This window comes from Burkholderia sp. AW49-1, assembly GCF_053427845.1.
In genome coordinates, this window is record NZ_JBSAXF010000039.1 from 1 (window position 1) to 47,283 (window position 47,283).

A 47,283-nucleotide genomic window follows, 5' to 3' on the forward strand; every position below is an offset into this window, starting at 1 on the left:
AGTGGACGAACTGTTTCCGATCGCCGAAGTGCTGCAGTACCTCGGCTTCGCCGACGTGCGCGAAGGTGACGTGTTCCTCACGCCGCCCGCGCGCGTGTTCGCGGAATTCGGCACGCAGGAGCGCAAGTTGATGTTCGCGGATCATCTGTTGAAGCACGTGCCGCTCGCCGCGCGAATCAGGAAGGTGTTGAACGAGCGCCCCGGCCATCGCGCGCCGCGCGTGCGTTTCGAGCAGGAGCTCGAGGATTTCCTGTCGGACGGCGCGGCCGAGGAAACGCTCGACGCGGTGATCGACTGGGGGCGTTACGGCGAAGTCTTCTCGTACAACGACAAGACGGAAGTGTTCAGTCTCGAGGATGTCGAAAGCTGATTCCAATGCCCGAAGACGGGGACGTGGGCTGCCTCCGGCTTAGATTCGGAGCGGTTCCTGCTTCGCATCGCGTACGTCCGGGCGAACTGCCCGGGCGTCGAATGTCCAGACGCGCGCGCCGTCTGCGCGCTGGGCTCGTGTCGTACCGCCATTGCGTGACTCACGGGGAAACAGCGATATCGCCTTGCCTCGGCATTCATCAGAAAGCCGCCGGTCTACGCTTTGCGGAATCACTTCTTCATTGCGAGGTGACTCAATGCCCGCGCCAGAACACATCCCCCCTCACTCCGGCAAATCCCACTGATTCCCATCCTGCCCGTTCCCACCCGTACTAAGCCGCTCGATCTTCTCCATCCGCTGCCGCGCCAGTTCGGGAAGCCGGTTCGTCACGCCGATCACCAGCGCTTCGGCGAGCGCGAGCGCCGGCACATTGGTCTGCAGCATCGCGAACGGACGCCCCTGGATCCGCAGCACGGTCTCGGCGAATGCGCTGATCGGCGAGCGCCATTCGTCGGTGATCAGCAGTACCCGCGCGCCGAGCTGGTGCGCGGCCTGGGCGAAGCGGATGCTGTCTTTCTGATAGCGGCGAAAATCGAAAATGACGAGCACGTCGCCGGGCCCCATGTCAGTCAGCGAGACCGATGCGAGATTCACGTTCGGCTCGACGTACTGCACGTGCGGGCGCGCATACGCGAGCGTGAAGGAAAACAGCGATGCGAGCGGGGCGGTATAACGCCCGCCGCCGCAGAACACGCGGATATCCGGATCGGCCAGCAGCGTCACCGCATCGTCGAACGCTGCCGCATCGAGTCCTTCGATCGTGGTGGCGAGCGATTGCGAAAGCCGCTGGAAGATTGCCGCATGGCTGTCGCGCATTCCCGATTCCGAGTGGAACGCGTCCATTCGCGCGAGGGGCGAATTCATCGCGGTGTCGATCTCGTCGTGCAGCGCCTGCTGAAACGACGAGTAGTTCGGAAAGCCGATCCGCACGACGAAGCGAAACACGGTCGGGTCGCTGACTTCGGCTTGCTTCGCGAAGCTCGCGATCGGCCCGAGACCGAGGCTCGGATAGCGATCCAGCAGCGCGTGCGCGACCTTCTGTTCCGACGGCGTGAAGCTATCCATCTGGGATAGCAGCAACGCCCTGATGCTTGTCCCCATCGGGCACTCCGGCTTGCTCGTAGCTGAATGAATGACAAACGGCAGACATGCGTCTGCCGGCGACTCCATGCATGTTAGCCGATCGACGGGCCGCAAACCGCGTGACGCCACAGATTAGAGGGACGTATCACCGGGGCGTCGATGATTCATATATGTAATAAAACGAACATTTGGGGCGATCGAGTACCGCGTCGTCGCGCGCAAAAATTGAGTGATAACCCTAGGTTTTGAGATGAAAATGTCGGTGCTATGATCGCGGCCTCTTCGAAATGTATTGTTCATTACATTTCGGGTCAACAGGTCGGCTGGCCCTTGGGACCAGTCGCGCACCCCGGCAAGGCCCGGTCATTCGTCTGGAGGATTCCGTCATGAGGCGGCTCGTCGTACTCACCCTGTTGTCGGCCCTGAGCGCAGGCGCGCTCGCCGCTTCGGAACCCGCGGTGGAAGCGAAGAACGGCATGGTCGTGTCGTCGCAGCACTTCGCGTCGCAGATCGGCGTCGACATCCTGAAGGAAGGCGGCAACGCGGTGGACGCCGCCGTCGCGGTCGGCTACGCGCAAGCGGTGACCAATCCGTGCTGCGGCAACATCGGCGGCGGCGGGTTCATGACCCTGCACCTGGCGGACGGCCGCGACCGCTTCATCAACTTCCGCGAGACCGCGCCGGCCGCGGCGTCCGCGAACATGTATCTCGATGCGAACGGCAACGTCATTCCGGACGACAGCCTGTACGGCTATCGCGCGGTCGGTGTGCCGGGCACGGTCGCGGGTCTCGACCTCGCGCAGCGCAAGTACGGCAAGCTGACGCGTCGGCAGGTGATGGCACCGGCGATCCGGCTCGCGCGCGACGGCTTCGTGCTGACGCGCGGCGATACGGACATCCTCGACACGACGATCGACCGTTTCAAGAAGGACCCGGAAGCGGCGCGCATCTTCCTGCGCCCGGATGGCACACCGCTGCAGCCGGGCGACCGCCTGGTGCAGAAGGACCTGGCGCGCACGCTCGAGCGCATCGCGGAGCAGGGCCCCGACGCGTTCTATCACGGCGAGATTCCGAAGATCGTCGAAGCGGCCGCGAAGCGCGGCGGCGGGCTGATCACGGCGGCCGACTTCGCGTCGTATCGTGCGCAGGACATGGCGCCGCTGACCTGCACGTATCGCGGCTACGAGTTCGTGTCGGCGCCGCCGCCGAGCTCGGGCGGCGTGACGATGTGCGAGACGCTGAACGTCCTCGAAGGGTATGACCTGCGCAAGTTCGGCTACCAGTCGGCTTCGGTGGTCCACTACATGACCGAGGCGATGCGTCACGCGTACGAGGATCGCAACACGCTGCTGGGCGATCCGAACTTCATCGACAATCCGGTCGCGAAGCTGACGAGCAAGGAGTATGCGGCCGAGATCCGCAAGCAGATCAGCGGCGACACGGCAACGGCGTCGGTCGACGTGCAGCCGGGTGTCGGCGTGCACGAAAAGCCGGAGACGACCCACTATTCGATCATCGACCGCGACGGTAACGCCGTGTCGACCACGTACACGGTCAACGGCCGCTTCGGCGCCGTGGTGATCGCGCCGGGTACGGGCTTCTTCCTGAACGACGAAATGGACGACTTCACGGTCAAGGTCGGCGCGCAGAACCTGTTCGGCCTCGTGCAGGGCACGCGCAACTCGATCGCACCTGGCAAGCGTCCGCTGTCGTCGATGGCGCCGACGATCGTGAAGAAGGACGGCAAGGTGTTCATGGTGGTCGGGTCGCCGGGCGGCTCGCGCATCATCACGATCACGTTGCAGACCGTGCTGAACGTGATCGACTACGGAATGACGCCGCAGGATGCGGTCGGGGCGCCGCGCATCCATCATCAATGGCTGCCGGACCAGGTCTATTACGAAACCCGCGGCCTGTCGCCCGACACGCTCGCAATCCTGCGCAACATGGGCTACAAGATGGTCGAGCAGACGCCGTGGGGCGCAGCGGAGCTGATCTTGGTCGGCCTGCCCGGCACCGAGGCGGCGAGCCGTCAGAGTTCCGGTAACGACTCGTCGGTGTCCGGTAACGTGCGCGTCGGCTACATCTACGGCGTCAACGATCCGCGCCGGCCGGCCGGTTCGGCGATCGGCTACTGACCTGAGCGGATGAGATTCGATTTGATTGCATCAAGCTGAACGGTTGCCCCGGCGTTCGCCCTCGCGCGAGCGCCGCGGCAGCGACAGCGCGTCCGTTCGCGGACGTTCGCAGTATCGAGCGTGGCGGGTGCCCGGAGTCCCGGGCCCGCCTTGCTCGCAACGTGCGCCGTGGCACGGCATCGGCGCGCGTATTTTTTCTTTCACTCCTGCACCTTGCGTCGAGTTCCGTTATGAACAAACGAATGTCTGCGGCAGTCTGGATCCTGCTCGCGATGGCGGCCGGCATCTTCATCGGCTACATGATCTACACGCAGTTTCCCGACAAGCAGGCGGCGACCGAAATCGCCGGCTACATCTCCCTCGTGTCCGACGTGTTCCTGCGGCTGATCAAGATGGTGATCGGCCCGCTGGTGTTCTCCACGCTCGTCGTCGGCATCGCGCACATGGGCGACGCGTCGTCGGTGGGGCGCGTGTTCGTGAAGGCGTTCGGCTGGTTCGTTACCGCGTCGCTGATCTCGCTGCTGCTCGGGCTGTTCATGGCGAACCTGCTGCGCCCCGGTGAGAATCTCGGTCTGCCGCTGCCGGACATCGGCGCATCCGCGCATCTCGCGACGTCCAAATTCACGCTGAAGGATTTCGTCAGCCACATGGTGCCGAAGTCGATCGCCGAGGCGATGGCGAACAATGAGATCCTGCAGATCGTCGTGTTCTCGATGTTCTTCGGCGTCGCGCTGTCGGCGCTCGGCGAGCGCGGCAAGATCCTCGTGGCCGCGATCGACCAGCTGTCGCACGTGATGCTCAAGATCACCGGCTACGTGATGAAGCTCGCGCCGCTCGCGGTGCTGGCCGCGATGGCCGCGACGGTCGCGGTCAACGGGCTGTCGGTGTTGCTGAAGTTCGCGGTATTCATGGGCGACTTCTACGTCAGCCTGTTCCTGCTGTGGAGCACGCTGGTGATCGCAGGCCTGCTGTTCCTCGGCCGCCGCGTATTCAAGCTGCTCGTGCTGATCAAGGAAGCGTTCATGCTGTCGTTCGCGACCGCGAGCTCCGAAGCCGCGTATCCGAAGATCCTCGACGCGCTCGACCGTTTCGGCGTGCGACGCAAGATCTCGAGCTTCGTGATGCCGATGGGCTATTCGTTCAACCTCGACGGCTCGATGATGTACTGCACGTTCGCGTCGCTGTTCATCGCGCAGGCGTACAACATTCACCTGTCCCTCGGCACGCAGATCACGATGCTCCTGGTCCTGATGCTGACGTCGAAGGGGATGGCCGGCGTGCCGCGCGCATCGCTCGTCGTGATCGCGGCGACGCTGCACCAGTTCGATATCCCGGAAGCGGGGTTGCTGCTGATCCTCGGCGTCGACACGTTCCTCGACATGGGCCGCTCGGCCACCAATGCGGTCGGCAATTCGATCGCCAGCGCGGTGGTCGCGAAGTGGGAAGGCGAGCTGATGTCGGAGTCCGAAGCGCTGGCGCATGCCGCGCATCTCGATGCTGAACTGGAACGGCAGAACAGCGAACCGGCCTATGGTGCCGGCCAGGCGACGTCCGTTTAAGCGGCACACGCCTCGTCGATGAACGCCGCCAGCACCATCGCGGCGGCGTTGCCCGGCGCCGAGCCGAGCAGTTGCGGCGCATACACGCTGTCGCCGGGCACGATCGGCCGCCCCGACAGCGCACAGGCGCCGTGCTTGCGCGTCGTGAACAGCCGCCACTTCTGATAACCGTAGTGGCCGGTGCACGCGTCGCGCCACGAAATCATCACGGTGTCGGCCGTGGGACGCTCGAGCACGCTGATCGTCGGCTGGCTCGTCGCGTCCCACGACGGCAGGCGATCGCGCGTGATGCTGCGTCGTCGCGGTGCGGCCCATGAGACGGACGGCATGTCGAAGCTGCCGATCGCGGCAACCATCTTGGGCCAGGCTACTGCACTGTTGCTCATCTTTGTTTCCCTCGAAACGTTACGCGATGCCGCGACATGCGGCATCACGACAGGCGGATGCGCGGCTGCACGCAGCCGTTGATCCGTTCGGCGATCCACAGCAGCGTCGCCTTGGAAAATCCGTGCAGCGCCTGCTGGTGGCACCGATACAGCATCAGATGGCTGAATTGCGCGAAGCGCCCCTGAATGAAGCCGCCGCGAAAGAACCCGAATTGCCCGAGTGTGCCGAACGCGTCGTAGTCGCTGATCGACACGAGCGCGCCGAAGTCGTGGAACGCGAACGGCGGCAGCGTTTTGCCGTCGAGCCATGCGGGCAAGTGTTTCGCGAGATGCTCGGCCTGCTGGGCCGCGACCTGCGCGGTGGGTGGCAGAGGCCGTTCGTGGCCGTCGGGCTGCAGGCTCGCGCAATCGCCGATCGCGAACACGTTCTCGTCGGCCGTGGCCTGCAACGTGGGCCCGACCAGGATCTGGTTCGCGCGGTTGGTGTCGAGCCCGCCCAGCGCCTGCATGAAATCGGGCGCCTTCACGCCGGCCGCCCACACCATCAGATCTGCTTCGGCATACGAACCGTTGCCATGGTGAAAGCCGTTTGCATCGGCCGCCGTCACGCGCGTCGACGTCAGCACGTGAAAGCCGATCTGCTCGAGCCGCCGCTGCGCCGACGCGGAAATCCGTGGCGGAAACGCGGCGAGGATGCGCGGGCCGCTTTCGAGTAGCGTCAGCCGCAGCCGTTCACGCACCGTCTCGTCGCCATACGCCTGCGCCACTTCCAGCAGCCGGCTCAGTTCCGCTGCCAGCTCCACGCCCGTCGCGCCCGCACCGACGATCGCGACGCGAAACGGCTCGTCGCGCGCGATGCTGCGAAACACGCGCATCCGCAACGCTTCGTTGAAAGTTTCGGCCTGCTGTTGGCTGTCGATGAAGTAGCAGTGCTCGCGCACGCCCGGCACGCCGAAATCGTTGGCCTGGCTGCCGAGCGCGAGGATCAGCACGTCGTATTCGAGTTCGCGCGCGTCGACCACCCGCTCGCCGTCCTGCGAGCGGATCTCGCCGAACTGCACGCGGCGGCGCGCACGATCGAGCCCCGTCAGTTCGCCGGGCTGGTACGTGTAGCCGTGATCGCGCGCATGGGCAAGGAAGATCACCTGCTGTTGCTGCACGTCGCGCGTGCCGGCCGCGATCGTGTGCAGCATCGGCTTCCAGACGTGGGTCGGGCTGCGGTCGACGACAGTGACCTGAGCGCGCCCGGTGCGGCCGAGACGTTCGCCGAGGCGGGTCGCGAGCTGCAATCCGGCGATGCCGCCGCCGACGATCACGATGCGAGTAGGGGTTGTCATGAATAAATCATCACGTGATGAATAATGTATGATCCTAGCGCTTCCCGGCTTCGCGTGTCAACGGAGCGGGGCAGGCAGCCTGGTTCCGGCGATGTGGAACCGGGTCCCAACACGGGCATTCGATTCATTCAACGGGAGCAGGAAAACGTGGCTGAAGTCACTGAGCGCGCGCCATCGAAGCGGCGTACGCGCGGGCGGCCGCTGGCGGAGGCGTCCGTCGGTCCGGACGTGATATTGCGCGCCGCGCGTCGTACATTCGCGAAGCGCGGCTACGATGCGACGAGCGTGCGCGAGGTCGCGCGCGAGCTGGGCATCGATGCGGCGCTGATCGCTCACCATTTCGGCACGAAGGAAACGTTGTGGCTGGCTGTCGTCGAGCAGATCGTCGACCTGGCCGAGCCGCTATTTGATGCGTTGCGCGCGCTGCGCACGTCGCCATTGCCGCATCGCGAGCGCGTGCGGCGCGCGATCGAGCTGTGCGTCGATCACGAATTCGAGGAGCCGGACATCGGTATGTTCTTCTCGACGGCGGCGACCGAGGAGGGCGGGCGGCTCGACTGCCTGCAGCAGCGGATCGTGCGTCCGTATCACGATGCAATGTTTCCGTTGCTGGCCGACGCGGTCGAGGCCGGCGAGATCCGCCCGGTCGATCCGAACGTGCTGTTCTTCATGATCGCGAGCGCGGTCGGCACGACGGTGTCGTACAGCCACATGATGCTGGAGTTCACGTCGCTGCCCACGCGGCGGGATGCGTTCCGGCAGGCCGTGCTCGACGTCGCGCTCAGCATCCTGCGCGTCTGAGCGCCGCGCACACGACGCGCGCGATCACGTTGCCGCCACCAGCCGCAGTGCGTCGACCGCGTGCCGCTCGCTATCGCGCAACGCGTCGACGAGCGGCGACGGCGTCCGGTAGGCGATCGCCAGTTCGTATGCGAGCGGGCTGCCTGCGCCATTCAGTTCGCGTAACGTAATGCCTTGCGGATGCATCGGCACGAACAGCCGCGGCATCAGCGCGACGCCGATGCCGCCCGCGACGAGTCCGGCCGTCGTCTGCATCTGGCGCGGCTGCTGGATCACGCGCGGCGCGAAGCCGGCCTGCGCGCATGCCGTCACGATTCGCGCGTGCATGCCGGGCCCGTGATGCGCGGCAAACAACACCCACGGTCGGCCCGCGCGCGTCGTTCGTCACGGGCGCGACGATCGCGGTGAACGGCGGCTGGCGGGTCGGGTGATGCGTGGAGCCGGCGCGGCGACGGGCATTGCGCCGGCTGCCCGCGTCAGTCGAGATCGGGCGGCGCGTCACCGTGCCAGCGCCGCGCGCCGGGCCCGTTGCGGCCCGCGCGGTCCTCGGGATTGGTCAGCTTGCAGCGCTTCAGCGACAGGCAGCCGCAACCGATGCATTCGTCGAGGTTGATGTAGAGCCGCTGCAGTTCCTCGATCCGGTTCGCGACGCGCTGCTTCCAGCCGCGCGACAGCCGCTGCCAGTCCTTGTTGGTCGGCGCGGTGTCTTCCGGCAGGCTCACGAGCTGTTCGGCGATCTCGTCGAGCGAATAGCCGATCTTCTGCGCGAACACGATGAATGCAATCAGTCGCAGCACCGCGCGCGAATAGTGACGATGGCTCGAGCCGTTGCGGTGCGATTTGATAAGCCCGCGCTTCTCGTAGAAGCGCAACGTCGACGCCGGCACGCCGCTGCGCGCGGCCACTTCGCGGATCGACATCAGCGGCCATTGCGGGGTTTCGTCGATACCCATGACGCCCTCCTGGAAAGCTTGACTTGAAGTTAACTTCAACTTTTATGCTACGCGGCAGTTTAACCCGTCGCGAGGCATCATGCTCTTCTTGTCCCTACGCAGGACGTCGCCTTTGGGCGCGGCCTGCGCATTGCTGCTGGCGTTGTCGGGCTGTCACGACGGCAAAGGCGAATCGTCGGCCCATCCTCTGCCCGAAGTCGGCGTGACGACCGTCGCGCCGCGCACGATCCGCCTCGCGGACGAATTCAACGGACGCGTCGAAGCGGTCGACGCGGTCGAGCTGCGGCCACGCGTGAGCGGCTATCTGCAGCGCATCGCGTACAAGGAGGGCGACCTCGTCGCGCAGGGCGCGGTGCTGTTCGAGATCGATCCACGCCCGTACCGGATCGCGCTCGACCGCGCGAACGCGCAACAGCAGAGGGCGCGCGCGGCCGCGAGCCTCGCCGATGTACAGCTCAAGCGCGTGCGGACGCTGATCGATGCGCATGCAACCTCCGAGGAGGAACTCGACAACGCGCGCGCGACCGCGGAGCAGGCACGCGCCGACCTGCAGGCGGCCGACGCGGCCGTCGCCGAAGCAAAGCTCAATCTCGGCTTTACCGAAGTGCGTGCGCCGATCTCGGGGCGCGTCGGCCGTGCGATCGCGACCGCCGGCAACCTCGCACGCGCGGACGACACGCTGCTGACGACGGTCGTGTCGCAGGATCCCGTCTACGTGTATTTCGACTGCGACGAGCAGAGCTACCTGCGCTACAACGCGCGTCGCGCCGACCCGAAGCACCGGGCGATCGGCGCGGATCCGGTGCGCGTGGGCCTCGCCAACGAGACGGGCTTCCCGCACGCAGGTACCGTCGATTTCCTCGACAACCGGCTCGATCCGCAAACCGGCACGATCCGCGCGCGCGTGCGGCTGCCGAACGCGGATCACACGTTCACGCCGGGCCTCTATGCGCGCGTGCAGCTCGTCAGCGGCCGCGACCAGGATGCGCTGCTCGTCGACGACAAGGCGGTGCTCACCGACCAGGATCGCAAGTACGTCTACGTGATCGGCGCCGGCGACAAGGCACTGCGTCGCGACGTGACGATCGGCCGTGTGCTGGACGGCGAGCGGATCGTCGAAAAGGGACTTCAGTCGGGCGATCGCGTGGTCGTCGACGGCGTGCAGCGGATCTACTATCCGGGTGCACAGGTGAAGCCGAAGGTGCTGCCCGCGCGCGCGGATGCGGGCACCGGCGCCGAGCCGGGCAGCGGTACGCAGGCCGTGGCCGACGCCGGCGCGCCGGCCGCGCAATAACGGGAGACCTGCGATGGATTTCTCCCGATTCTTCATCGACCGGCCGATCTTCGCGGTCGTGCTGTCGATCGTCATCTTCGCGATCGGCCTGATCTCGATCCCGATGCTGCCGGCCGGCGAGTATCCGGAAGTCGTGCCGCCGAGCGTCGTGGTGCGTGCGACGTACCCTGGCGCGAACCCGAAGGAAATCGCCGAATCGGTCGCCGAGCCGCTGGAAGAAGCGATCAACGGCGTCGAAGGGATCATGTACATGAAGTCGGTCGCGGGTTCGGACGGCAGCCTGCAGGTCGTCGTCACGTTCCTGCAGGGCGTCGATCCCGACACGGCCGCCGTGCGCGTGCAGAACCGCGTGAGCCAGGCGCTGTCGCGTCTGCCCGACGAGGTGCGACAGTACGGCGTGACCACGCAGAAGCAGTCGCCGACACCGCTGATGTACGTGAGCCTCTATTCACCGGACAACAGCCGCGATTCGCTGTATCTGCGCAACTACCTGACGTTGAACGTGAAGGACGAGCTGTCGCGCCTGACCGGCATCGGCGACGTCGGCGTGTACGGCTCCGGCGACTATGCGATGCGGCTCTGGCTCGACCCGAACCGGCTGGCATCGCGCGGGCTGACCGCGAGCGACGTGATCGCCGCGGTGCGCGAGCAGAACGTGCAGGTATCGGCCGGCCAGCTGGGCGCGGAGCCAACGCCGAAGAAGAACGACTTCCTCGTGTCGATCAACGTGCGCGGCCGGTTGCGCACGGTGCAGGAATTCGGCGACATCGTGCTGCGCAATGGCGACGACGGCCAGGTCGTCAAGCTGTCCGACGTCGCGCGCATCGAGCTCGGTGCGGGCGACTACACGCTGCGCTCGTATTTCAACGACCGGCATTCGGCCGTGGTCGGCATCTTCCTGTCGCCGGGCGCGAACGCGCTCGACGTTGCGAAGTCCGTGTATGCGAAGCTCGATGAGCTGTCGAAGCGCTTCCCGCCGGGCATCGCGTATCGCCCGGTGTGGGACCCGACCGTGTTCGTGCGCGAATCGATTCGCGCGGTGCAGCACACGCTGATCGAGGCCGTCGTGCTGGTCGTGCTCGTCGTGATCCTGTTCCTGCAGACCTGGCGCGCGTCGATCATTCCGCTCGTCGCAGTGCCGGTGTCGGTGGTCGGCACGTTCGCATGGCTCTACCTGCTCGGCTACTCGATCAATACGCTGACGCTGTTCGGGCTCGTGCTCGCGATCGGGATCGTCGTCGACGATGCGATCGTAGTGGTCGAGAATGTCGAGCGCAACATCGCACAGGGGCTGAGCCCGCGCGACGCCGCGCATCAGGCGATGCGCGAGGTGTCGGGGCCGATCGTCGCGATCGCGCTCGTGCTGTGCGCGGTGTTCGTGCCGATGGCGTTCATGTCGGGCGTGACCGGCCAGTTCTACAAGCAGTTCGCGGTGACGATCGCGATTTCGACGGTGATTTCCGCGGTCAATTCGCTGACGCTGTCGCCCGCGCTCGCCGCGAAGCTGCTGCGCCCGCACGGCGCGCCGAAGGATGCGCTCACACGCGTGCTCGACCATGCATTCGGCTGGCTGTTTCATCCGTTCAACCGCTTCGTCGAGCGCAGTTCCGGTCGCTATCACGGCGTCGTCGCGCGCACGCTGAAGCGGCGCGGTGCGGTGTTCGCGGTCTATGCGGTCCTGCTCGCGGCGACCGCGCTGCTGTTCAACGCGGTGCCGGGCGGCTTCATTCCCGTGCAGGACAAGTTGTATCTGTTCGCCGGCGCGAAATTGCCGGAAGGCGCGTCGCTCGCTCGCACCAGCGCGGTGACCGAGCAGATGACGAAGATCGCGCTCGGCACCGACGGCGTCGAGATGGTGCCGGCATTCGCCGGCCTGAACGCTCTGCAGGGCGTAAACACACCGAACATCACGAACTCGTACGTGATCCTGAAGCCGTTCGACCAGCGTCACCGCAGCGCCGCGCAGATCAACGCGGACCTGAACGCGCGCTTCGCGGCGATCGGCAGCGGCATCACCTATGCGCTGATGCCGCCACCGATCCAGGGCCTCGGCAACGGTTCGGGCTACTCGCTGTACCTCGAGGATCGCGGCGGGCTCGGCTACGGCGAATTGCAGAAGGCGCTGACGGCATTCCAGGCTGCGGTCGCGAAGACGCCGGGGATGAGTTACCCCGTCAGCGCGTACCAGGCGAACATCCCGCAGCTCGAGGTGAAGGTCGACCGCCTGAAGGCGAAGGCGCAGGGTGTCGCGCTGACCGACGTGTTCAACACGCTGCAGGTCTATCTCGGTTCGATGTACGTGAACGACTTCAATGCATTCGGTCGCGTGTACCGCGTGATGGCGCAGGCCGATGCCGGTCACCGGCAGACGGCCGCCGACATCGCGAACCTGCGCACCCGCAACGCGAAGGGCGAGATGGTACCGATCGGCTCGATGGTGACGGTCGAGCCCGCGTACGGGCCGGATCCGGTCGTTCGCTACAACGGCTATCCGGCCGCGGACCTGATCGGCGACGCGGACCCGAAGGCGATGTCGTCGTCGCAGGCGATCGCGAAGCTGCAGCAGATCGCGAAAGACGTGCTGCCGCCGGGCATCACGCTCGAATGGACCGACCTCAGCTACCAGCAGGTCACGCAGAGCAACGCGGCGATCGTCGTGTTTCCGCTCGCGGTGATGCTCGTTTTCCTGGTGCTGGCGTCACTGTACGAAAGCTGGACGTTGCCGCTCGCGGTGATCCTGATCGTGCCGGTGTGCATGTGCGCGGCGCTGTTCGGCGTATGGCTGTCCGGCGGCGACAACAACGTGTTCGTGCAGGTCGGTCTCGTCGTGCTGATGGGTCTCGCGTGCAAGAACGCGATCCTGATCGTCGAGTTCGCGCGCGAGCTCGAAATCCAGGGCAAGGGCGTGATCGAAGCGGCGCTCGAGGCGTGCAGGCTGCGGTTGCGGCCGATCGTGATGACGTCGGTCGCGTTCATCGCGGGCTCGGTGCCGCTGCTGATCGGCAGCGGCGCGGGCAGCGAGGTGCGCGCGGCTACCGGCGTCACAGTGTTCGCGGGGATGCTCGGCGTCACGTTGTTCGGGCTGTTCCTCACGCCCGTGTTCTATGTGGCGATCCGCAAGCTCGCGGGCGGCACGCCGGCCGTGTGGAGCGAACAGCATGGCACCCTCGAAGGAGAAAACCGATGAGCGCCGTTTTTCGTCTTTCCGCGCTCGCGATGTCGGTGACGCTCGCCGCGTGCGCGGTCGGCCCGGATTTCAAACGACCCGACACCGCGGCTGCCGCGCGCTTCGCACGCGACGCGCATCCGGCCACGCAGGATGCGTCGTCGGCGGACGCGTCGGCGGCTGCCGATGCCACGTTCTGGCGCGGCTTCGGCGACCCGGCGCTCACGCAATTGATCGACGCGGCGCTCGCGGCGAACCAGGACCTGCAGGTCGCCGTCTCGCGCTACGACGCATCGAACGCGCTGCTGTCGCAGGCCACGTTCGACCGCTATCCGACGATTACCGCGAGCGGCCGGATCGGCCACCAGCTGATGAGCAAGGACCAGGCGTTCGGCGCGCCGCGCAGCCAGCGCGATACGCCGATCTCCAATGTCGGGATCAACGCGGCGTGGGAACTGGACCTGTTCGGCCGCGTGCGCCGGTCGATCGAGTCACAGCGCGCGGAAACGGCCGCGAGCGCGGCCGACGTGCGCGCGGTGCGTGTCGCGATCGCGGGCGAGGTCGCGAGCACGTACGTGGATCTGCGCGGCTCGCAGGAGCGGCTGCGGATCGCACGCGAGAACGCCGACAACCAGAAGCAGACGCTCGCTCTGATCAATGCGCGCGTCGGCGCGGGACGCGGTTCCGAACTCGATACGGCGCGTGCGCGCGCGCAGTACGAATCGACGACATCGCGCATCGCCGTGTACGAAGCTGCGATCGGCGTCGACGAGCACCGGCTCGCGGTGCTGACCGGACAGGCGCCGGATGCGCTGATCGGCCGGTTCGACATTCCGAACGCCGACGCATCGAAAGGCACGCCGGTGCCGCTGCCGGCGCTTGCCGCCGACATCGATCCCGGCACGCCGGGCGACCTGCTGCGCAGGCGTCCCGACGTCGCGGCCGCCGAGGCACGGCTGCATGCGGCCACCGCGCGGGTCGGCGTCGCGACGGCCGACCTGTTTCCGCGCTTCACGCTGTCGGGGCTGCTCGGCAGCGCGACGAGCAGCTACGGGTTCTTCCGTGCGGGCAGCGACACGACCCTGATCGCGCTCGGCGTCGACTGGTCGTTCCTCGACGTCGGCCGCGTGCGCGCGCGGATCGCGGCGAGCGACGCGGAAGCGGTCGGCCAGCTCGCGCAGTACCGGCAGACCGTGCTCGGCGCACTGGAGGAAACCGAGAACGCGCTGCTGCGCGTCGCCCGCACACGGGACGAGACCGCGCACCTCGTGCGTGCGGCGGACGATAGCGCACGCGCGGCGGCGCTCGCGCAGACGCGTTTCTCGGCGGGCGCGATCGACTATTACGAAGTGCTCGACGCGCAGCGGACGCTGCTGCAGGCGCAGGACGCAGCGGCTGACGGGCGGATGCGCAGCGCGGCGTCGACGGTCGCGCTGTACAAGGCGCTCGCGGGCGGCTGGCCGGCGGAAACGGCCCAGGCAGCATCGAGGCCGCTCGCGCGATCGGTGCAGTAGCACGCCGGGCCGTGCGGCGGGCGTTGAGCGGAGTGCGTGTGTTTCAGCAGCATCGGCTGACTTCGTTATCCGAATGTATCGAATGCGTTGTTTGCGCATGCGGCGTCGGGAAGGGCGCGACCCACGCGCGGCGATCGGCGTATGAAGGATATGAACCGTCGTGACGAGGGCAGGCGCGATTCGCATCCACGCGGTCGGTCGGTTCGTATGCGGGACGGCGCGGCGAGTCGATCGACAAGACCGAGGAAGTGGCGGCACCGCGCCGACCGCTCACCGGCGCTGGTGCTGGCGACTTATCGCCAGGTACCGTCGACGTAGACCCACACGTGCCCCTGGCGACGCCAGTATCCAGGTACCCATCGACGTCCGGGGCGGCGAGCGACCCAGCGTCCGGACACCCATATATAGCGGCCGTGCTGCCAGCGCCAGTAGCCGTCGGTCCAGATATAGCCATGCGACCGCGGCGGCGGTGGCCGGCGATCGTGTCGCAGTGCGGGCGGCGCGAAGGCCGGACGATCGGAGTAAGGCGGGCTGCCGGGGCCCGGATGCGGTCCGGGGGGCCTATACCCTGGCGGTGCGGGTTGGGCCGAGGCGGTGCGCAGCCAACCGCCGGTGGCGGCGACGGCGGCGGCCAGACCGATGGCGCGCAACAACGAGCGTCGATTCATGGCGGGTCCTCTATCTAATATGTCATCGGGCGCCTTACATTAACTTGCTGGTTGCGAGGCCGGGTTACGCGGGTCGTTAAGGCTGTTACCGCATGTCACGACGACCTGCGGGCGGCCGCCGTCGGCCCCACGCCGCAGCCTCCGGCGGCCCAATAGGGTCGGCACGGCTGCGCCGCCGTGTGTTTACGGTTCAGTCGCAGCGTTTTAGGCGAGTAGGCCTAATATTTTGAGACTGATTCGGGTAAAAAATACCGATTTTGCGTGGTTCCATCGATTCCGCTTGTTGTTTCTATGCAACCGTCAAGACGATGACACGAAAGAATGGTGCGATGAAAGCCTCCAAAAAGCATCCGTCAATCGGTCAAAAAAATACGTTAAAACAAATACTTATAACATGTGCCCACTTTCATTATTTCTAGTTCTGGAAAAGCTTATTTCTTTATTTGCAGATCGCGTCCCTAGGGTACACCCCTAAACTCACGGTTCCCAAACGGGCAACTATCCGGGCGCGGCCAGAAGGACAGATGGCGTTCCCGGGCGGTTGCAGACCGTTTATGAACAAGGTCGCGAGACCTGCCTCTTTTTAGAAGGGAGCTCCACGAATGAACAAGACTCTGATCGTTGCAGCAGCTGCAGCATCGTTCGCTACCGTCGCTCACGCGCAAAGCAGCGTCACGCTGTACGGCGTGCTGGACGCAGGCATCACCTACCAAAGCAACGTCGCCGGCAAGTCGCTGTGGTCGATGGGCTCGGGCATCGACCAGAGCCGTTTCGGCCTGCGTGGCTCGGAAGACCTCGGTGGCGGCCTGAAGGCAATCTTCACGTTGGAAAGCGGCTTCGGCATCGGTAACGGCAAGCTGGGCAACAACGGCGGCATGTTCAACCGTCAGGCATTCGTTGGCCTGTCGAGCCAATACGGCACGGTCACGCTGGGCAAGCAGTACGACGCAACCCAAGACTACCTGGCGCCGCTGACGGCAACGGGCACGTGGGGCGGCACGTACTTCGCGCACCCGGGCAACAACGACCGCCTGAGCACGAACGGCGACGTCGCGCTGAACAACTCGGTCAAGTTCACGAGCGCTAACTACGCTGGCCTGCAGTTCGGCGGCACGTACTCGTTCTCGAACAACCAGAACTTCGGCAACAACCGCGCTTACAGCGGCGGTCTGTCGTACCAGTTCCAAGGCCTGAAGCTGGGTGCAGCGTACTCGCAAGCTAACCTCGGTGACGGTACCAACGCCAACGGCGCGACGAACATCGCTTCGCAAGGCCGTATCCGTACGTACGGTGCTGGTGCTGGCTACGCATTCGGCCCGGCACAAGTCGGTGCTGCATGGACGCAATCGCGTATCGATAACGTCCCGGGCCTGACCGGCGCGTTCCGCACGGACAACTACGAAGTCAACGCAAAGTACAACCTGACGCCGGCTCTCGGCCTGGGCGCAGCGTACACGTACACGAACACGAAGGTCGACGGTGGCAGCTCGCACTGGAACCAGTTCGGCGTGCAAGCTGACTACTCGCTGTCGAAGCGCACGGACGTGTACGCACAAGCTGTGTACCAGCGTGGTGCGAAGGGCAACGCGATCGGCACGTCGATCTACAACGGCGACAATACGACGCCGGCGAGCTCGTCGATCAACCAAACCGCAGCAACGGTTGGTCTGCGTCACCGCTTCTAAGCGTGACAGCTGGGTAACCAGCTTCGCAGCATCGAAAAAGGCGCCTCCGGGCGCCTTTTTTTCGCGTGTGAAATGCGGTGACGACAATCCGGATCGTTGGGACGCAAAAAAGCGAGGCACAGGCCTCGCTTTTTTGCATTCCGCGCAGGTTGCGGCTGACGGATGGATCAGCGCGTGTATTCGCCGTTGGCTTCCGGCTGGAACACGATCGCCGCGACCTTCATCAACTTTTCGGCGCCGCTCGGCTGCAGCACCTTCACCAGCTGACCGCGTTGCGTGCCCAGTAGCGCCATGCCGACCGGCGAGAACACGTTCAGGCGTCCGAGCTCGAGATTGGCGGCATCCGGATAAACAATCGTCCAGGTGGCCTGTTCCTGGGACGCTTCGTCGAGCAGCGTGATCTGCGAGTTCATCGTGACGACGTTTGCCTTGATGGCGTCGGGCTGCACGATGTCCGCGCGCTCGAGCAGTGTGTCGAGCATCGTCTGGAAGCGCGGGTTGTGTTCGGCGTGCTTCTCGAGACGAGCGACGTCGAGTTCGGTCAACTGGTAAAGGCGTTGTTTCATGGCAGTTCTCCAAATGATCGGCATGGGGCAGGCGTGGCGTGCCTATGGGGATCGCCCGGAGCCTGTCTGACCTGGCTCCGGAAGGAGGCCGTGCCGTCAGATCAGGTGCCGGGCAGGGGCGAGCGGTGCCTTGGCCTTGCGTCGAAGGCAGGGGTGCGCCGGACGGCCGGCGCGCGCGCGCACGCCGGCGGGGCCGGACGGCGAAACCGCGGAAGGCGTGGGCGCGTGCATGGTGAATAGGGTATCGACAGGCGAATAAACCTTACGATTCTACAACACAACCTTCCGGATCGGTGATCGGACTGTCGGTCTTTCGTCAGGCATTGTTGTGAAAATGATTTAAGTAATGGTGATCTTGCGTGACCACGGTGGGCGATTTTTTCCGAAAACGCAACGCTGTATGTTCAAACCAAGGGTTTCCCCTTGGTATTGCGAGCACTACACTTGATCCATCGCTTCAGACAGTCCCGCCGGAAGCGACGCCAAAAGAGAACATATTTCGGAGGTCCATCATGAAGTCGATCATCTACGCAGCGGTCGCTGCATCCATCCTTGCCGCCCCGATCGCATCGTTCGCGCAGTCCGAGCAGGGCTTGACCCGCGACCAGGTCCGGGCCGAACTCGTGCAACTCGAACAGAACGGCTACAAGCCGCTCGCGAGCGATGCGCAATATCCGCAGAACATCCAGGCCGCAGAACAACGGAGCCAGCCGAACCAGCCGATGCTCGCCCAAGCCGACACGAGCGGCTATGGTGCGGTGGCGACGGGCGCAGGTCAGTCGGGCCGCCGCATGACGCGTGAAGCCCCGAATCCCGTGAACTCCGTCTACTTCGGCAACTGAACATCCCCGGGTCTGCCCGAGCACAGCATGTGACCGACGGGACGCGCGCCACTCGCGCGCGTCCGCGTCAGCAGAGCAGAACCTCCGTCGCCGCATTCCGGCGGCTTTTCCGCCCAGACGCTCACGCGTTTGGGCCTTTTTTGCTGGGATTGGTTAGGCAGACGTGACCGCCGGGGTGCCGTGGATATAGTGTTCGAGCTGGCTGATCGTGAATTGCTGGTCGGCAATTACGCTCTTCACAAGGTCGCCGATCGAGATCAGGCCGATGAGCTTGCCCTCCTGGAGGACGGGCAGGTGGCGCATCCGGTGTTCGGTCATCAGCGCCATGCACTCGTCGGTGGATTGCGACGGTTCGACGTAACGTACCTTCGCCGTCATGATTTCCTCGACGCGGGTGGCCTTCGACGAACGGTCCTGCAGCACGACCTTGCGCGCGTAGTCGCGTTCCGTGACGATGCCCGCGATGTCGTCACCGTCCATGACCAGCAATGCACCGATTCCCTTTTCCGCCATCAGCTTGATGGCGTCATAGACGAAATCGGCTTTCGTGACTGTGTAGATCGTGCGGCCGGAATCCGGCTTGGCTTTGAGAATTTGCGCGACAGTCGTGCTCATTTGCTTTCTCCGTGTGCAGGACGATGCAGGGAAGGCAGGGCGTGATGCGCGGCACCCGACGGGCCCAGTATAGCCGGGCCTGCTGCGGCAGTCGCGTGACGTTTCCAGATTAGCGGTAAACTCCGGTCACGCACTATCCACACAACTCCTACATTCCTGATCGTTTCGATTGAATTCATGATGTCTTCGCGTCCCCAATCGCCCACGCAGGGCAATGGCCAGGCCGACGAGTGCGTGACGCTCGTCGCCACCGCGTCGCTGCCCACGCGCTACGGTACGTTCACGTCGTACGCCTTCCGCGTATCGGGCAGCGATGCCGAACATCTCGCGCTCGTGATGGGTGACGTCACCGGCGAGCAGTCCGTGCTGACACGGCTTCATTCCGAATGCCTGACCGGTGACGTGTTCGGCTCCTACCGCTGCGATTGCGGCGAGCAACTCGATCTCGCGCTGCGTTACATCGCGGCGGAAGACCGCGGCGTGCTGCTGTATCTGCGCGGTCACGAAGGGCGCGGCATTGGTCTGAGCAACAAGATCCGTGCATACGCGTTGCAGGAGCAGGGGCGCGACACTGTCGAGGCGAATCTCGACCTCGGCTTGCCCGACGACGCCCGTGAATACGACTCGGCCGCAGCGATTCTCCGGATCCTCGGCGTGACGTCGGTGCGACTGATGAGCAACAACCCGAAGAAGTTCGACACGCTCGTGAAGCACGGCATTCCCGTCTGCGAACGCGTGGCGCTCGCGGTACCCGTACGCGAGGAAAACGAGCGTTACATCCGGACCAAGCAGGCGAAGTTCGGGCATTACTTCGAGGAAAACGAGTAACGAAAACAAGGGGCTCTGCGGAGCCCCTTGCTCCATCTGGCTCTCGCACCTCGCAGCCTTTATGGTAAAGGGTTTGAGCCGAAAGTTGCGTTTGTCAGGTGCCTTGTCTGCACTTGACGAAATAGGCGAAAACTTGGCACTCTGGCGTAACATTTTCCTACGCCAGACCGAAAAGCTACGCTGCGGTCCCGGCCCACAACAAAAACCTACGCCGACCGCTGATGAGATTCGACGCACGAACCGCGAGCAAGTTGCCTGCGGGCCAGCACATGACCTTTGACGGATTCCCGGGACTCCGCTTTCAGGCCAGCGAGAGCCGTCGCTCCTGGATCTACCGATACAAATCCCCCATTGACGACCGGATGCGTCAGGTGAAGCTCGGCGAGTGGCCGGCCATGGGGTTTCCCGCCGCGATTTCCGCATGGGAGCAAAGGCGAGCGGAGCGCGATGCCGGGGCCGATCCTGCTGCTGCAAAGCGCGAGAAGCGCGCTGCGGTTGCCCATTCACGCGCTGTCGACGCATACACCGTCAAGCAGGTGTGCTTCGAGTATATGGGCGGCTATCTGGAGCCGAACCGCAAGGACAAGGGCGTGATCGAGGTTAGGCGGATGTTCAAGGCGATGCTCAGCCCGATCGAGAGCGTTCCGGCTGCGTCGATAACTCGTGCGCAGGCGTTCGAATTCTTGAATTCCTATCGTGCCACGCCGGCACTCGCTGCGCGCCTCCGCATGGAGTTGGGCGGAGCATGGGACTATGCGATGGACGCTGGGAGGCTGCCTGACGGCACGCCGAACTGGTGGCGAATGATCCTGCGCGGCAAGCTTCGCAGTAAGGGGCGCACGATCGACGGCGTCGTCATGGGCACGAAAAAGCGGGTATTGAGCGAGGATGAGATCGGCACGCTGCTCCGCTGGCTGCCGAATATGAGCCTAACGGTTTCCGACGCGATCACGTTGTATCTGTGGACGGGCGCCCGTGGCGGCGAAATCATTTCGATGGAGTCGCACGAAATCGCCGACGAGGCGGACGGCCTATGGTGGACCGTGCCGAAGGAAAAAACCAAGAACTCGTGGCGCGCGAAAGCAGGGGATTTGCGGGTGCCGCTCGTTGGTCGAGCCGAGGCCGTTGTCCGTCGACGCAAGGACCTGGCCGTGAACGGCTTTCTGTTCCCGACGTCGACCGGCGAGATGATGAAGCAGACCGTCATTTCGCACGGCATTTACTATCATCAGCCGTACTGTAAGCAGGCACCGAATCATAATCGGCCACGGCTACCTGTCACGCATTGGTCGCCTCACGATTTGCGGAGGACTGCCAGAACTATGCTTGCCGCACTTGGGTGCCCGCATGATGTCGCGGAGGCGGTACTTGGTCATATTCAACCCGGTGTCGCCGGCGTGTATAACCGGCATCACTACGATCGCGAGCGCCGAGAGTGGCTCACGCGCCTGTCCCAGTTCCTTGAAGAACTCACGCTCCGGTATCCGACGAAGTAATGTTGTGTATAAGGCGAGACTAGAGCAAACAGAACGCGTCAGACGGACTGGCTCAATTCGGTCAGGAGCCGGCTATTGGAAGAAAAATCTGAGCGTTCGCTATAAGGTGGGACCGGCCGGAAAGTCTTGTTGCCGTGATCGCCAGTGCCATGAGGTAGCCGGCCGGCTCACGGCACCGCGATGCACCTACCCGAAAGGGTTCAGTGGGCTGCGTTACTTCTGGCTGCCGAGCTGCGGCAGCAGGGTAAATGCTGTATATTTATACAGTATGAGATCCCTCTTCAAAATGAGCCACAGCCGCGATTGGAACGACCATGGGGGAGGGCGAGGTCGCGGTGCCGCCGTTGACTCAAGCACTTGGTGCCACATTTCCCATTGGACCACTCAAACGTATCGTGGGCGAGGGCGAGTAAATGTGATACAAAGCGTGCATGCGAAATTCGGGGGCAAAGCGAAACGCATGGACGTCATCCATGACAAAAAGCCGCGAGAGACAGTTGGTCGCAACACCGTTGCAAGGTTCCGTATGCAATTCCAAGCAGCTGCCTATGCGGCGCTTGAGATCCTGAGCGGCAAGGAGATCGACCGAGTCTACTGCGATTATCACGACGACTTTGTCGTGCGCAGAACAGTAGCCGGCGTGGTCGACTACCACTTCTTCCAGGTGAAAACCAAGGGTAAGGCAAACCAGCAATGGGATGTCGCTGAGGTGTTCTCTCTCAAGAAGACAGGGGCGCTGGATACAGAAGAGAAGTTGGAGGCGATCCGCAACAGCATCGCGGGTAAGCTATTCGTGCACACTGTCGAATTTGGCGACCAGTGTCGTGAAATCACGGTTCTCAGCAACGTTCACTTCAACGACGATGTTCACGATGTCGTCACGGACCTCTCCGCTGGTACGTCGAGCAAGAAGTACATCCGTCAGCTCATCGAAAAATTTGCTGAAATTGTTTCGCCTGAGACCCCGCTGTCATCCGAGCAAATTGATGCGGCTCGAAAGAAGCTCTCCTTGCTGCCGAACGTTCAGTACATCGGCGACACGCTCGAAGCGTTCAGTATTGCCGCGCACAACGCTATCTGGAGGCACAGCGAGATTGAGCTGCATCAACACGAGGTTGAGCGCCTCGCAAGAAGCTTGGTGACACTTGTCGAGGAAAAGTCCTGCTCTCCCATCAGCGGGCTATCCAAGGCAGACATCGATCTAGCAACTGGCGTCGGCCTAGAAGACCTACTTGATGTCTTGAGCATTTCCACCCAGGTGTACCAGACCCTGCAGCAAGGGGGCGACCCCGCTGCCATCAAAGTGGCATCTATTCTTCAGCGGAAGCTGAAGGAGGCGGGTGCCACTGAATCCATGATAGAAGCGGCGTCGCGCGCGAAGGTCGCTTGGGACGTCTGGGTTAGAACTGCACGGCACACATTCCCGGATTTAACGTTCAACGTCTTGCTCGATGAAGTCGACAAGAAGTGCAAGGCATGGCTGCTTGGGGGAGGCGTCTTGGGAGACCTTGAGAACTTCGTTCAAGCAACGCTCGACTCCCCGATCGCGAAGAAGTTCGCGGCACTAGATACGGACTTGGTGTTCGGAGCCTTCTGTGCGGCCGTCGTTAGGAGAGCTACGCGATGAACTCGCCAGAATTCTTCAGCGAAGCTAGGCGGCTCGGTCTCAAGCTGAACCTCTCTGGCGAAGGGTCTTCGCCAGCTCACACGCTCGACAATGAGGCCCTGTTCCAACTGCCCCTGCTCGCAATGACTATCTTGGCAATCTCGAAGGCTCAGTCCAAGCCTCAACTGCCCGAGATTGGGCAGTTGGTCGGCGAGTGTCTGGAGCGGACCGTCGCCGGCTTCAAAGGATCTTCTCAGGACATTGGCTGGTCCGGCAACCTGCGGATCAGGACCATCAAGGCGCTAACGTTCCTAGAGTCGACGGGGCTAGTCACCATCGACGAGGAGACGCGCCGAATCGCGGCGACCGAGTTGGGAAAGAAAGTCTACAACGGCGCCGTCGAGGCAGAGAGTCTCTTATCCTACTCAATGAAAACCGTCGAGCTTAGTTACCAGTACATCCGGGATGAAGCTAAAGCCAGAGGAGAAGTAAATTGAGGCTGAAGTCACTGCAGATCGAATCTCTGGGCGACGTGGGTTGGGAAAGCCCGCTCCTAGAGTTTGGCTACAGGACCACGATGCTGTTCGCGCGCAACGGCAGCGGGAAGACCCCTATCGTCCGTGCGCTTGCGTCCGCGCTGGGGTTCCCCAACAACTTTCGGACCGACATCCTCGAGAAATGCAACGCGGTTGTCTTGCGCGCCGAGTCGGAAGGGAAGCCGCTCACGATCCGCCGCACCATCGACGCGACGAACGAGGGGTTTTACGCCACGATCGATTTCGATGGCGAGCAAACCGAGCACTATTCACAGGGTTCCTTCTCCCTCGCGCTGTTTCGGCTGCTTGGGTTGAAGCCGCCACGGCTGGTGTCGACAAAGGGCGAGGAGGCACAGCCCTACATCGCAACCCTATTGCCCCTGTTCTACCTCATACAAGGCTACGGATATTCAGCTGCCTACCGCGCCCCAAGCACGTTTATCGCAGACCAATTTGCGGAGATGGTGCGGTTCGCCTTCGGGCTGAACCCAAAGCACTCCTATGAGGTCAAGAAGACCCTTATCGAAGAGAGGAGTGCCCTCGAGGCACAGACACGTAGGATCGTTGCCGCACAGCGTGTGCTTGAGTACCAGAGTTGGGGCGTGGACGATAGCGATGCAAACCAAGCTGTGCTGCAGCGGACGGCTGAAAACCTGACGCAGCAGATCGACGGACTTCGTGAGTCTGTGGACGCGAAGGGAACCGCGAATTCGACGCTCACAGAACTCCTGCGTCAGAAGGACATCCAAATCCGAGCTCGGCAATTGGAGCTTTTCGAACTGCAAAATCGTGTCGCTGGCATCGAGACCATCCGTGCGGAAATTGACGGAGAGGTCAAGACCCTCGGGCTGAACGAAAAGGCCCGGCGTGTCTTCACGTCGTTTCAAGAAATCTGCCGCACGCCGAACTGCGGGTTGTTTCTAGGTAGCACGGAATCGTACGGGAAGAACCTGCTGTATCTCAAGGACCAAATCAAGGACTTGGAGCGGAACAGCCAGCGTGCCGAGATTCGAGTTGAGCAATTGGAGGAGCGGCTTAAGGAGCTAGGCGCGGAGCGCCAGACGCTCGTTGACAACCTCGAGGCGCCCAATACCTCGGACGTCGACCAGTTGGTGACTGCGGTGCAGGCCTTGACCAAGCAACTTGTCGGCGTGCAGGGCGAATTGGGTCGAATTTCTGGGTTGAAGGAAGAGCGCTCAAAGTTGTTCAAGCTGGAGAGAGAGCGCGATCGTATCCAGGATCGCATTGACGGGTTGTCCAACACCGGTAGAGCAGACAATGAGTTCAACAAGCTTCGATTGACGCTACGCGAACTCACTGTGAAGTGGATGCAGACGCTTGACACGCAAAACGTGTCGACGAACGTCGACATTGACTTGAATCTCCGTTTTACGTTCGGAGGTGAAACGCTTGATGTCATCGGCAGTGGCGGAAGCAGCAGCACGACAATCAGACTGGTCCTAGCCATACATGCGGCGCTGCTAGAGGCGTATCTGTCTGATAAATCTCGCCCATTTCGCTTCCTGATCCTCGACACTCCGAAGCAAGAGGAGCTGCACACTGCCGACCTAGCACGCTACCTAACGGAGCTCGAGAAGATGTGCGAGGCAAACGATGCACAGCTTATCTTTTCGTCCACCGAGTATGATCATCCAACCGGTCCGAAGGACAAGCGTTGGCTACCGCGCTACCGTGGACCGGACAAGCCGATGTACCTCGGCAAGCGAAGCGATCTGATAGCAGATGATGAGCTCAGGTGATCGAATGACTGTGCGAAACCATACGGTGCTTTTGAATGTGCGCGAGATGACGGGATGCGGAGCGATGATTTCGCGGTTTGAACCCGCACTGTAAAGCACACGTTGCTGAACAAAACCCAAATGGCTGTAATGGGTTGCGGATTCAACCCGTCGATGCAACGAATCGATGAAGTGACGGCGGTGCCATTTCAGACCTGATCGGACGCTGACTGAAAGGTCAGATCTGGGCTTGCGCAAGTGACCTTGCGGCGCCGATTTCTATGGCCGGTATTGGGAGGAGGCGCGAGATCCGATTCAGGGCATGCCTCTGCCCAGGCTTCAACCTCGCGCGTCAGCCATGCTACCCGGCGGTCGGAAAGCAGGCGCGGCTTCGGAAATTTTCTCTCGCGTACTAGTTTCTGGACGGTCGCTTCCGATAGCGAAAGAGTGATTGCCACTGCAGGCAAGTCGAGGTAGAGCGGCTTTATGGTGGTCGATGTGGGCATGCTACGATCCCTCAGTCTCAAAAAGATTTACTGATGTGATGCAAAACAAAAATGTTATGCGCGGGTACGAGATGAACTGCGAGCCGCGCGTGACCGAGGACGGCAAGTACGCCGCCCAGGTCGGGGTAACCAAAATTGGATTTGGCCGAGAGGCCGCCTTTCGGAAACATCGGTGAGACGAGGCTCAGCGCAGCATCGGACCGGAAAACAAGAATTGGGAGTTCACGCATGCGTTACTCCAAGGTACTTGCCGCAATTGGCGTTATCGGAATTGTTGGTGTGTTGGTTGATGCCGTGACGAAATTTCCACCGAACGACAGTGCCTCTGCAGCCTCGTGGGTCCAAGCCTTCGGGTCGATTGCGGCGATCGTTGCGGCGATGGTGATCGCAGGCCGGCAAGCTGAAAGCGATCGACGGAATCGGCAAGATGAGAGGGTCGATCGACTTCGTGCAGTTGAGGTGATGATCGCAAACTGTCGCGACAAACTAGATGAGTTTCAGCGTGCTATGGTTATGGCGCCAGCGAACCAGGGACTCAAATTCGCACACCCGAACATGCTGAGCATGGTAAAGACAGCGCTTCAAGTCGTCACCGCTATTACGCCAGTTCAAGCACCAACTCCCATGTCTGCGATGGCGTTGATTGAGGCTCAAACGGCGATAGGTGAGAGTGTTGGCATTATTCCTGGACCAGATGGTGCATTTCACGTTGGATGGCATGACCAGCTGAATCGGCTCTGCGCAAGTCTTCAGCAGGCGACGAGCTTGCTCAGCGAGGAGATTTCTCGGTTGAGTACGGCGGCGTGACACAGTAGCTATTGATGTACTTATGCAGGCGGCTTCGGTTGGCCCAGATAGGCAGTGAGAAGCGTGCGCAGCTCGGTATAGGTCGGAAGCCCTTTGTCGCTTAGCCACGCGTCGGCGCATTCGACGGTGCGCTGTTGATCAAGCGTCAGCTCCTCCCGAGCGCTTGCCTGCGCGGGAGGCTGCGGGGCCGCGTCGATCGTTGCGCGGTGCACGGCATCGAGAGCGTCGTCTCGATCCCTCCGGGCTTGTTCCGTGGTGTTGAAAGCGATGAGCGCCTTCGTTCGCATGTCGTAGGAGCGATGGATTGGCACGAGCGCATAGCCAATCGGGATTGCCGCTGGCTCGTTCGCCGCAGGTGGCGCCACATCGGCCGGGACAGCGGTCGATCCGTCCACGAAGAATGCACCTTCCTCCTGATACTCGGTGAGCCAGCAATACATGCCATTGCCCGCGTGGCCTTCGCCGCGCCGGAACGTTAGTTCGCTTTCAAGCTGGTCGCGATCGCGATCTGGCGCCATGAAGTCGAGCGCTTCGAGCAGCTGCGCGCCGGACAGAGTCAGCGATTCGCCGCGGAATGTGATGGTTTTGTCGCGGCGCGACGCGTTGTCGGTGGTCATGGTGTGGTCCTCAGCTGGTCAGTTGCTTCACGTTCGCCATGAACACCGCGCGCGCGAACCCCATCGGCGTAGCCGAGCGGATGTCGCCGCGGTCGTCGGATGGGGGGGCAGCGTGGATCCGGTTGTCGGGCACGCCGAGACCTCCCGCGCGGTTCGGCGGCGGCATAGCGAAATCGCCGCCCGCCCAAATGCACGTCTTCTTCGTATAGTTGTCGGACAGCTCGAAGCCGGTGAACTCGTAAGGGTGAAACGTGTAGTCCGGCCTGCGCCAATGAGTCGAGATTACGCTCACGGGGTTCTCGATGCCGTACGGCACGCCGAGGCCGCTCAGGAACTCGTCGGCGACTGCTACCATCTCGATCGCTTGGGCGAGCCGGCGCAGTCCCTTGTCCTTGAACCAGCGCGCACCGCTCACCGCGAGATCGGTGCATGGCGGAAACGCGAAACCGAACACCGCGGTCGAGTCAGCCGGAAGCGTTGGCGCACCGAGCAACGCGTCCCAGTGCTGGAAAATGATCCCGTCTCGAACCACGCGGCCGGCGTGCTGCACGTCGAAGCAGATGCAGCGGTATCCGGCATCTGCCCACGGCCTAGCCATGTTGCCGGTCCTATCGAACAGGAAAACTGCGGTGGGTACGCTCATCGCATCCTCAAATCAGAAAAGAAGCGGGCGCCACGAAGGACGCCCGCAAAGTGCTACTGCCAGGGGAAAACGAAAAAAAGCGGGCGCTATACAAGCCGCCCACAAGAAAAAGCCGCGCATCCGAGGCACCGGAATTTGCGCGGCTTAGGGGTAGAGTGGTCGTGCTACGATTCGAACCAAACCAAACGAGGGGTGCGATGAAAGGCTTGAAATCACCGTTGGTCGCACTTGGTGGAGTCGCGGCCGTTATTCTCATTTCAGTTTTCGGTGCGACATCAGCAGGGACGCAGGCGTACAAGCCAGAACTCATGGCCGCCTGGGTTCAGGCAACAGGAGCGATTGCGGCAATCGTCGGCGCGTTTTGGATCAACTTGGATCAGCACCGAAAGGAGGCCGCGAGGGCTAGAGACGCCGAACGAGCGGAAGCTCGCAAGTCAGTCACGATTTTGAGGTCACTTACCGATAGTCTTCGAACGGCGACGAAGGAGGCGGCTGATCGGCTGGACGATAAGAATCAAGGTGAGACGACAAAGGAGCGCACCGCTATGTTGAGGGCCACGGAGCAACTTCACGCCGCGTACAGCGAGTTGATGCTGCCCTCTATGCCCGACGAAGATGTCGCACAACTATTACTCGACTGTCGATGGCACGCAGACACTGCCATGTCAATTGCACGAGTGAGATTTCGTATACGAGAGAGCGTCTCGGGATCCCTTGGTAAGGGTAACGAATGGCGATTTATTGAGAATGGCGCTTCCGAATGTCTCGCTAAGATCGACGAGTGTCTTCGGAAATACAGATGACGATCGAAGATTAAATTAGATGCACATCTCTCAACCGTGACACCGAAAACATCAATAGAAGCGCCGATCCTTCACAAGCAAACAGCCTGGATAGACACCAAGCCGAGCTTGCAGATCGTCAACGGTCATGATTTTCGCCCGTGGCTCCCACGGGTCGTTATAGAACACCGTGTCGTCCTGAACCCCGGTGATTACTATGGAGTGGGCGGAGCCGTATTGAAAAGCCCCCCCCGCCCAGATGGCACCGTAGTTTGAAAGTGTGCGTGCTAGCCACTCCGCGGTTACTGTGGTTGGCCGCTCGAGTACCGTCAGCCTTGCGGCTTTGGCGAACTTCGGAGCCATACTCGGATTGAGCCCTTCGTCTTTGAGCCATATTTTGGGCATAGCCAATCGACGTGGTCCGGCAAGGATGCGACCCTCCTTGTCGGGTCCGTACAAAACCATACACGCTGCCGCATGCCAACATGCCAAATGACCGTGTGGTTGAAGTCCGCGTCCGTCCTTCTTATCCACCATCAATGGCGTACCGTCGGAGGCGGTCTGTTGGCCGACAAGCGGAACATTTAGTCTTACATTCGCCCGACTCATTTCGCGTCTCCGAGACGAGGAAACTTTCTGAAGAATACGAAGGTTAGACCACAGTTGCAATGATGGTGATGTCAATTGGATGGAGAACCATTTAATTGGGTCAATGCGAAGCAACTAATACCGGATCACGCCTCGAAGCTGAGTAATTCGAACAGGGTGGTTACGTCGGTTGCATTCGCGAGAGGGCTGAGCTACGTGCAATAGGTGCTGGCGCAGCTTGCCGATTCGTCCCATTGCTGAGTAGTAGCGAGAACCAGCACGGCGACGATCAGCACGCCAAGACTCTTGAGCCACAGGATCAAAAGGGCTTTCACGACCACACTCCCATCAGCGATTCGATCGGGGGAGCGACGGCGCCGGCAAGCAGATAGAAGCCGGCAACTACACAGAGCGGAATCCAATCTCGATTCATTGTTACCTCACGTTGTTGATTTGGCGTGGCACGGCTGGCATCAGACGACGGCAGTCAGCGTCGTGCTGCCGTCGCCATGTTCGGTGCGAAGCATCAACGGTGCTCCGCCGAAAAGCTCAGGGCGAAGTTCGCGCAGCGCGTTGCTGAAGTTCTTCGGTGCTTCGAAGCCGTTGCCGAGCAGTGCGGTCGTGACCGCGAGCTCGGGATCGTCGTCGCCGGGTGTGAAGAACGACGCGACGACGGGAATCCCGTGCTCTTTGCAGATGGCGATGATCTGCGTCATGAGCGGCGAAATCTGCTCGTCGTAGATCTGTTCTTTGGTAGCGGTGGTCATGCGTTTCTAAAATAGGATTAGGAATGCGAATATATGACAGCGCTCAACGAACGTCACTGGCGTTCAATGTCGTCCGATCAACGCTGTCGAAACTCTCAAGGGCGCGCACTCGGCAGGGTGCCGCCGCGCTGTGTTGATGGGTACGGATGTCCGCGAACGAGTGCGCTTTTTTGAGAAATTGAGGGAATGCTCCTTGCGATAATGGATGTGCCGGACTGAGAGACGGCATCCATTAACCACCGTTACAAGGAACGATCCATGAGTGAGCAAAACGAAGACAGCAAAGCTACAAAGATCCTTGTCGAACTGATTCGAAGCGGATCAGTGAAGCTTCCCGCTACAGACAATATTGGGAATGAGGCGCACGGCAAGGAGCGCGGCAAAGCTGTCGCCGCGTATCTGTGCTCGATTCACGAGGGCCTTAAGGCGATTGATTAAGCCGTGCCGAGGTCGCAAGTGCTTTGTCCAAGGCAAACGTTGAGTCGATCGCTCGATCGATAAAGGAGTCGAGTGATTCGACGCCGTGCGCCTGATAGCGAATTATGTCGCGCACTAACTCGAGTGCCATGCCGGGAGTGAGGTATTCGAGCTTTTGCTCTGCCATATCGATCTCCTGTAGTTGACGGCCGATGCGCTCTCGTTGAAAGCGCATCGGTCATTCCGGTGTCGGGCGCTACCCCGTTTCTCGACTACACCGTTGAGCCGACCGGTTGCTCCCTGTACTGCGGTCCCGGCGCACTAGCACTCTTAAAGATCGTCCGCCTGGGGCGGTGGCGCAGCGATCTGTGCCGCGGTGAGACGAATAATCACATATGTGATTTGCAAGCGCAAAACGATCGAGGCAACTCTATGATCGATATCGACTGGGGGGATTTGCGCGCCCTGCGCATAAAGCCCGCTCCAGAGCAGGTCTTGACGTTGGGTGTTGTGTGGTCGCGGCTAGTCGTGGAGGTTGCGCTGTATCGATCGATGAGGACCCGCGGGCGAATGACGTTTCCTGGCCTGCTCGGCCCGTTGCCGTTCCGTAGGTCCGCGACGGGCTCAACCCGACTCGGCCGCTTGTCCACGCCACATCTGGATGACAGCTTCCGAAGGTGCGCCCGTCATCGCTTCCGATTAAATGGACGGCGGTATTCGGCTCCAACGGAAACTGTCGCGAGTCGCTGATGTACCCCGGGCGCTGTCTCGCAATTATCTGCGGTGAATACGCGCGCAGCATGCTGTTAGTAGAGTCAATGACCTAGGCGCCCACCTGTATTGGGGCAGGCAATAGGCAACTTGAATATTTGGTCTGCGCGACTATCCTTCTTTCAATTGTCTTGCCTCGCAGTCAGCCTTCCGACGAACGGAGGCCGTATGAAGTCCATAACCCCAGCACTTTTCTTCACGACCGCAGCTTTCCTGCTTGGACCGCCGTCGTTATACGCTGCATCGGATTCGTGCGGTTGCAACGCGGGCCTAGTCAAAGAGGTCATGAAGCGCGAGCAGAGCAGTCGCGTTAGTCTAGCTTTTTTGAAACAAATTGATCAACGCCAATTCGAAGAGCTGAAAAAAGATGCTTCCTTGGGGGGGTACTACGGAATTATCGGCGGAAGCGCCACATACGGCGAGTTCAATCAAAAGCGCAACAGTTACCTCGAGAGCGTGAACTATAAACTTGACGCTTCTCAGTCAGACACTCTACTGATAGATACCGTGAAGACAGAGGAATGGTCTTCGTGCAAGAAGATTTGCATTACGCAGCAGCAAGGATTCTCATGTGACGTCGTCGACGTAACTGACGATACCGCTATAGTGGGCTGCTCATGGCGACCTGTACAGAATGAAGAACCGAGGACGGTCACGATCATCTCTAATCAAAATTTTCAGAAGGCGGAGCTCCTCGCGCCACACTACGGACAAACGACAAACTGGCATGTTCCTAGAGTTAAAAACAAGGATCTAGCAGTCACCGCGACACTCCAAAATGGGCCATCTCAAACGCTAAAGATTCCGGCGGTACCAGTTGTGATGACGGAGTTAAAAAACGTCGCGCTCGGTTCATGTATCGGCAGAGGTGGGTTGCAAGGTGTTCATTTCTGGGGGCCCGTAGGGGAGAGTTGCAATGGTCTTCCTGGAAAACCTTGGGGCGACTACCTTCAAAATCCAAGTAAGCAGGTAACCCAACTTTGCTCATGTACAGGTCATGGAGGAGTAAACGGTGTACGGATGTGGGGGCCAGCGGGCGAGGATTGCGCTGGAATTCCGATCTGGGGAAAGTATGATCAGCAGTGCGTGCCAGTAAACGCAGATTTCAAGGCATGCGCCTGTGGAGGACATGGCAATGTATTGGACGGGCACACACTCTGGGGTCCCAAAGACGCGGAATGCGGAGGAATGCCAGATGACGTGTGGGGCAAGTATTCTCAGTATTGCGTCGGCTCAAGCACTGTACCGATAACACAAAAATAGCTTCACACGGCGGATGTTCGACTGTCTTTGGTCGAAAGGTCGCGCTATGGCCGGATTCGGCCTACTGCATTGGTTCGGGATCGACTCGGCTAGATCATCGCGGTAGGCTTTACATAGCGGCGGCGCCGTCGGTGTCTCGTGGACTGAGCCAGATAGGCGCAGTGACCAAATGTTGGGGGTGTAGCGTGCGCGGGGCGTTCCGACAGGGGTACGGTGCGAAGCTGCCGTTCGAATTGCGGTTTATTGCGTTACAGGAACGATGACTATTGGCCGCACTCCGTCAATTCAGATATCGATCAAGTTTTATGCGTCGCCGTTAGTACTCCGGGCACGCGTCCCTCGCTTTGGGGTGGATCACTGCACAAGAATAGCGAATTGATGCTGCAGATCGAGTTCAGCTTTTGCTCGTTGTTTTTGCTACAAACGAAGTAGGCGCATGTTGAACCTGTTCGCTGCCACACTTTGGGCAGAGTGGGTGAGCGGTTTCATGCTCCGCGAGATGTTCAACATGTTCGAATGTCTCGCCACACTTCTCGCAACGGTATTGGTAAGTCGGCATGGCATCCCTCCAGCACGAAGCTTGCACGAGTCGCCACGGACGAAGCCCAAATGGCGTGCGGCACCCCAGAGGGGACATTGTAGTGCAGGACGTGCGCGGACACTAAACGCCGCCAACCGATGTTGAATCAGTTCCGCTTGTCGAGAACGGAACCGGTTCGACGGCGACGAGATTGTGCTGCTGACGTCAGCGGGCGCTACCCTTGAAGGAGGGATTCGAGTCGCGCCAGAAAGGAAAATCCCGGTGCGGAGCATGTCTAGCGAGAGGGCGCGGCGCTCGGCCGGTTTTAAGCATTCGCCGAAGCCAGTTGAAAGCTCCCCGTTTCCTTGGCAAACTACTGTACGTATATACAGTATTTTGAGATTAATGGAATACGAGGGCGGCTGATGAGAGAAGAAGCAACACCGCACCTTCGGTGCAAACCGGGGGATCTGGCCAGGGTGATCCATTCGATCAACCCTGCATTGATCGATCAGATTGTCGTCGTCGAAGGGTGGATGGGAGAGCATGGCCGCTGGGCCGTTTGCCTTCTGGGAAGGGTGGTGCTGGGTGTCACGTTATCGGCCCGAGAGCCGATCATCACATCTCGGTATGGTTTTCGCGACTCATCTCTTGAGCCGCTACCGCCGGAGATTGCGGTACCGCGCGGAATGGCGGTTAGTCACCCGCGCCGAGATTGTCTGATGCGGGAAGCATTCGAAGTATCAGCTTGAACGTGGTTTCTGGTTCGCCGGCCTGGTCGGCTTTTAAGACGGCGTCGATCACTGCGCGAGCCGATTCGCTCGCGCTCGTGATTGCGTCGTCGTAGGTCGTGTGGGCCTTCGAATTTGCAACTGGGTCGCCTCGCCCTTCGGCGAGCCATAGAGCGTTGACTCCCAGCACAGCTGCGATCTGCGGGAGGCGTCGGGCGCTATTGCGAGTCCCGGCCTCCAAGTTTCCTATGGTCGACTGGGATACGCCGGCTTTCTTGCCAAGCTCTTCTTGGGACAAGTCTGCCTTCTGGCGGGCCCACTTCAGTCTGTCGGCTAGTGTGTACATATCACAATCGTAATAGGTAGGGCCATTCGATTTGTGTTGACGTAAATAAACACAAATGTGATACTTGGGTGCATGGATATTCAGATCGCCATCACCGAGCTGCTCGGCTCGGGCCTGACCCAGGCGCAACTTGCCGGGATGATCCCGTGCTCTCAATCGCTCGTTTCCGCGCTGCTCAACGGAACGAGGGGGGCGCGCACGTCACACAAGATCGCGAGCAGAGTGGTTGAGCTTCACGGTTCGCATGTGGCGAGCATTCGCCAGGCGAAGGCCGCATGAAGCGCCTGTACGCACGTCTGGTCCTTTGCTTGGGTCGGCCCGCGTGGAAGGCAGGGGCTGAAACATCACACCGACAAATCGAGACGCTCCCCGGTCGGGTATTCGTTCTTACATACGGGACACGTCGCAACGTACTGGAATCCACTTATCGATCGCTGGAGTACTGCCTTCTTCGACGCGTTGTCCATGCAGGGTTGGCAAAGGTAGTGCGGGCTGCGGCCATCCTGGCGCGGTTCTACCTCCGCGAGGACGAAAACGCCTTGAGAAAGCTCGTGAAGTTCGTACTTCTCCCGCTCCGATTTTTGATGTTCAAGCTCAGCGACGCGTGTACTGAGCTGTCGTTTCCCGTCTTTGAGCGTCTCAATTTCATCACGCATCGAAGACATTTTCTCTTGGACTTGGAGCGAGGCGTTTTGGACTTGGAAAATCCGGTCGTTGATGTCCTTCAGCGCGTCGGCAAGCTTCGCATCGTCTCGTGCCGCCACAGCGGATCTCGCAAGGTCGAATGACGTTTTGAGTGCACCAAGGGTCGCGCTGATCGTCGCTACGTCCATGGGGGTTCCCCGTATCGGAATGGTTGTGTGAGAACTGCCAATTCTACAGATCGGGCCGGAACCCTCACTTTATCGCTGTCTGCATCGAGATTCGATGTTTGAAGTTTAGAAAATTCGACCTTCAAGGTCATTCAATCAGTTTTGAACGGAGTTGAGTTGCTATGAGCACGATTGAGGTCATCCGGAAGCCAAGCATTGAACGGGCGTTCCGGGAAGCGCTGAGCGATCCGCGCAGCCGCGGGCCGGTGGCGGATGCGCTCGGCTGGGACGACTCTCAGGTGAGCCGATTCGTCTCGGGAAACCTTGGCGTTCCGATCAACAAGATCGACGCCGGGCTGAATGCGCTCGAACTGCGTGTGGTCTCGCGGGAGTACTTGGACGGGCTGTCGACGATGAGTAAGGTCGGTGTGAACTGCCACTGCGCGCGGGAAGGGTTCGGGGAGTGCGGCGGTCGGTGGTGATGTAAGCGACGGGCTCGGGTAAAAGCGTTTTCGACGGAGAGCGTTTCTATCTGGGTTTAGTAATCCTAATAGATTGAAATTTATGGAAACCACGCAGACCAACCAATCGGCCGATACGCGCTAGCGGAACCCGGATCTGTCCGAAGAAGTTCAGCGCATCGTGCGCGATGCAAACCATCACCCGACGTTCCCGCGCAAGTGCCTGTCGTGCGGCGCGTTTGAATCTCTCGACGGCTCCGTGCCGTGCGGTCACTGAGGATCCACAAATGGAAAAGAACTCCATCGACGCCTACGGCGCGGCCGGTAAGAGCAACGTGCTCTTCTTCGATCCGGACACGCTGATGCTCGTCACCGACCCGAATCATCCGCTGTTCGATCGGCGCGCACTGCTGCCGTATGACGAAGCGATGGTGCGCAACATCCGTCATCGTGGCGTGCTTGAAACGATCCTGGTCCATAAGGATCCTGAGACCGGCGAGGTGATCGTCGTCGACAGTCGACGTCGCGTGATTGCCGCGCGCGAGGCGAATCGCCGCCTCCGGGATGAAGGCCTGCCGCTGATCATGGTGCCGGCTCTGCCGAAGCGCGGGAAGCAGGCGGAGTTGGCTGGGATGATGGTGGCGACGAACGAGCATCGCGAACACGACAGCCCGATCAACCGCGCCGAGAAGATGCAGCGCCTGCGCGATCTCGGATACGACGACGAGCAGATCGCTGCGGAATTTCGTGTTGAGCCGCCGACGGTCGCTGCGTCGTTGCGCCTGCTCGATTGCACGGCGGCCGTGCGCGACGCGCTCGAAGCTGACCAGATTACGGTATCTCATGCGCTGCGCCTAGCGAAGCTGCCGCCTGACCAGCAGCGCGAGAAAGTGAAGATCGTCATCGCCGCGGCAGAGGGTAAGGACGGTCACGAAAAGGCCCGCGCGCAGAAAGCCGCACTGACCGGCGACGCACCTCCACGCGTGCGCACGCGTAAGCAGATTACGGCCGAACTGGCGAGCGCGACTGGCGAGCGCGCGAAGGCGCTGCGCTGGGTTCTCAATCTGGCCGAGGCCGAGCAGATCGTGGATCCCACTGATTCCCGGCGGATGTCGATCGACGAGGCGGCATGAGCATCAAGGTCCAAACGATGGTTTGGGATCGGTATCCGGGCGCGGACCATGAGCTGTTGCTCGCCCTGAAGCTGGCCGACTACTGCGACGACAACGGGGAGCACATCTTTCCCAGCATCGAAAAGCTGGCGGAAAAGACGCGCCGCTCAGTCCGTGCCGTGCAGTATCAGATCAAGAGCATGGTCGAGCACGGGTGGTTGATCTTGGTGGCCAATGCAGGCGGCGGCCGTGGTCGTGCCTGCGAATACCGCATCAATCCCGACTGGATAAACGGTGCAGAGATTGCACCCATTTCCGCTGGCCCAAAGGGTGCAAAGAATGCACCCAATGGAAAGGGTGCAACGAGCGACAAAAAGGGTGCAACGGACGACGTAAAGGGTGCAATGGGTTTCGCAAAAGGGTGCAATGGGTTGCACCCGATTCACCATGAACCACCACAGGACCCGTCAGAGAACCACCAAGGCGCACGACGTGCGCCACGAGTTGCGTTGCATGTCGAGCTGCGTTCGATCGAATTGCCCGACTGGCTGGCGTTCGAGGACTGGGACATGTGGTGCGAACACCGTGAGGCGAAGCACAAGGACGCGCCGTGGACTCGCCCGGCGGCAACCGTATCGATCCGAAAGCTGACGAAGCTGCGATCGCTCGGGCAAGACCCGAAGGCCTGCATCGAAGAAGCCGTGCTGCGTGGCTGGACAGGCCTGTTTCCGCTGAAAGGCGATGTGGCTGCAACGTCGTCGGGCTCCGATACCACGATCGCTCCGGACTGGTGGAAGACGGCGCCTGGCATTCGCAAACTCGGTAATCAGCTCGGCATCGAAGAGAAGCCGAACCAGGTCTTCGAGCAGTACAAGGCGAAGGTGTTCAAGGCGGCCGGGCCGGGCGAATGGATGGAAGACATGCTGAGCACGGTCAGCCGCGAGAGCGAAGAGCGCTACGAATCCCTGTACGCCTATTTCAACGACATTCCGCGCGAACAGGTCGCGCAGCAGGCAGCGGAATGACGGCCGGCGAGTGTCTGGAGCGGTTCATGGCTGCAGTGCGGGACGCTCGGGCTGACAGGAACAGCAAGGCGCACGCGCTCATCACGTCAGTGCGCGAACGCTTTGGGGACACGGCAGCTGAGACAGCACGCCGGGAGTTGAGGAATTACGTGGATAGCGACAGGAAGGCATGACGAAACGAACCACTTGGCCGATGCGCGTTGATGCGGGTACGACGAAGGTCGGCGCAGCGCGTGTGCGCGACGACTCGCGTTCGAAGATGACCGCGGCGCAGAAGGCCGTGTTTGATGCGACGGGGAACCGACCGCAGGTCGACGCCGGTTTCGACGACATCAGTGACGGAATCGGTGCGGCGCCGGTCGCAACGCCGGCTTACCGCCAGTCTGACGCCAAGGCCCGCATGCAAGCGCTTGGACGTCTGAAGGCAGGCGAGATGAACAAGACCGAGGAACGCTATGCCAAGCACCTGGAGTCGCGCAAGCAGGCCGGAGAAATCGCCTGGTATCGGTTTGAAGGCATCAAGTTCCGGCTCGCCAACAACACGTTCTACACGCCGGACTTCGCCGTGATGCTCGTCAACGGCCAGCTCGAGGCGCATGAGGTCAAGGGGCACTGGCAAGACGATGCGCGCGTGAAGGTGAAGGTCGCCGCGGACCAGTACCCGGTCCGATTCCTCGCGGTTACGGCCGGTCGTGCAAGGGACGGTGGCGGTTGGCAAGTGGAGGACTTCTGATGAGCGGCGAAAAGATGAGCTTCACGCAACGCTGCATCTGTGAGCGTCTTGGAGAGAATCCCGGCATTACGTTACGGGCGCTTTCATCGCAGCTCCGATCCACGCCTGACAGCATGAAGCGCACTGTGAACCGTCTGATTGCTACCGGGTATATCAGGCTCGGGCGGCGGGGCAGGAAGGGCTACGAGTTGCATCTCACTGGGAAGGCGTTCCCTGCATCGATCGAGGTGATGCCGGCCGACAAGCGCCGCCACTTCGCGTTCGAAGTTGGAATTGCCGCGGTCATTCCGGCAATTCGCGCGATGGTCGACGTTGGGCGAGCGTCGGCATGAAGCGCTCAGGATTCAAGCCGCGCACGAAGCCGATGTCGCGAGGGTCATGGTCACGGAAAAGTTCGCCGTTGCCGGGACCAGCCCCGCAGCAGGTGAAGAAGAGACGCCGCCCGAGGCGGCCGACCGTCGCAGAAGGCCTGAAGTATCTCGAGGCTTGTCGCGGCGAGCCGTGTTACCTGCGCGTGCCAGGCCTTTGCAGGCGAAATCCGATCGACGAAACCGTGGTGCCGTGCCACTCGAACCAATCGCGCCATGGAAAGGCTGGGGCGATGAAGGCGAAAAACGAATTCACGGTTCCAGGCTGCGGCGCCTGCCACGCGTGGATCGATCAGAACCGCGTTGGCACACCCAAGCAAGTCAAGTTCGATGTGTGGGATCGGGCATACGAGGAATGGGCGCCAGTGCGTGCCCGAAAGATGGGAGAAGCAAATTGCCAGTGAGGATGTGGGTGCATATCCCGGCGGGGATGCGTAGCACACCCCGTAAGCGCGGCATGGGGGCGATGGTCATCACCGAGATCACGCGAAAGATCGACGCGACGGTATTTCGGCTGGCGCGCATTCCGACCGTCAAGCGGCAATTGGTAACGGCGGTGGAAGCGGACGTGTTCATTCCGGAGATGTACCGAACGCATATCGCGAAGGGCGATCCGCGCTGGGTTGCGCCGGGCGTGTTCCGAACGAAGCTGTATTGGTTAGACAACCAGAAGTCGCGCGTGCTCGGTCAGTTTCTCGCGAGTGGCGCACTCGAAATCGACCTGAGGGATGAGGCATGAGTGCTGCTGCGTGCATCTTGTACACCGACGTGCCCGAGCGATTGCTCACCTCAGCGATTCGCCACCGCGACGGAGTAACTCACGCCGATCTCATCGCGTTCGACGAATGCCCGTTCAGCGGGGAGATCACCGAAACAGAACACGGCACTCAAATTTCATTTCCGTGGCCGCGCAACCGGACGATGCGACATGCGATCGGCGACTGGCTGACGCACTACGGAATCAACTTCACGGTCGTCATGTAACGACGAATGACCCGCTTCTCAAGAGAATCGAAAACAGGAACAACATGACGATCGACGAAAGCAACCAGATCGAGGAGCTTCTGGACGAGTGGTACGCATGGCAGGCGGGGTACACACCGAGACTCGGCTACGGGCGAGTCGACCCGACATGCCGTGGCTTCTCTGAATCGGATCGCGCGGTTTCGGCTGACGAGCGCGCAGAAGAGGCCGATCGCAAGGCTGCCAAGCGACGTGCCGAACAAATAGACCTTTGCGTCGACGCACTGCCTTGGCAAGAGCGTGCGGCGATTCAGCGTCATATGAAGGCTAAGACAGTCGCTGCGATGAACCGAGCTTGCGCTGCGTCTGTTTGGCATGATGCGAGGGCGTATGGACAGCAGGACATGCATGTGTTGTATCAGCAGGCTAAGCGCTCCATCTGCATGATACTTCGGCGGCGAGGAATGCTGTCAGCATTGCCATCGCGGCCCCTTCTTGGTCACGGGGAGACAGGAAATGGATCCTGAAGTCCCGCGCACAACTCGTGGAACTTTGTCTTCTTCTCCTGTGGACGTCATGCTCATACTGGGAGATCGCTACGACAACGAAAATCTGGCAAGGCTGTGACAAGTTTGCGAGGGCCCGGCGGGACATCGATATCATTAACCCCCGAATCTTTCTAATGCATTACGAATTATGCGGAAAACGCTCAACAATTCCTCGTTTCGTCTCTAGATAAAGCATCAACGATTGTTAGAAACCGGGTCTCAGAGGCCGTTTCATCCGATTTTGGATAGAATCGCGCGAGCGACTGTTCGTCGCATTGGCTGACCGTCGCCGGCGTTGCGTCTTTGGCGGTCGAACCTGAGAGACAAGGAACAAAAAATGGTTCTTCCACCCGTCGGTTCCGCCGGATCGCAGGCAACCACGCTATACGAGTCGATACATCGGGGCTTGATGCAGCACGAGCGACTGCTCATGTTCCGTTCCCAATTGGGGGCGCAGACCCTCATCCCCGTGCGAGCAAAGGGTTGGTCTAGAGTCGGGCGAGGTTATCGGTGGGTGGTCGACGTCGTATCGCTGCGGGACGATATCGACAATCTGGAGCTCGAGCACCAGCCAGTCACGCTGTTTGTCCAGCAGACCTCAGCGCCTTTTGCAGAATCAACTTATCGGCCGATTCATGGCTTCGTACATAAATTTCATACGCTCGGGCAAGACGGAAATCTGACCGTTTACCAAATTGAATTCGAGTCGGCGCTGTTCTTTCTTGGCAAGGCGAGCAAGAACGACCAATGGTTCAACAAAAGCGCGCAGGACATTCTCTCTGAATTACTGAGTGCTTACCCTCAACTTGCCGGGCGAGTCCGCTTCGCTCTGACGGACGAGCCACGCGTGAGGTCGTACACCCGCCAGAGTGAATCGGATCTGAACTTCTTCCATCGGATTCTCGAGGACGAGGGATGGTACTTCTATTTCGAGCATGCGCCCGTCCAATACGAAGAGGATCCGCGTGTGTCGACACTCGTTGTCGTCGACCGGCTTTCTGCCTTACCTGAAGCGAAACCGATCGAATTTTGCAATGCTGCAATCGGCGGCGAGATAGATGGCTTTACGCAATGGGCAGTGACGCAGACGGCCCAAAGCCTCGCGTACGCGACGACGTCCTTCAATTACAAGAATCCTCAACAGAGTTACTCTGTGCGCAGCGATCTTGGCGACAGCGCGATCACGTACATGACGGAAGAGAGACGTCAGCAAGTGAAGCGCGAAATCCCGTATGCGCCGATGATCGTACGCGAAGCCCTGTCGTATGCCTATCCGACCTCGAACGAAGGGCAGCGACGCGCCTCCAACCGCACTCAGGCTTGGACTTCTGCAGCTCGCCGATATATCGGCCTCGGGGGTGTGCGGTGGCTCGATGCTGGTTCCCGCTTCACCCTCGAACATCATGCACGACACATGACGGTCGATCCGAACCTTCGAGAGTTCATGGTCGTCGAGGTTGAGTGGTTCATTGAAAACAATGTGCCGCTATCCAATCACGCCGCGACGTATCCACTGAGTTTACAGAGCACGTTGTCGGACCTGCGTCGGGAGTACGGCAGTCAGTTCGGCTCACGAGCCAATCCCGTCGACGGCCTGGCCGGCGTCTACTTGGTAAAAGTGGAATCGCAGCGCACCAACGTCGAGTATCGCAGTCCGTTCGAGCATAAGAAGCCGCTGATGCATGCCGAGCACGCGCTCGTAAGCGGTCCCGACAACGAAGAAGCATGGGCAGACGAGCGCAATCGCATTTTCGTGGTCTATCCGTGGGACCAGCGTAGCGGAACTGACGTCACGCAAACATCGCCGCCGCTGCTAGTGATGCAGGCTGACACCGGATATGGATACGGTGGCGTGCATGTGCCACGCAAAGACGAGTGGGTGCTGGTCGACTATTTCCAAGGTGATTGCGATCGACCGTATGTACTAGGGCGTCTGCCGTCCCAGACAACGCCGCCACAATGGCATACCAACGTTCTGCTGTCTGGTCTCATGTCGAATGGGTTCGGCAAGAGCGGCGCATACAATGCGTTCGTGCACGATGATTCGACGCATCAAGGTGCTACGCGACTGACCACTTACACAGGTAAGGTCGGAAACAGCTACAGCCTGTATCACCAAGGGGTTCTGATCGACCATGCCGGCAATAACAATGCTCGAGGCCGATACCTCGGTAAAGGAACATTGCTGCATACCGATGATTATCTCGGTATGCGGGCGAATCGCGGTGCATATATCGGCACGCATCCGAAGGCGCACAACGATGATCAGCTCGACGTCAAGGAAGCGCAAGGCCAATTGATCGGCGCGGAGAGCATTATTGAGGCGCTTTCGAATGTCGGCGTTCAGCACCATGCAGACAGCCTGAAGGAGAGCCACGATTCGCTCAAGCTGTTCACTGATGCCACCCAGCAGTCTGATACACCGGAAGCTGGGGGCGGCCGCACGGCCGGTGGCGGGACAGGTAGCGCGAATGCGTTCAAGAAGGCGATTTTGCTTCTCGCCAGCCCATTCGGCGTCGGTACGTCTACGCAAGACTCGTTGCACATGACGGCAGATCGCCATATCAATTTGGTCAGTGGCCTCAACACCCACATCGGATCAGCAGGAGCATTCATCGTCAATGCCGCCAAGGCGATTGGGATGTTCTCGCAGACGGCGATCAGGCTGTTCACCAAGGGGCCTGTGCAGATCCAATCCCATGACGCAAATGTCGAGGTGATCGCCAAAGCGGTTCTCAAACTGCTAGCGCAAGGCGACATCGAGATCGCCGCGGGTGGAAAGCTGGTGCTCACGGCAGGCGGTGCATCGATCACGCTTGAAGGCGGCAATATCCGCGGGCACGCTCCGGGGACCGTTGAGTTCAAGGGCGCGCAGCATTCGTTCAGTGGGCCGGCGACAATGCGCTATTCCGTTCCGCCGCTTCCGGTGAGTACTCTGCCGCAGAACCTTACTCACGAATATACGCAGAGTTTCGACATATCGTCGGTTATTGCAAATCTCGGCGTCGGGGAAGCGCTACACGCGCAGACTTATCGCATTTATCTACCTGACGGAACGCTTCAACAGCAGGGCGGGCTACTCGATGGTGAAACAGCGACCGTCCGCACGCCGACGTCAACAAAGGTGAAGTGTGAGATCGGTGGCGGCGACTGGCACGCGATTGAAGATGCTTACGATCATGATGAACTGGACGACGACGAGATAGAAGACTCGGACGGCGGGCAACAGGAATCTTAACTGATTCAACATTCGACCTTAGCAAAATCGATAAGGAGAAGTAGTGTCGAACGCAAAACCAGCTGACGCGCCTGCCCCGAAGGCCAAGCCTGAACCCGCGGCCTCCGTCAAAGTGACCGTGCTTTTCCGCGACGTGCTGCAAAAGCCCATCGAAGGTCTTTTCGTGCAGTTGAAAGCTGCCAAGAACACACCGCCGGCGACTCCGTGGCAAACCGGTGTCGACCCTGCGACGGTTCACGATGTGGCTCCCGCGACGAACAACGCGGCGGGAGCGGCACCCGCGCAAACACCATCGGATGGCAAAGGCGAACCGACATCCCCACCGTCGCCGCCAATTTCCGACAACAAGACGGAAGCGACCACCGACAAGGATGGGTTCGCAGTGACGATCACAAATGCAGCTCGCAACCAGCCGATCGATGTTTTTGTGAAAAACCGTCGAGGGGAATACGCATGGAAAGCACAGATTGTACCCAAAAAAGATATTAGCGCTTTTACCATTGTCAGTCCCGAATATCATCTGGATGCCACCACTAAACTGACGCCGAAAGACGAATTTGAACAGAATCTCGATCTTCCTGTTGTGAAAGAAGGGGAGGTCATGACGATCGAGCGATTGATTAAGGAATTTGGTCAGTACATCGCATGGACGCAAAAGGTCACCGAGCAAGGCAAGGTGAGCAAGGACTTTCCCAAGAAAAATAAAGAAGTCACTATTGATCCAAAGTCTCACAAGAAGAAGACTAAGATTACGATTGAGCATCACTATAAAGTGGTGGATACCGGCAAGCCGCGTACCGTAGCATTTAGTGTTTTTGGTTCGCGGTTGAGTTACCCCAAACCGGAGTTCTTTTCTGATTCGCAGTATCAGCGTATGGCAAGTGAACTTAATGTAGAAGTCGCCGCCATTAAAGCGCTGGTTCAACAAGAATCTCAAGGTCATCCATTTTTGGAAAATGGACTCCCGCCTATACTTTATGAGCGGCGACATTTCTTCGACCTCTCCGTAAAGAAGCGCGACAAGGAGGCAGAGGAAAAGGAAAGAGAGGCGGAAAAGAAGGCGGCGGATTCGAAGGGAGAAAAGGCGAACGGTGCGCCAAAAAAGAAGACGCATCCGCCCAAAAAAAAGGGGCCTCCCGAAAATCCCTATCCAAAATTTCCTGATCTTTGCTTCCCGCACGGAGATCAATACGGCGGAGGCAACCTTAACCAATATGAGAAGCTGGTTCGCGCAGCAGCTCTAGATTTTGATGTCGCCATACAATCGTGCTCTTGGGGTGGATTTCAGATTCTTGGGGAGTATTATTCATCCTGCGGGTGTGCAACGCCAGCCGAGTTCGCCGATAAATTTATGTCTGGAACGGACGGGCAAATGGAGATATTTATAGCATTCATGAAAAAAGAGAAGAGCGCTGGTGTTGATGGGTTGAAAAATCACAATTGGGAGCAGGTGGCAACATCATATAATGGCGGAAGCTGGCGCACGAAGAACCCTGATTATGCTAACAATCTCAAAAAATTCTATGAACAATTCAAGTAAATCAATTGCGCTGTTATTTGTCGCATCGTTGTCGGCGCCATTGTGTTTTGCTGGTGAGGCCATAATATTTGATCAGCCGGGTCTGATCGGATTCCGCGATGGAAGCTCAGTCTCCGGCCTCTATGATTCACGGAATGCGAAGTTTTCTTGTAGCTTCTTGTTCACGGAAGATCGGGGTAAATTGGATGCCAAAAACGTCGACGACTATATCGCTACGCCATTGCTGACTTTTGTCCTCGGTGAAAAATCACCGAATTTTGTGGACCGAAACAAAGCATTCGACATCAAAGCGAACTTATATCGGCGTGACGATGAGTGGGTTATACAAACCGAAGCCGGTCAAGCTGGGTGCGAAAATGCGACAGGAACTTTCACCTTTAGCCCTAAAGACTATCGGTCAGTCAGCTATCGAGTAACTCAACAAGTACCTGCGATCGGGATTCGGATCGCGAAGAGTAAAACAACTTTTTACGATAATCGTGATGGAAAATTTGTTGCGAGAAAGTCCTATCTTGTCTATGGAGATGGAGTGGTTGCATTAAAGACGCAAGGTGATTTTTCATACATTCGTTACGTTGGTGCCGGGCCGAGGAATGAGGGGCGCGTTACGTTTGGATGGGTGCGGACGGCGGATTTGGTTGATCCGTTTCCAAAAAGCGCGGAATGAAAGCGACGCTGAAGACGGTTACTCGGAGGTCTCACTGGTTGTGGGAGGGCCAAGCGTGTTATCTCGTGGCATCCACGATTCCCGGTGCTATTCACCAAGTTGAATGAGCGCGACAAGGACGAGTACAAAAAGATGAAGGCCGGTCAGAGCAAAGAGCGTCGATGGACCTACTCAGATATTTGTTATGCCGATCACATTCTCGGAAACTAAGTGGTGGTTGTGTGCGGCGGCGCTTTCGATTGCCGCAAGCGCGTTCGCAGAGACCGCAGCACCTAACTCGATCCGGCTATCAAATGGCCGTGAGATGCAACAGGACGGTAAGCACTTGGTCGAGGTCGATGTTGGACACCATCGCTCGGCGACGGTGCAATTGCCGCCGGCACTTCGTCGGGCCGTAGCTTCTGCATCGAGTATTGGGTTCCCATCGGCGAGCTCGAAGGTCGTCGACGGGAAGGAATTCGTATTGGTTGTTGTGAACCAGTCGTCCAGCAACAATCCGATGGGCTTCTGCGGCTCGGGACAGGAGGGCACTCTCTACGTCCTCCAAGTGAAGGGAAATGTGGCCGCTTCGAAGTATGCGATGCCCGTGCAAAGCTGTTTGAATAGCGTGTCGCTCGACACTGACGTGAACAATCGCTCACCGTACCTCGCGATCGAATGGCTAGACGGCCCGCCCGGTTTCAAGATTGCATGGACCAATATCGACGATGCTGGTCCCGTCACCCGAGAGTATCGCTACAACGGCAGTACATTCGTCGAAAGCAAGAAGTAGTTTTCGTCGAGACCGGCTGGAAAAACTTCTGCGACTTCGTCGCCAGTGAGCGGAGTAGCTCGGTCTGATCGACGAGCTCACTTGCGATCAGGTGTCGTACCTCTGAAAGTTGTGCGGTTTCCTGCGGGTAACCGAGGTTTCCATTGGAATCCCCACTCGCATGATTTCTATGCGCCTCCTTCGCTTAAGTCAAAACGACTATCATATGCATAACACAACGATCGGAGGAATGCATGGCGACCTACAAGGAACTGAAAGCCCGAGCGGAAGCATTGGCCGAGAAAGCAGAGGCTGCGCGCCTAGCTGAGGTTCAAGCTATTGTTGATGACATCCGTGCCAAGGTCGCGGAGTACGGCATTACTGAGAAGGACATCTTTGGGGTGCGTCGCGGTCAGTCTGCAAAGCACGCGAAGTCCCCGACGGAGGCGAAGTACCGCGATCCGAAGACTGGCGCAACCTGGTCGGGCCGCGGCCGCGCGCCGGCTTGGATCAAGGATGCCAAGAATCGGAATCGCTTCCTGATCGAAGGGTAAATCTCATTGGCAATATGGGGTTGTAAACTCGCTCGCTTTTCGTTATATTGACGAGGTCGGGCGCGAGGTGCGCCCAAGCGAAGCCCGCAAGCGAAAGCAAGCGGGCTTTTTTGTTTGCAACAATGCGTCAGTTCGCCTACAATCCCGGCCGCGGGGTGGAGCAGTCTGGCAGCTCGTCGGGCTCATAACCCGAAGGTCATAGGTTCAAATCCTATCCCCGCAACCAACACTGAAGCCCGCTCTGCGACAGCAAGCGGGCTTTTTGCTTTGTGCCATCGCGTGATCGAGTTGCGTTTGAGGCGGGGTGCAAGTTAGAGACCGAAGATGACTCGAGAGGCTTGCCAGGTTGGCTGGGCATTGGCCCGAGTTGCTACGGCCGCCTGACCATGTCGGCTGGATCTGTTAGTTCGAATCTCATCACCCGACCATTTATAGAAGCCCGCAAGGTGAAAGCCTCGCGGGCTTTTTCGTTTGTTCGTCCAATCCGCACGAGGTACGTCAATGCCCGCCC

At 60.3% G+C, this 47,283-nt stretch carries 51 protein-coding genes, 1 tRNA gene and 1 pseudogene; 34 read left to right on the forward strand and 19 right to left on the reverse strand.

Features of this window, described 5'->3' with window-relative positions:
* Window positions 1–370: AAA-associated domain-containing protein (locus ACV22W_RS30555; protein WP_448023137.1), on the forward strand; the 370-nt coding region annotated here is incomplete at its 5' end.
* Between the two features lie 282 nt (window positions 371–652).
* Here ACV22W_RS30555 and ACV22W_RS30560 read toward each other — a convergent pair.
* Complete coding sequence (locus ACV22W_RS30560) at window positions 653–1,531, reverse strand: MurR/RpiR family transcriptional regulator (RefSeq protein WP_448023138.1); 879 nt, start codon at window positions 1,529–1,531, stop codon at window positions 653–655.
* Between the two features lie 368 nt (window positions 1,532–1,899).
* On the opposite strand from ACV22W_RS30560, the gene ggt reads away from it, so the two are divergent.
* Complete coding sequence (ggt, locus tag ACV22W_RS30565) at window positions 1,900–3,651, forward strand: gamma-glutamyltransferase (RefSeq protein ID WP_448023139.1); 1,752 nt, start codon at window positions 1,900–1,902, stop codon at window positions 3,649–3,651.
* Window positions 3,652–3,881: 230 nt separating this feature from the next.
* Entirely contained in the window at window positions 3,882–5,210 is a 1,329-nt protein-coding gene (locus ACV22W_RS30570; protein WP_448023140.1) for a dicarboxylate/amino acid:cation symporter, read from the forward strand.
* Here ACV22W_RS30570 and ACV22W_RS30575 read toward each other — a convergent pair.
* Window positions 5,207–5,596, reverse strand: coding sequence for a DUF3331 domain-containing protein (locus tag ACV22W_RS30575; protein WP_448023141.1), 390 nt, complete (start codon window positions 5,594–5,596; stop codon window positions 5,207–5,209). The genes ACV22W_RS30570 and ACV22W_RS30575 overlap by 4 nt on opposite strands.
* A 44-nt stretch (window positions 5,597–5,640) precedes the next feature.
* Entirely contained in the window at window positions 5,641–6,933 is a 1,293-nt protein-coding gene (locus tag ACV22W_RS30580) for an NAD(P)/FAD-dependent oxidoreductase (RefSeq protein ID WP_448023142.1), read from the reverse strand.
* Window positions 6,934–7,080: 147 nt separating this feature from the next.
* Between ACV22W_RS30580 and ACV22W_RS30585 the strand changes: the two genes are divergently transcribed.
* A complete protein-coding gene (locus ACV22W_RS30585; RefSeq protein WP_448023143.1) occupies window positions 7,081–7,734 on the forward strand; it encodes a TetR/AcrR family transcriptional regulator in 654 nt (217 codons plus the stop codon).
* A gap of 24 nt (window positions 7,735–7,758) precedes the next feature.
* Here ACV22W_RS30585 and ACV22W_RS30590 read toward each other — a convergent pair.
* Window positions 7,759–8,106: pseudogene (locus tag ACV22W_RS30590) on the reverse strand (LysR family substrate-binding domain-containing protein); the annotation flags it as partial.
* A gap of 104 nt (window positions 8,107–8,210) precedes the next feature.
* On the reverse strand, window positions 8,211–8,687 hold the full coding sequence (gene soxR / locus ACV22W_RS30595; protein WP_448023144.1) for a redox-sensitive transcriptional activator SoxR: 477 nt from the start codon (window positions 8,685–8,687) through the stop codon (window positions 8,211–8,213).
* Window positions 8,688–8,766: 79 nt separating this feature from the next.
* Here soxR and ACV22W_RS30600 point away from each other — a divergent pair, with 79 nt between their 5' ends.
* The 3 genes from ACV22W_RS30600 to ACV22W_RS30610 are packed head-to-tail and all read left to right on the forward strand — an operon-like array spanning window position 8,767 to window position 14,661.
* Complete coding sequence (locus tag ACV22W_RS30600) at window positions 8,767–9,981, forward strand: efflux RND transporter periplasmic adaptor subunit (RefSeq protein ID WP_448023145.1); 1,215 nt, start codon at window positions 8,767–8,769, stop codon at window positions 9,979–9,981.
* 13 nt (window positions 9,982–9,994) lie between these two features.
* A complete protein-coding gene (locus ACV22W_RS30605; protein WP_448023146.1) occupies window positions 9,995–13,168 on the forward strand; it encodes an efflux RND transporter permease subunit in 3,174 nt (1,057 codons plus the stop codon).
* Window positions 13,165–14,661: an efflux transporter outer membrane subunit gene (locus ACV22W_RS30610; RefSeq protein ID WP_448023147.1), complete on the forward strand. Its 1,497-nt coding sequence runs from the start codon at window positions 13,165–13,167 to the stop codon at window positions 14,659–14,661. Before ACV22W_RS30605 ends, ACV22W_RS30610 begins: the two co-directional genes overlap by 4 nt.
* A gap of 293 nt (window positions 14,662–14,954) precedes the next feature.
* On the opposite strand, the gene ACV22W_RS30615 is transcribed toward ACV22W_RS30610, so the two are convergent.
* Window positions 14,955–15,329: a hypothetical protein gene (locus ACV22W_RS30615; protein WP_448023148.1), complete on the reverse strand. Its 375-nt coding sequence runs from the start codon at window positions 15,327–15,329 to the stop codon at window positions 14,955–14,957.
* Between the two features lie 602 nt (window positions 15,330–15,931).
* On the opposite strand from ACV22W_RS30615, the gene ACV22W_RS30620 reads away from it, so the two are divergent.
* Window positions 15,932–17,014, forward strand: a complete 1,083-nt coding sequence (locus ACV22W_RS30620; RefSeq protein ID WP_059594819.1) for a porin — start codon at window positions 15,932–15,934, stop codon at window positions 17,012–17,014.
* Window positions 17,015–17,181: 167 nt separating this feature from the next.
* Here ACV22W_RS30620 and ACV22W_RS30625 read toward each other — a convergent pair whose 3' ends face one another.
* The gene (locus tag ACV22W_RS30625; protein WP_226114525.1) at window positions 17,182–17,580 is read right to left on the reverse strand and encodes a GreA/GreB family elongation factor; all 399 of its coding nucleotides are present in this window, start codon (window positions 17,578–17,580) and stop codon (window positions 17,182–17,184) included.
* Between the two features lie 512 nt (window positions 17,581–18,092).
* On the opposite strand from ACV22W_RS30625, the gene ACV22W_RS30630 reads away from it, so the two are divergent.
* Entirely contained in the window at window positions 18,093–18,422 is a 330-nt protein-coding gene (locus ACV22W_RS30630; RefSeq protein ID WP_448023149.1) for a DUF4148 domain-containing protein, read from the forward strand.
* A gap of 153 nt (window positions 18,423–18,575) precedes the next feature.
* Here the strand turns inward: ACV22W_RS30630 and ACV22W_RS30635 are convergent, their stop codons facing one another.
* The gene (locus ACV22W_RS30635) at window positions 18,576–19,037 is read right to left on the reverse strand and encodes a CBS domain-containing protein (RefSeq protein WP_448023150.1); all 462 of its coding nucleotides are present in this window, start codon (window positions 19,035–19,037) and stop codon (window positions 18,576–18,578) included.
* A 177-nt stretch (window positions 19,038–19,214) separates the two neighbouring features.
* Between ACV22W_RS30635 and ribA the strand changes: the two genes are divergently transcribed.
* From ribA to ACV22W_RS30660, 5 genes are all read left to right on the forward strand, one after another.
* Entirely contained in the window at window positions 19,215–19,865 is a 651-nt protein-coding gene (gene ribA / locus ACV22W_RS30640; RefSeq protein ID WP_059468449.1) for a GTP cyclohydrolase II, read from the forward strand.
* 221 nt (window positions 19,866–20,086) lie between these two features.
* A complete protein-coding gene (locus ACV22W_RS30645; protein ID WP_448023151.1) occupies window positions 20,087–21,361 on the forward strand; it encodes a tyrosine-type recombinase/integrase in 1,275 nt (424 codons plus the stop codon).
* 460 nt (window positions 21,362–21,821) lie between these two features.
* Entirely contained in the window at window positions 21,822–22,988 is a 1,167-nt protein-coding gene (locus tag ACV22W_RS30650; RefSeq protein WP_448023152.1) for a dsDNA nuclease domain-containing protein, read from the forward strand.
* Complete coding sequence (locus ACV22W_RS30655) at window positions 22,985–23,464, forward strand: hypothetical protein (protein ID WP_448023153.1); 480 nt, start codon at window positions 22,985–22,987, stop codon at window positions 23,462–23,464. Before ACV22W_RS30650 ends, ACV22W_RS30655 begins: the two co-directional genes overlap by 4 nt.
* On the forward strand, window positions 23,461–25,263 hold the full coding sequence (locus ACV22W_RS30660; RefSeq protein ID WP_448023154.1) for a hypothetical protein: 1,803 nt from the start codon (window positions 23,461–23,463) through the stop codon (window positions 25,261–25,263). The genes ACV22W_RS30655 and ACV22W_RS30660 overlap by 4 nt, the downstream gene beginning before the upstream one ends.
* Before the next feature lie 188 nt (window positions 25,264–25,451).
* Here the strand turns inward: ACV22W_RS30660 and ACV22W_RS30665 are convergent, their stop codons facing one another.
* Together ACV22W_RS30665 and ACV22W_RS30670 are read right to left on the reverse strand one after the other, a co-directional pair.
* On the reverse strand, window positions 25,452–25,748 hold the full coding sequence (locus ACV22W_RS30665) for a helix-turn-helix transcriptional regulator (protein ID WP_448023155.1): 297 nt from the start codon (window positions 25,746–25,748) through the stop codon (window positions 25,452–25,454).
* 17 nt (window positions 25,749–25,765) lie between these two features.
* A complete protein-coding gene (locus ACV22W_RS30670) occupies window positions 25,766–25,978 on the reverse strand; it encodes a hypothetical protein (RefSeq protein WP_448023184.1) in 213 nt (70 codons plus the stop codon).
* Here ACV22W_RS30670 and ACV22W_RS30675 point away from each other — a divergent pair.
* On the forward strand, window positions 25,977–26,555 hold the full coding sequence (locus ACV22W_RS30675; RefSeq protein WP_448023156.1) for a hypothetical protein: 579 nt from the start codon (window positions 25,977–25,979) through the stop codon (window positions 26,553–26,555). The genes ACV22W_RS30670 and ACV22W_RS30675 overlap by 2 nt on opposite strands.
* A 20-nt stretch (window positions 26,556–26,575) precedes the next feature.
* On the opposite strand, the gene ACV22W_RS30680 is transcribed toward ACV22W_RS30675, so the two are convergent.
* Window positions 26,576–27,172 carry a hypothetical protein gene (locus tag ACV22W_RS30680; protein WP_448023157.1) on the reverse strand — a complete coding sequence of 199 codons (597 nt, stop codon included), beginning with the start codon at window positions 27,170–27,172 and terminating at the stop codon, window positions 26,576–26,578.
* A 10-nt stretch (window positions 27,173–27,182) separates the two neighbouring features.
* Window positions 27,183–27,770 carry a hypothetical protein gene (locus ACV22W_RS30685; protein ID WP_448023158.1) on the reverse strand — a complete coding sequence of 196 codons (588 nt, stop codon included), beginning with the start codon at window positions 27,768–27,770 and terminating at the stop codon, window positions 27,183–27,185.
* A 242-nt stretch (window positions 27,771–28,012) separates the two neighbouring features.
* On the opposite strand from ACV22W_RS30685, the gene ACV22W_RS30690 reads away from it, so the two are divergent.
* Window positions 28,013–28,618, forward strand: a complete 606-nt coding sequence (locus ACV22W_RS30690; RefSeq protein WP_448023159.1) for a hypothetical protein — start codon at window positions 28,013–28,015, stop codon at window positions 28,616–28,618.
* Between the two features lie 51 nt (window positions 28,619–28,669).
* Here ACV22W_RS30690 and ACV22W_RS30695 read toward each other — a convergent pair whose 3' ends face one another.
* The 3 genes from ACV22W_RS30695 to ACV22W_RS30705 form a co-directional block, all read right to left on the reverse strand.
* Window positions 28,670–29,206, reverse strand: coding sequence for a papain-like cysteine protease family protein (locus tag ACV22W_RS30695; RefSeq protein ID WP_448023160.1), 537 nt, complete (start codon window positions 29,204–29,206; stop codon window positions 28,670–28,672).
* Between the two features lie 191 nt (window positions 29,207–29,397).
* Window positions 29,398–29,520: a hypothetical protein gene (locus ACV22W_RS30700; protein WP_448023161.1), complete on the reverse strand. Its 123-nt coding sequence runs from the start codon at window positions 29,518–29,520 to the stop codon at window positions 29,398–29,400.
* Window positions 29,521–29,658: 138 nt separating this feature from the next.
* Entirely contained in the window at window positions 29,659–29,952 is a 294-nt protein-coding gene (locus ACV22W_RS30705) for a hypothetical protein (RefSeq protein ID WP_448023162.1), read from the reverse strand.
* A 258-nt stretch (window positions 29,953–30,210) separates the two neighbouring features.
* Here ACV22W_RS30705 and ACV22W_RS30710 point away from each other — a divergent pair, with 258 nt between their 5' ends.
* Window positions 30,211–30,390, forward strand: coding sequence for a hypothetical protein (locus ACV22W_RS30710; RefSeq protein WP_448023163.1), 180 nt, complete (start codon window positions 30,211–30,213; stop codon window positions 30,388–30,390).
* On the opposite strand, the gene ACV22W_RS30715 is transcribed toward ACV22W_RS30710, so the two are convergent.
* Window positions 30,374–30,604 carry a hypothetical protein gene (locus tag ACV22W_RS30715; RefSeq protein ID WP_448023164.1) on the reverse strand — a complete coding sequence of 77 codons (231 nt, stop codon included), beginning with the start codon at window positions 30,602–30,604 and terminating at the stop codon, window positions 30,374–30,376. The genes ACV22W_RS30710 and ACV22W_RS30715 overlap by 17 nt on opposite strands.
* 704 nt (window positions 30,605–31,308) lie before the next feature.
* Between ACV22W_RS30715 and ACV22W_RS30720 the strand changes: the two genes are divergently transcribed.
* Window positions 31,309–32,403 carry a hypothetical protein gene (locus ACV22W_RS30720; RefSeq protein ID WP_448023165.1) on the forward strand — a complete coding sequence of 365 codons (1,095 nt, stop codon included), beginning with the start codon at window positions 31,309–31,311 and terminating at the stop codon, window positions 32,401–32,403.
* A 394-nt stretch (window positions 32,404–32,797) separates the two neighbouring features.
* On the opposite strand, the gene ACV22W_RS30725 is transcribed toward ACV22W_RS30720, so the two are convergent.
* Both ACV22W_RS30725 and ACV22W_RS30730 read right to left on the reverse strand, forming a co-directional pair.
* Window positions 32,798–32,962: an FmdB family zinc ribbon protein gene (locus ACV22W_RS30725; RefSeq protein WP_448023166.1), complete on the reverse strand. Its 165-nt coding sequence runs from the start codon at window positions 32,960–32,962 to the stop codon at window positions 32,798–32,800.
* A gap of 657 nt (window positions 32,963–33,619) precedes the next feature.
* Window positions 33,620–34,000, reverse strand: coding sequence for a helix-turn-helix domain-containing protein (locus tag ACV22W_RS30730; RefSeq protein ID WP_448023167.1), 381 nt, complete (start codon window positions 33,998–34,000; stop codon window positions 33,620–33,622).
* A gap of 72 nt (window positions 34,001–34,072) precedes the next feature.
* Between ACV22W_RS30730 and ACV22W_RS30735 the strand changes: the two genes are divergently transcribed.
* Entirely contained in the window at window positions 34,073–34,279 is a 207-nt protein-coding gene (locus ACV22W_RS30735) for a hypothetical protein (protein WP_448023168.1), read from the forward strand.
* Between the two features lie 65 nt (window positions 34,280–34,344).
* Here ACV22W_RS30735 and ACV22W_RS30740 read toward each other — a convergent pair whose 3' ends face one another.
* On the reverse strand, window positions 34,345–34,833 hold the full coding sequence (locus ACV22W_RS30740; RefSeq protein WP_448023169.1) for a hypothetical protein: 489 nt from the start codon (window positions 34,831–34,833) through the stop codon (window positions 34,345–34,347).
* A gap of 161 nt (window positions 34,834–34,994) precedes the next feature.
* Between ACV22W_RS30740 and ACV22W_RS30745 the strand changes: the two genes are divergently transcribed.
* The 15 genes from ACV22W_RS30745 to ACV22W_RS30815 all read left to right on the forward strand — a co-directional run bounded on the left by ACV22W_RS30745 (window position 34,995) and on the right by ACV22W_RS30815 (window position 46,998).
* Entirely contained in the window at window positions 34,995–35,294 is a 300-nt protein-coding gene (locus ACV22W_RS30745) for a DNA-binding protein (protein ID WP_448023170.1), read from the forward strand.
* A gap of 266 nt (window positions 35,295–35,560) precedes the next feature.
* Window positions 35,561–36,406 (forward strand): ParB/RepB/Spo0J family partition protein, encoded by an 846-nt coding sequence (locus ACV22W_RS30750; RefSeq protein WP_448023171.1) that lies wholly within the window; start codon window positions 35,561–35,563, stop codon window positions 36,404–36,406.
* Complete coding sequence (locus ACV22W_RS30755; protein WP_448023172.1) at window positions 36,403–37,410, forward strand: helix-turn-helix domain-containing protein; 1,008 nt, start codon at window positions 36,403–36,405, stop codon at window positions 37,408–37,410. Before ACV22W_RS30750 ends, ACV22W_RS30755 begins: the two co-directional genes overlap by 4 nt.
* Window positions 37,411–37,579: 169 nt before the next feature.
* Window positions 37,580–38,143, forward strand: a complete 564-nt coding sequence (locus ACV22W_RS30760) for a hypothetical protein (RefSeq protein WP_448023173.1) — start codon at window positions 37,580–37,582, stop codon at window positions 38,141–38,143.
* Complete coding sequence (locus ACV22W_RS30765; protein WP_448023174.1) at window positions 38,143–38,475, forward strand: hypothetical protein; 333 nt, start codon at window positions 38,143–38,145, stop codon at window positions 38,473–38,475. The genes ACV22W_RS30760 and ACV22W_RS30765 overlap by 1 nt, the downstream gene beginning before the upstream one ends.
* Window positions 38,472–38,915 carry a nuclease domain-containing protein gene (locus tag ACV22W_RS30770; protein WP_448023175.1) on the forward strand — a complete coding sequence of 148 codons (444 nt, stop codon included), beginning with the start codon at window positions 38,472–38,474 and terminating at the stop codon, window positions 38,913–38,915. The genes ACV22W_RS30765 and ACV22W_RS30770 overlap by 4 nt, the downstream gene beginning before the upstream one ends.
* 62 nt (window positions 38,916–38,977) lie before the next feature.
* Entirely contained in the window at window positions 38,978–39,250 is a 273-nt protein-coding gene (locus ACV22W_RS30775; protein ID WP_448023176.1) for a hypothetical protein, read from the forward strand.
* Window positions 39,247–39,495, forward strand: a complete 249-nt coding sequence (locus ACV22W_RS30780) for a phage portal protein (RefSeq protein ID WP_448023177.1) — start codon at window positions 39,247–39,249, stop codon at window positions 39,493–39,495. Before ACV22W_RS30775 ends, ACV22W_RS30780 begins: the two co-directional genes overlap by 4 nt.
* A gap of 44 nt (window positions 39,496–39,539) precedes the next feature.
* Entirely contained in the window at window positions 39,540–40,001 is a 462-nt protein-coding gene (locus ACV22W_RS30785; protein WP_448023178.1) for a hypothetical protein, read from the forward strand.
* A gap of 451 nt (window positions 40,002–40,452) precedes the next feature.
* Entirely contained in the window at window positions 40,453–43,260 is a 2,808-nt protein-coding gene (locus tag ACV22W_RS30790; protein ID WP_448023179.1) for a type VI secretion system Vgr family protein, read from the forward strand.
* Between the two features lie 43 nt (window positions 43,261–43,303).
* Window positions 43,304–44,800, forward strand: a complete 1,497-nt coding sequence (locus ACV22W_RS30795) for an N-acetylmuramidase family protein (protein WP_448023180.1) — start codon at window positions 43,304–43,306, stop codon at window positions 44,798–44,800.
* Window positions 44,784–45,467 carry a hypothetical protein gene (locus ACV22W_RS30800; protein WP_448023181.1) on the forward strand — a complete coding sequence of 228 codons (684 nt, stop codon included), beginning with the start codon at window positions 44,784–44,786 and terminating at the stop codon, window positions 45,465–45,467. The genes ACV22W_RS30795 and ACV22W_RS30800 overlap by 17 nt, the downstream gene beginning before the upstream one ends.
* Before the next feature lie 184 nt (window positions 45,468–45,651).
* Window positions 45,652–46,239, forward strand: a complete 588-nt coding sequence (locus ACV22W_RS30805; protein ID WP_448023182.1) for a hypothetical protein — start codon at window positions 45,652–45,654, stop codon at window positions 46,237–46,239.
* Between the two features lie 233 nt (window positions 46,240–46,472).
* A complete protein-coding gene (locus ACV22W_RS30810; RefSeq protein WP_448023183.1) occupies window positions 46,473–46,772 on the forward strand; it encodes an H-NS histone family protein in 300 nt (99 codons plus the stop codon).
* Window positions 46,773–46,921: 149 nt separating this feature from the next.
* Window positions 46,922–46,998 (forward strand) — tRNA-Met (locus ACV22W_RS30815).
* Window positions 46,999–47,283: the final 285 nt, after the last annotated feature.

Excerpts from the sequence above, each read along its gene's own strand:
- ACV22W_RS30580 (WP_448023142.1), bottom strand. The coding sequence starts at position 6,933 with ATGACAACCCCTACTCGCATCGTGATCGTCGGCGGCGGCATCGCCGGA.
- ACV22W_RS30730 (WP_448023167.1), bottom strand. The coding sequence starts at position 34,000 with ATGTACACACTAGCCGACAGACTGAAGTGGGCCCGCCAGAAGGCAGAC.
- ACV22W_RS30600 (WP_448023145.1), top strand. The coding sequence starts at position 8,767 with ATGCTCTTCTTGTCCCTACGCAGGACGTCGCCTTTGGGCGCGGCCTGC.
- ACV22W_RS30760 (WP_448023173.1), top strand. The coding sequence starts at position 37,580 with ATGACGAAACGAACCACTTGGCCGATGCGCGTTGATGCGGGTACGACG.
- ACV22W_RS30755 (WP_448023172.1), top strand. The coding sequence starts at position 36,403 with ATGAGCATCAAGGTCCAAACGATGGTTTGGGATCGGTATCCGGGCGCG.
- ACV22W_RS30800 (WP_448023181.1), top strand. The coding sequence starts at position 44,784 with ATGAACAATTCAAGTAAATCAATTGCGCTGTTATTTGTCGCATCGTTG.
- ACV22W_RS30670 (WP_448023184.1), bottom strand. The coding sequence starts at position 25,978 with ATGCGTGAACTCCCAATTCTTGTTTTCCGGTCCGATGCTGCGCTGAGC.
- ACV22W_RS30630 (WP_448023149.1), top strand. The coding sequence starts at position 18,093 with ATGAAGTCGATCATCTACGCAGCGGTCGCTGCATCCATCCTTGCCGCC.
- ggt (WP_448023139.1), top strand. The coding sequence starts at position 1,900 with ATGAGGCGGCTCGTCGTACTCACCCTGTTGTCGGCCCTGAGCGCAGGC.
- ribA (WP_059468449.1), top strand. The coding sequence starts at position 19,215 with ATGATGTCTTCGCGTCCCCAATCGCCCACGCAGGGCAATGGCCAGGCC.
- ACV22W_RS30805 (WP_448023182.1), top strand. The coding sequence starts at position 45,652 with ATGCCGATCACATTCTCGGAAACTAAGTGGTGGTTGTGTGCGGCGGCG.
- ACV22W_RS30765 (WP_448023174.1), top strand. The coding sequence starts at position 38,143 with ATGAGCGGCGAAAAGATGAGCTTCACGCAACGCTGCATCTGTGAGCGT.
- ACV22W_RS30695 (WP_448023160.1), bottom strand. The coding sequence starts at position 29,206 with ATGAGTCGGGCGAATGTAAGACTAAATGTTCCGCTTGTCGGCCAACAG.
- ACV22W_RS30665 (WP_448023155.1), bottom strand. The coding sequence starts at position 25,748 with ATGCCCACATCGACCACCATAAAGCCGCTCTACCTCGACTTGCCTGCA.
- ACV22W_RS30710 (WP_448023163.1), top strand. The coding sequence starts at position 30,211 with ATGAGTGAGCAAAACGAAGACAGCAAAGCTACAAAGATCCTTGTCGAA.
- ACV22W_RS30620 (WP_059594819.1), top strand. The coding sequence starts at position 15,932 with ATGAACAAGACTCTGATCGTTGCAGCAGCTGCAGCATCGTTCGCTACC.
- ACV22W_RS30650 (WP_448023152.1), top strand. The coding sequence starts at position 21,822 with ATGGACGTCATCCATGACAAAAAGCCGCGAGAGACAGTTGGTCGCAAC.
- ACV22W_RS30655 (WP_448023153.1), top strand. The coding sequence starts at position 22,985 with ATGAACTCGCCAGAATTCTTCAGCGAAGCTAGGCGGCTCGGTCTCAAG.
- ACV22W_RS30645 (WP_448023151.1), top strand. The coding sequence starts at position 20,087 with ATGAGATTCGACGCACGAACCGCGAGCAAGTTGCCTGCGGGCCAGCAC.
- ACV22W_RS30715 (WP_448023164.1), bottom strand. The coding sequence starts at position 30,604 with ATGCGCTTTCAACGAGAGCGCATCGGCCGTCAACTACAGGAGATCGAT.
- ACV22W_RS30690 (WP_448023159.1), top strand. The coding sequence starts at position 28,013 with ATGAAAGGCTTGAAATCACCGTTGGTCGCACTTGGTGGAGTCGCGGCC.
- ACV22W_RS30570 (WP_448023140.1), top strand. The coding sequence starts at position 3,882 with ATGAACAAACGAATGTCTGCGGCAGTCTGGATCCTGCTCGCGATGGCG.
- ACV22W_RS30685 (WP_448023158.1), bottom strand. The coding sequence starts at position 27,770 with ATGGCTAGGCCGTGGGCAGATGCCGGATACCGCTGCATCTGCTTCGAC.
- ACV22W_RS30725 (WP_448023166.1), bottom strand. The coding sequence starts at position 32,962 with ATGCCGACTTACCAATACCGTTGCGAGAAGTGTGGCGAGACATTCGAA.
- ACV22W_RS30680 (WP_448023157.1), bottom strand. The coding sequence starts at position 27,172 with ATGACCACCGACAACGCGTCGCGCCGCGACAAAACCATCACATTCCGC.
- ACV22W_RS30740 (WP_448023169.1), bottom strand. The coding sequence starts at position 34,833 with ATGGACGTAGCGACGATCAGCGCGACCCTTGGTGCACTCAAAACGTCA.
- ACV22W_RS30605 (WP_448023146.1), top strand. The coding sequence starts at position 9,995 with ATGGATTTCTCCCGATTCTTCATCGACCGGCCGATCTTCGCGGTCGTG.
- ACV22W_RS30745 (WP_448023170.1), top strand. The coding sequence starts at position 34,995 with ATGAGCACGATTGAGGTCATCCGGAAGCCAAGCATTGAACGGGCGTTC.
- ACV22W_RS30750 (WP_448023171.1), top strand. The coding sequence starts at position 35,561 with ATGGAAAAGAACTCCATCGACGCCTACGGCGCGGCCGGTAAGAGCAAC.
- ACV22W_RS30790 (WP_448023179.1), top strand. The coding sequence starts at position 40,453 with ATGTTCCGTTCCCAATTGGGGGCGCAGACCCTCATCCCCGTGCGAGCA.
- ACV22W_RS30615 (WP_448023148.1), bottom strand. The coding sequence starts at position 15,329 with ATGAATCGACGCTCGTTGTTGCGCGCCATCGGTCTGGCCGCCGCCGTC.
- ACV22W_RS30575 (WP_448023141.1), bottom strand. The coding sequence starts at position 5,596 with ATGAGCAACAGTGCAGTAGCCTGGCCCAAGATGGTTGCCGCGATCGGC.
- ACV22W_RS30675 (WP_448023156.1), top strand. The coding sequence starts at position 25,977 with ATGCGTTACTCCAAGGTACTTGCCGCAATTGGCGTTATCGGAATTGTT.
- ACV22W_RS30560 (WP_448023138.1), bottom strand. The coding sequence starts at position 1,531 with ATGGGGACAAGCATCAGGGCGTTGCTGCTATCCCAGATGGATAGCTTC.
- ACV22W_RS30775 (WP_448023176.1), top strand. The coding sequence starts at position 38,978 with ATGGTCATCACCGAGATCACGCGAAAGATCGACGCGACGGTATTTCGG.
- ACV22W_RS30635 (WP_448023150.1), bottom strand. The coding sequence starts at position 19,037 with ATGAGCACGACTGTCGCGCAAATTCTCAAAGCCAAGCCGGATTCCGGC.
- ACV22W_RS30705 (WP_448023162.1), bottom strand. The coding sequence starts at position 29,952 with ATGACCACCGCTACCAAAGAACAGATCTACGACGAGCAGATTTCGCCG.
- ACV22W_RS30770 (WP_448023175.1), top strand. The coding sequence starts at position 38,472 with ATGAAGCGCTCAGGATTCAAGCCGCGCACGAAGCCGATGTCGCGAGGG.
- ACV22W_RS30780 (WP_448023177.1), top strand. The coding sequence starts at position 39,247 with ATGAGTGCTGCTGCGTGCATCTTGTACACCGACGTGCCCGAGCGATTG.
- soxR (WP_448023144.1), bottom strand. The coding sequence starts at position 8,687 with ATGGGTATCGACGAAACCCCGCAATGGCCGCTGATGTCGATCCGCGAA.
- ACV22W_RS30735 (WP_448023168.1), top strand. The coding sequence starts at position 34,073 with ATGGATATTCAGATCGCCATCACCGAGCTGCTCGGCTCGGGCCTGACC.
- ACV22W_RS30720 (WP_448023165.1), top strand. The coding sequence starts at position 31,309 with ATGAAGTCCATAACCCCAGCACTTTTCTTCACGACCGCAGCTTTCCTG.
- ACV22W_RS30785 (WP_448023178.1), top strand. The coding sequence starts at position 39,540 with ATGACGATCGACGAAAGCAACCAGATCGAGGAGCTTCTGGACGAGTGG.
- ACV22W_RS30810 (WP_448023183.1), top strand. The coding sequence starts at position 46,473 with ATGGCGACCTACAAGGAACTGAAAGCCCGAGCGGAAGCATTGGCCGAG.
- ACV22W_RS30625 (WP_226114525.1), bottom strand. The coding sequence starts at position 17,580 with ATGAAACAACGCCTTTACCAGTTGACCGAACTCGACGTCGCTCGTCTC.
- ACV22W_RS30610 (WP_448023147.1), top strand. The coding sequence starts at position 13,165 with ATGAGCGCCGTTTTTCGTCTTTCCGCGCTCGCGATGTCGGTGACGCTC.